Source organism: Mesorhizobium marinum (genome assembly GCF_040813675.1).
GTDB lineage: Bacteria > Pseudomonadota > Alphaproteobacteria > Rhizobiales > Rhizobiaceae > Mesorhizobium_K > Mesorhizobium_K marinum.
The window spans coordinates 339,390-392,803 of record NZ_JBFOCI010000003.1; the positions used below are offsets into that span (position 1 = coordinate 339,390).

Annotated in this window: 64 protein-coding genes and 1 pseudogene (2 of these 65 cut by a window edge); 13 read left to right on the forward strand and 52 right to left on the reverse strand. The window is 66.1% G+C overall.

Features of this window, described 5'->3' with window-relative positions; translation table 11 throughout:
* From ABUE31_RS12435 to ABUE31_RS12590, 32 genes and pseudogenes are all read right to left on the reverse strand, one after another.
* On the reverse strand, positions 1–440 hold the beginning of the coding sequence (locus ABUE31_RS12435; protein ID WP_367723917.1) for a heme lyase CcmF/NrfE family subunit. Its footprint begins 1,549 nt before the window's first position; only the first 440 of its 1,989 coding nucleotides appear in the window; the start codon lies at positions 438–440; its stop codon lies beyond the left edge, outside the window.
* A gap of 12 nt (positions 441–452) precedes the next feature.
* A complete protein-coding gene (ccmE, locus tag ABUE31_RS12440) occupies positions 453–893 on the reverse strand; it encodes a cytochrome c maturation protein CcmE (RefSeq protein WP_367723919.1) in 441 nt (146 codons plus the stop codon).
* A 4-nt stretch (positions 894–897) separates the two neighbouring features.
* Complete coding sequence (gene ccmI, locus ABUE31_RS12445; RefSeq protein WP_367724172.1) at positions 898–2,034, reverse strand: c-type cytochrome biogenesis protein CcmI; 1,137 nt, start codon at positions 2,032–2,034, stop codon at positions 898–900.
* Positions 2,035–2,125: 91 nt separating this feature from the next.
* Positions 2,126–2,551 (reverse strand): RT0821/Lpp0805 family surface protein, encoded by a 426-nt coding sequence (locus ABUE31_RS12450; RefSeq protein WP_367723920.1) that lies wholly within the window; start codon positions 2,549–2,551, stop codon positions 2,126–2,128.
* A 103-nt stretch (positions 2,552–2,654) separates the two neighbouring features.
* The gene (locus ABUE31_RS12455) at positions 2,655–4,043 is read right to left on the reverse strand and encodes an ATP-binding protein (protein ID WP_367723921.1); all 1,389 of its coding nucleotides are present in this window, start codon (positions 4,041–4,043) and stop codon (positions 2,655–2,657) included.
* Between the two features lie 9 nt (positions 4,044–4,052).
* Positions 4,053–4,718 (reverse strand): response regulator transcription factor, encoded by a 666-nt coding sequence (locus ABUE31_RS12460; protein WP_367723922.1) that lies wholly within the window; start codon positions 4,716–4,718, stop codon positions 4,053–4,055.
* Positions 4,719–4,775: 57 nt separating this feature from the next.
* Complete coding sequence (locus ABUE31_RS12465; protein WP_367723923.1) at positions 4,776–5,030, reverse strand: hypothetical protein; 255 nt, start codon at positions 5,028–5,030, stop codon at positions 4,776–4,778.
* A gap of 77 nt (positions 5,031–5,107) precedes the next feature.
* A complete protein-coding gene (locus ABUE31_RS12470; protein WP_367723924.1) occupies positions 5,108–5,314 on the reverse strand; it encodes a hypothetical protein in 207 nt (68 codons plus the stop codon).
* Positions 5,315–5,338: 24 nt separating this feature from the next.
* Positions 5,339–9,232 (reverse strand): baseplate multidomain protein megatron, encoded by a 3,894-nt coding sequence (locus ABUE31_RS12475; protein WP_367723925.1) that lies wholly within the window; start codon positions 9,230–9,232, stop codon positions 5,339–5,341.
* A 16-nt stretch (positions 9,233–9,248) separates the two neighbouring features.
* Positions 9,249–9,689: an NlpC/P60 family protein gene (locus tag ABUE31_RS12480; protein WP_367723926.1), complete on the reverse strand. Its 441-nt coding sequence runs from the start codon at positions 9,687–9,689 to the stop codon at positions 9,249–9,251.
* The gene (locus ABUE31_RS12485) at positions 9,686–10,576 is read right to left on the reverse strand and encodes a phage/gene transfer agent baseplate hub protein (protein ID WP_367723927.1); all 891 of its coding nucleotides are present in this window, start codon (positions 10,574–10,576) and stop codon (positions 9,686–9,688) included. Before ABUE31_RS12485 ends, ABUE31_RS12480 begins: the two co-directional genes overlap by 4 nt.
* A complete protein-coding gene (locus ABUE31_RS12490; protein ID WP_367723928.1) occupies positions 10,573–11,223 on the reverse strand; it encodes a phage distal tail protein, Rcc01695 family in 651 nt (216 codons plus the stop codon). Before ABUE31_RS12490 ends, ABUE31_RS12485 begins: the two co-directional genes overlap by 4 nt.
* A gap of 69 nt (positions 11,224–11,292) precedes the next feature.
* On the reverse strand, positions 11,293–11,868 hold the full coding sequence (locus ABUE31_RS12495) for a phage tail tape measure protein (protein ID WP_367723929.1): 576 nt from the start codon (positions 11,866–11,868) through the stop codon (positions 11,293–11,295).
* Positions 11,858–12,088: a rcc01693 family protein gene (locus ABUE31_RS12500; protein ID WP_367724173.1), complete on the reverse strand. Its 231-nt coding sequence runs from the start codon at positions 12,086–12,088 to the stop codon at positions 11,858–11,860. The genes ABUE31_RS12495 and ABUE31_RS12500 overlap by 11 nt, the downstream gene beginning before the upstream one ends.
* The gene (locus ABUE31_RS12505) at positions 12,085–12,426 is read right to left on the reverse strand and encodes a gene transfer agent family protein (protein WP_367723930.1); all 342 of its coding nucleotides are present in this window, start codon (positions 12,424–12,426) and stop codon (positions 12,085–12,087) included. The genes ABUE31_RS12500 and ABUE31_RS12505 overlap by 4 nt, the downstream gene beginning before the upstream one ends.
* Positions 12,423–12,833 (reverse strand): phage major tail protein, TP901-1 family, encoded by a 411-nt coding sequence (locus tag ABUE31_RS12510; protein WP_367723931.1) that lies wholly within the window; start codon positions 12,831–12,833, stop codon positions 12,423–12,425. The genes ABUE31_RS12505 and ABUE31_RS12510 overlap by 4 nt, the downstream gene beginning before the upstream one ends.
* Before the next feature lie 55 nt (positions 12,834–12,888).
* Positions 12,889–13,296 (reverse strand): DUF3168 domain-containing protein, encoded by a 408-nt coding sequence (locus ABUE31_RS12515; protein WP_367723932.1) that lies wholly within the window; start codon positions 13,294–13,296, stop codon positions 12,889–12,891.
* On the reverse strand, positions 13,280–13,468 hold the full coding sequence (locus tag ABUE31_RS12520) for a hypothetical protein (protein ID WP_367723933.1): 189 nt from the start codon (positions 13,466–13,468) through the stop codon (positions 13,280–13,282). The genes ABUE31_RS12515 and ABUE31_RS12520 overlap by 17 nt, the downstream gene beginning before the upstream one ends.
* Positions 13,465–13,800 carry a phage head closure protein gene (locus tag ABUE31_RS12525; protein WP_367723934.1) on the reverse strand — a complete coding sequence of 112 codons (336 nt, stop codon included), beginning with the start codon at positions 13,798–13,800 and terminating at the stop codon, positions 13,465–13,467. Before ABUE31_RS12525 ends, ABUE31_RS12520 begins: the two co-directional genes overlap by 4 nt.
* Positions 13,800–14,369, reverse strand: coding sequence for a head-tail connector protein (locus tag ABUE31_RS12530; protein ID WP_367723935.1), 570 nt, complete (start codon positions 14,367–14,369; stop codon positions 13,800–13,802). Before ABUE31_RS12530 ends, ABUE31_RS12525 begins: the two co-directional genes overlap by 1 nt.
* 170 nt (positions 14,370–14,539) lie before the next feature.
* On the reverse strand, positions 14,540–15,784 hold the full coding sequence (locus tag ABUE31_RS12535) for a phage major capsid protein (RefSeq protein ID WP_367723936.1): 1,245 nt from the start codon (positions 15,782–15,784) through the stop codon (positions 14,540–14,542).
* The gene (locus ABUE31_RS12540; protein WP_367723937.1) at positions 15,781–16,446 is read right to left on the reverse strand and encodes an HK97 family phage prohead protease; all 666 of its coding nucleotides are present in this window, start codon (positions 16,444–16,446) and stop codon (positions 15,781–15,783) included. The genes ABUE31_RS12535 and ABUE31_RS12540 overlap by 4 nt, the downstream gene beginning before the upstream one ends.
* Positions 16,447–16,615: 169 nt before the next feature.
* Positions 16,616–16,918, reverse strand: a complete 303-nt coding sequence (locus ABUE31_RS12545; RefSeq protein ID WP_367723938.1) for a DUF6107 family protein — start codon at positions 16,916–16,918, stop codon at positions 16,616–16,618.
* Between the two features lie 113 nt (positions 16,919–17,031).
* Positions 17,032–17,178, reverse strand: a complete 147-nt coding sequence (locus ABUE31_RS12550; protein ID WP_367723939.1) for a hypothetical protein — start codon at positions 17,176–17,178, stop codon at positions 17,032–17,034.
* Between the two features lie 181 nt (positions 17,179–17,359).
* Positions 17,360–17,728, reverse strand: a complete 369-nt coding sequence (locus ABUE31_RS12555; RefSeq protein ID WP_367723940.1) for a hypothetical protein — start codon at positions 17,726–17,728, stop codon at positions 17,360–17,362.
* 643 nt (positions 17,729–18,371) lie between these two features.
* Positions 18,372–19,532 (reverse strand): annotated as a pseudogene (locus tag ABUE31_RS12560) (phage portal protein); the annotation flags it as partial.
* 41 nt (positions 19,533–19,573) lie between these two features.
* Entirely contained in the window at positions 19,574–20,800 is a 1,227-nt protein-coding gene (locus ABUE31_RS12565) for a DNA-packaging protein (protein ID WP_367723941.1), read from the reverse strand.
* 31 nt (positions 20,801–20,831) lie between these two features.
* Positions 20,832–21,302: a hypothetical protein gene (locus ABUE31_RS12570; RefSeq protein ID WP_367723942.1), complete on the reverse strand. Its 471-nt coding sequence runs from the start codon at positions 21,300–21,302 to the stop codon at positions 20,832–20,834.
* Between the two features lie 170 nt (positions 21,303–21,472).
* Positions 21,473–21,964: a DoxX family protein gene (locus ABUE31_RS12575; protein WP_367723943.1), complete on the reverse strand. Its 492-nt coding sequence runs from the start codon at positions 21,962–21,964 to the stop codon at positions 21,473–21,475.
* The gene (locus ABUE31_RS12580) at positions 21,961–22,761 is read right to left on the reverse strand and encodes an HvfC/BufC N-terminal domain-containing protein (protein ID WP_367723944.1); all 801 of its coding nucleotides are present in this window, start codon (positions 22,759–22,761) and stop codon (positions 21,961–21,963) included. The genes ABUE31_RS12575 and ABUE31_RS12580 overlap by 4 nt, the downstream gene beginning before the upstream one ends.
* A 2-nt stretch (positions 22,762–22,763) precedes the next feature.
* Positions 22,764–23,642 carry an MNIO family bufferin maturase gene (bufB, locus tag ABUE31_RS12585; protein WP_367723945.1) on the reverse strand — a complete coding sequence of 293 codons (879 nt, stop codon included), beginning with the start codon at positions 23,640–23,642 and terminating at the stop codon, positions 22,764–22,766.
* Positions 23,643–23,707: 65 nt separating this feature from the next.
* The gene (locus tag ABUE31_RS12590) at positions 23,708–23,989 is read right to left on the reverse strand and encodes a BufA1 family periplasmic bufferin-type metallophore (protein WP_367723947.1); all 282 of its coding nucleotides are present in this window, start codon (positions 23,987–23,989) and stop codon (positions 23,708–23,710) included.
* Between the two features lie 177 nt (positions 23,990–24,166).
* Between ABUE31_RS12590 and ABUE31_RS12595 the strand changes: the two genes are divergently transcribed.
* From ABUE31_RS12595 to ABUE31_RS12615, 5 genes are all read left to right on the forward strand, one after another.
* Positions 24,167–24,703, forward strand: coding sequence for a sigma-70 family RNA polymerase sigma factor (locus tag ABUE31_RS12595; RefSeq protein ID WP_367723948.1), 537 nt, complete (start codon positions 24,167–24,169; stop codon positions 24,701–24,703).
* Positions 24,703–25,332: an NrsF family protein gene (locus ABUE31_RS12600; protein ID WP_367723949.1), complete on the forward strand. Its 630-nt coding sequence runs from the start codon at positions 24,703–24,705 to the stop codon at positions 25,330–25,332. The genes ABUE31_RS12595 and ABUE31_RS12600 overlap by 1 nt, the downstream gene beginning before the upstream one ends.
* 222 nt (positions 25,333–25,554) lie before the next feature.
* Positions 25,555–27,714, forward strand: a complete 2,160-nt coding sequence (locus ABUE31_RS12605) for a transglycosylase domain-containing protein (RefSeq protein ID WP_367723950.1) — start codon at positions 25,555–25,557, stop codon at positions 27,712–27,714.
* A gap of 51 nt (positions 27,715–27,765) precedes the next feature.
* Positions 27,766–28,350 carry a DUF1214 domain-containing protein gene (locus ABUE31_RS12610; RefSeq protein WP_367723951.1) on the forward strand — a complete coding sequence of 195 codons (585 nt, stop codon included), beginning with the start codon at positions 27,766–27,768 and terminating at the stop codon, positions 28,348–28,350.
* Complete coding sequence (locus ABUE31_RS12615) at positions 28,343–28,885, forward strand: DUF1254 domain-containing protein (protein WP_367723952.1); 543 nt, start codon at positions 28,343–28,345, stop codon at positions 28,883–28,885. Before ABUE31_RS12610 ends, ABUE31_RS12615 begins: the two co-directional genes overlap by 8 nt.
* A 28-nt stretch (positions 28,886–28,913) precedes the next feature.
* Here ABUE31_RS12615 and ABUE31_RS12620 read toward each other — a convergent pair whose 3' ends face one another.
* Positions 28,914–29,090: a hypothetical protein gene (locus ABUE31_RS12620; protein ID WP_367723953.1), complete on the reverse strand. Its 177-nt coding sequence runs from the start codon at positions 29,088–29,090 to the stop codon at positions 28,914–28,916.
* 171 nt (positions 29,091–29,261) lie between these two features.
* Between ABUE31_RS12620 and ABUE31_RS12625 the strand changes: the two genes are divergently transcribed.
* Entirely contained in the window at positions 29,262–30,224 is a 963-nt protein-coding gene (locus ABUE31_RS12625) for a hypothetical protein (RefSeq protein WP_367723954.1), read from the forward strand.
* A 1-nt stretch (position 30,225) separates the two neighbouring features.
* Here the strand turns inward: ABUE31_RS12625 and ABUE31_RS12630 are convergent, their stop codons facing one another.
* The 3 genes from ABUE31_RS12630 to ABUE31_RS12640 form a co-directional block, all read right to left on the reverse strand.
* Positions 30,226–30,570, reverse strand: coding sequence for a DUF1491 family protein (locus ABUE31_RS12630; protein WP_367723955.1), 345 nt, complete (start codon positions 30,568–30,570; stop codon positions 30,226–30,228).
* 83 nt (positions 30,571–30,653) lie between these two features.
* Positions 30,654–31,412, reverse strand: a complete 759-nt coding sequence (locus ABUE31_RS12635) for a peptidoglycan-binding domain-containing protein (protein WP_367723956.1) — start codon at positions 31,410–31,412, stop codon at positions 30,654–30,656.
* The gene (locus ABUE31_RS12640; RefSeq protein WP_367723957.1) at positions 31,387–33,162 is read right to left on the reverse strand and encodes a sensor histidine kinase; all 1,776 of its coding nucleotides are present in this window, start codon (positions 33,160–33,162) and stop codon (positions 31,387–31,389) included. Before ABUE31_RS12640 ends, ABUE31_RS12635 begins: the two co-directional genes overlap by 26 nt.
* Positions 33,163–33,612: 450 nt before the next feature.
* Here ABUE31_RS12640 and ABUE31_RS12645 point away from each other — a divergent pair, with 450 nt between their 5' ends.
* Entirely contained in the window at positions 33,613–33,984 is a 372-nt protein-coding gene (locus ABUE31_RS12645; RefSeq protein ID WP_367723958.1) for a DUF5330 domain-containing protein, read from the forward strand.
* Between the two features lie 82 nt (positions 33,985–34,066).
* The gene (locus ABUE31_RS12650; protein WP_367723959.1) at positions 34,067–34,492 is read left to right on the forward strand and encodes a SufE family protein; all 426 of its coding nucleotides are present in this window, start codon (positions 34,067–34,069) and stop codon (positions 34,490–34,492) included.
* Positions 34,493–34,513: 21 nt separating this feature from the next.
* Here the strand turns inward: ABUE31_RS12650 and ABUE31_RS12655 are convergent, their stop codons facing one another.
* Positions 34,514–35,284, reverse strand: coding sequence for a DUF6456 domain-containing protein (locus ABUE31_RS12655; RefSeq protein ID WP_367723960.1), 771 nt, complete (start codon positions 35,282–35,284; stop codon positions 34,514–34,516).
* Positions 35,284–35,706 carry a helix-turn-helix domain-containing protein gene (locus tag ABUE31_RS12660; protein ID WP_367723961.1) on the reverse strand — a complete coding sequence of 141 codons (423 nt, stop codon included), beginning with the start codon at positions 35,704–35,706 and terminating at the stop codon, positions 35,284–35,286. The genes ABUE31_RS12655 and ABUE31_RS12660 overlap by 1 nt, the downstream gene beginning before the upstream one ends.
* A gap of 211 nt (positions 35,707–35,917) precedes the next feature.
* Here ABUE31_RS12660 and ABUE31_RS12665 point away from each other — a divergent pair, with 211 nt between their 5' ends.
* Positions 35,918–36,241: a cytoplasmic protein gene (locus tag ABUE31_RS12665; protein ID WP_367723962.1), complete on the forward strand. Its 324-nt coding sequence runs from the start codon at positions 35,918–35,920 to the stop codon at positions 36,239–36,241.
* 38 nt (positions 36,242–36,279) lie between these two features.
* On the opposite strand, the gene ABUE31_RS12670 is transcribed toward ABUE31_RS12665, so the two are convergent.
* The 9 genes from ABUE31_RS12670 to ABUE31_RS12710 form a co-directional block, all read right to left on the reverse strand.
* A complete protein-coding gene (locus ABUE31_RS12670) occupies positions 36,280–36,705 on the reverse strand; it encodes a Ros/MucR family transcriptional regulator (protein WP_367723963.1) in 426 nt (141 codons plus the stop codon).
* 278 nt (positions 36,706–36,983) lie between these two features.
* The gene (gene mnhG, locus ABUE31_RS12675) at positions 36,984–37,352 is read right to left on the reverse strand and encodes a monovalent cation/H(+) antiporter subunit G (RefSeq protein WP_367723964.1); all 369 of its coding nucleotides are present in this window, start codon (positions 37,350–37,352) and stop codon (positions 36,984–36,986) included.
* On the reverse strand, positions 37,349–37,663 hold the full coding sequence (locus tag ABUE31_RS12680; protein ID WP_367723965.1) for a cation:proton antiporter: 315 nt from the start codon (positions 37,661–37,663) through the stop codon (positions 37,349–37,351). The genes mnhG and ABUE31_RS12680 overlap by 4 nt, the downstream gene beginning before the upstream one ends.
* Entirely contained in the window at positions 37,660–38,145 is a 486-nt protein-coding gene (locus ABUE31_RS12685) for a Na+/H+ antiporter subunit E (RefSeq protein WP_367723966.1), read from the reverse strand. Before ABUE31_RS12685 ends, ABUE31_RS12680 begins: the two co-directional genes overlap by 4 nt.
* Complete coding sequence (locus ABUE31_RS12690; protein ID WP_367723967.1) at positions 38,145–39,695, reverse strand: Na+/H+ antiporter subunit D; 1,551 nt, start codon at positions 39,693–39,695, stop codon at positions 38,145–38,147. Before ABUE31_RS12690 ends, ABUE31_RS12685 begins: the two co-directional genes overlap by 1 nt.
* A gap of 3 nt (positions 39,696–39,698) precedes the next feature.
* Complete coding sequence (locus ABUE31_RS12695; RefSeq protein WP_367723970.1) at positions 39,699–40,076, reverse strand: Na+/H+ antiporter subunit C; 378 nt, start codon at positions 40,074–40,076, stop codon at positions 39,699–39,701.
* The gene (locus ABUE31_RS12700; protein ID WP_367723971.1) at positions 40,076–40,495 is read right to left on the reverse strand and encodes a Na+/H+ antiporter subunit B; all 420 of its coding nucleotides are present in this window, start codon (positions 40,493–40,495) and stop codon (positions 40,076–40,078) included. Before ABUE31_RS12700 ends, ABUE31_RS12695 begins: the two co-directional genes overlap by 1 nt.
* 1 nt (position 40,496) lies before the next feature.
* Positions 40,497–42,839, reverse strand: coding sequence for a putative monovalent cation/H+ antiporter subunit A (locus ABUE31_RS12705; RefSeq protein WP_367723972.1), 2,343 nt, complete (start codon positions 42,837–42,839; stop codon positions 40,497–40,499).
* Between the two features lie 166 nt (positions 42,840–43,005).
* Complete coding sequence (locus tag ABUE31_RS12710) at positions 43,006–43,320, reverse strand: SH3 domain-containing protein (RefSeq protein WP_367724174.1); 315 nt, start codon at positions 43,318–43,320, stop codon at positions 43,006–43,008.
* Between the two features lie 164 nt (positions 43,321–43,484).
* On the opposite strand from ABUE31_RS12710, the gene ABUE31_RS12715 reads away from it, so the two are divergent.
* Entirely contained in the window at positions 43,485–45,596 is a 2,112-nt protein-coding gene (locus tag ABUE31_RS12715; RefSeq protein ID WP_367723973.1) for a S9 family peptidase, read from the forward strand.
* Positions 45,597–45,613: 17 nt separating this feature from the next.
* On the opposite strand, the gene ABUE31_RS12720 is transcribed toward ABUE31_RS12715, so the two are convergent.
* From ABUE31_RS12720 to ABUE31_RS12735, 4 genes are all read right to left on the reverse strand, one after another.
* The gene (locus ABUE31_RS12720; RefSeq protein ID WP_367724175.1) at positions 45,614–46,564 is read right to left on the reverse strand and encodes a c-type cytochrome; all 951 of its coding nucleotides are present in this window, start codon (positions 46,562–46,564) and stop codon (positions 45,614–45,616) included.
* 3 nt (positions 46,565–46,567) lie between these two features.
* Positions 46,568–47,005 carry a c-type cytochrome gene (locus ABUE31_RS12725; protein WP_367723974.1) on the reverse strand — a complete coding sequence of 146 codons (438 nt, stop codon included), beginning with the start codon at positions 47,003–47,005 and terminating at the stop codon, positions 46,568–46,570.
* A 147-nt stretch (positions 47,006–47,152) separates the two neighbouring features.
* Positions 47,153–47,755: a superoxide dismutase gene (locus ABUE31_RS12730; RefSeq protein ID WP_367723975.1), complete on the reverse strand. Its 603-nt coding sequence runs from the start codon at positions 47,753–47,755 to the stop codon at positions 47,153–47,155.
* A gap of 94 nt (positions 47,756–47,849) precedes the next feature.
* A complete protein-coding gene (locus ABUE31_RS12735; RefSeq protein ID WP_367723976.1) occupies positions 47,850–48,728 on the reverse strand; it encodes a branched-chain amino acid aminotransferase in 879 nt (292 codons plus the stop codon).
* A gap of 145 nt (positions 48,729–48,873) precedes the next feature.
* Here ABUE31_RS12735 and ABUE31_RS12740 point away from each other — a divergent pair, with 145 nt between their 5' ends.
* Together ABUE31_RS12740 and ABUE31_RS12745 are read left to right on the forward strand one after the other, a co-directional pair.
* Complete coding sequence (locus tag ABUE31_RS12740) at positions 48,874–49,536, forward strand: haloacid dehalogenase type II (RefSeq protein ID WP_367723977.1); 663 nt, start codon at positions 48,874–48,876, stop codon at positions 49,534–49,536.
* A 164-nt stretch (positions 49,537–49,700) separates the two neighbouring features.
* Positions 49,701–50,423, forward strand: coding sequence for a L,D-transpeptidase (locus ABUE31_RS12745; RefSeq protein ID WP_367723978.1), 723 nt, complete (start codon positions 49,701–49,703; stop codon positions 50,421–50,423).
* Positions 50,424–50,438: 15 nt separating this feature from the next.
* Here the strand turns inward: ABUE31_RS12745 and ABUE31_RS12750 are convergent, their stop codons facing one another.
* Positions 50,439–52,007 (reverse strand): helicase HerA-like C-terminal domain-containing protein, encoded by a 1,569-nt coding sequence (locus ABUE31_RS12750; RefSeq protein ID WP_367723979.1) that lies wholly within the window; start codon positions 52,005–52,007, stop codon positions 50,439–50,441.
* 177 nt (positions 52,008–52,184) lie between these two features.
* Here ABUE31_RS12750 and ABUE31_RS12755 point away from each other — a divergent pair, with 177 nt between their 5' ends.
* Positions 52,185–53,414, forward strand: the 5' portion of a protein-coding gene (locus tag ABUE31_RS12755; RefSeq protein ID WP_367723980.1) for a methylmalonyl-CoA mutase family protein. 213 nt of this gene lie beyond the right edge of the window; only the first 1,230 of its 1,443 coding nucleotides appear in the window; it begins with the start codon at positions 52,185–52,187; the stop codon falls past the right edge of the window.

Genomic DNA, 53,414 nt, shown 5'->3' on the forward strand with positions numbered 1-53,414 from the left:
ACGAACGGGTTGGAGGTCGCAAGGATAAAGAGCAGGAAGGCCGCGCCGATCCAGCCCTGCACCGCGATCACCGTCGCCCGCAGGCTTGCCGGGAGGTTCCGCCCGAAGACCGCGACCAGGGCGCCGAAGAAGGTGAGGATCAAGACCCACAGCAGCATGGAACCCTCGTGGTTTCCCCAGGTTCCGGTGATCTTGTAGAGGAACGGTTTCAGCGAGTGGGAGTTCTCCCACACGTTCGAGACGGAAAAGTCCGACTGGGCGTAGGCGACCGTCAGGGCCCAGAATGCGAGGGCCACCAGTGCGAAGCCGCCGATAGAAACCGGGCCAGCGACCGACATCAGGCGATCGTTGCCGACCCGGGCTCCGACGAGCGGAACGAGCGACTGGACGAGCGCCAGCGCGAACGCCAGGACCAGCGCGAAATGGCCGACTTCAACCATGCGGGGCCTGCTTCACTGGGTTTCCTCCTGCCAGACGCCCTTGGCCTTGAGGCTGTCGGCCACCTCCTTGGGCATGTAGGTCTCGTCATGCTTTGCGAGCACGCTGTCGGCAATGAAGATACCGTCGGGGCCGAAACTGCCTTCCGTGATGACGCCCTGCTCCTCTCTGAACAGATCCGGCAGAATGCCGGAATAGGCGACCTTCACGGAGTGTTCCGTGTCGGTCACGGAGAACTCGACCTCGGTGCCCTGGTCGCGGACGATCGTCCCCTTCTCGACCAGACCGCCGAGGCGGATGCGCTGGCCGGGCTCCAAGACGGCGGTCGCCAAGTCGCCGGGCATGTAGAAGTAGGATGCCTTCTGCCCGAGCGCGTAGAAGGTCAGCGCCGCCGCCAGGGCAAGAAAGCCCAGCGCGCCCCCGATCACCGAAAGTCTCTTCTGCTTCCTCGTCACCGGATCACTCCGTCTGCGCCAAGCCGAGCGCGATCGAAAATTCGCCGAGCTTCCCGGCTTCGACGCTGCCTTCACCGAAGGCTGCGACGCCGCGCGCGAGAGCGTCGCGCGCCTCGGCGGCCCGGCCGAGCACATGATAGGAACGCACCAGCCGCATCCATCCTTCCAGATCGCGCGGATTCTGCCTGAGGCGTTCATCCAGGCCAGCCACCATGGTCTCGATCATCGCGCTGCGATCTTCCTCGGACATCTGGCTGGCAGCCTCGACCGCGTCAGGGGTCGGCCCCTTCGGCCCCCCGACCGCGGCAAGACGCCGGTCGCCCTCGGCGACCGCCTGCTCCACGGCGCCGCGCCAGGGCGAATCGTCCGGCAGGTTGCGCAGCATCGCGCGCCAGGCGTCCACCGCTTCGGCGACCCGCCCTTCCTGTACCTGCGCGGTGGCCAGGAAGAACGCCGCCTTCGGCTGACCCGGCTCCAGGTCCAGCGCCTTGGTGAAGGCATCGCGCGCCTGCGCCGTTATCAGGCCGTCGGCAGCCCCGGCCAGCGCTTCGCCCAGCCCGGACTGGCGCGCGCCACTCGGTCCGTCAAGGCGGATTGCGTTCTGGTAGGCTGTCACGGCGTCGTTGTTGCGGCCGATCCGGACATATATCGGGGCCAGGACGTCCCAGCCCCTGGCGTCATCGGGATTGGCCGCCAGATGCGCCTCGGCGCGCGCCACAAGTTCGTCGACGGTGCTGTCGGCCGGATTCTTGTCGAGGCGTGCTGCGAGCGGCTGCGATGGCAGGTCGGGCGAACCGGTCGCCGCGTAGATGCCCCAACTGACCAGCGGCACCGCCAGGACAGCCGCGACGCCGAGGCTGCGGACGGCCCTGCCGTCTGCCCGGTCGCCGGCACCTTCAAGGCGAGCCAGCTTGTCGGCCTTGAGAATGCGCCTTGCGATTTCGGCGCGCGCCTGTTCGGCCTCAGCCGGTCCGATCAGCCCGCGATCTGCGTCGCGGTCGAGCTCGGCGAGTTGATCGCGATAGACTTCAACGTCGTGCGAGCCTTCCGCGCCGCCGGCCTGTCCGCGCCGTGCAAGCGGCAGCAGCACCGAAAGGCTGGCGCCCAAAGTCAGCAAGCCGGCTATGACCCAGAACAACATGGCGTTCAAATAGCCCGCGGCGAACGGCATGCCAATATCGGGCATCTGCGGCGGATTGTCGAAAGACCCGGCGGCATCACCCGGATTCGCCTCAGGTCAGCGGGGTCCAGCTGCCGTCTGGGTTCCGGCAGGCCGTCCCGCGCGCGCTGCGCGTCTGTCCGCCGGCATTGACCGACTGCATGTACTGGCGGCAGTCCTGCGAACCGACGCGGTATGGCTGCGCGGCGGTCACCGCGCCGCTTCCGTTCGAGCCCTTCCAGTCGACCGCCTTCCCGGCCGGCGTATGCTCAAGCGCCCGGTATTCGGCCTGCAGCGCCGTCTGGCGGTCGCTTGCGCTGAGGCCGGCGCCGACCGATCCGCCGATAAGGCCGCCATCCATCGCCGAGATGATCGTCTCGGGCGCGGCCGGCCCGGTGACCGACGAAGCGCCCGTGAATCGTCCGCCCGACCCGGATGTCGAGCAGCCGGCCAGCGCCAGGGCCATCGTTGCGGCGACGACCGCCAGATGCATTCTCATATTCACGTCACCCGGGTTGGACAGCGTCGCAGCTCATCGACGACTCGGGAACTATTGGCCATATTTGGCCGAAGTTTGGCCCGAATGCCACGAGGAATGTGCCTCATTGGGCGCCGCGCAGTTCGACGGTCGCCATCAGCCCGCCCATTTGCGAGCGCTCCAGCCGCAGGACCCCGCCATATTCCTTGACCAACTCAGAGACGATCGCCAGCCCGAGGCCCGTGCCGGGCTTCGTCTCGTCGAGCCGGTTCCCGCGCCTCAGCGCCTCGCGTGCCTTGTCCTCGGGGATGCCGGGCCCGTCGTCCTCGATGACGATAGCGAAACGGCCGTCGCTGCCAGCCGTCGCCGGCACGACCGACACGGAGACGCGAGATCGCGCCCATTTCATCGCGTTCTCGAGCAGGTTGCCGGCGATCTCCTCGAGGTCCTCGCGCTCCCCGGCAAACACGACCTCGTCGACCGGCAGGGACAGCGACACCTTCATGCGACCGAGCTTTTCGATGACGCGCACCAGCCTTTCAAGCAGCGGAGCCACCGGGGCGCGGTAGATCACGCTGTCGCGCTGCGCGGCCATCCGCGCGCGCTTCAGGTAGTGATCCACCTGGTCGCGCATCGCCGCCGCCTGCTCGGCGATCAGCGTTCCCTTCTGCCCGCCGATTGCCCTGCCCTCGTTCATCAGGACCGCAAGCGGCGTCTTCAGGGAATGCGCGAGGTTTCCGACCTGCGTGCGCGAGCGCTCGACGATGCGGCGGTTGTTCTCGATCAACGCATTGGTTTCGTTTGCCAGCGGCTCGATCTCGGCCGGAAACCGCCCGTCGAGCCTTTGCGCCTGTCCCTCGCGCACCATGGCCAGCGCGTTCCTGACACGGTTCAGCGGCCGCAGTCCGAGGAGGATCGCCATCGCGTTGATGGCGATCATGCCGAGGCCGAAGATCGCGAGGTAGGTGTAGAGCCGCCGCTCGAAGGTGGCGATCTCCTCTTCTAGCTCGGTGCGGTTGCCCATCACGCGAAACCTGGCGACGCGGTTTTCTGCGTCGAGGACGAACTCGCTTTCGATCACCGCCAGGTCCTCGCCCGCCAGGCCGTCGATCAGGTAGCTTCGCTGGAACTGCGGATTGAACGGCACGTCTGACACGGGCGGCGGCGGGATCGGCCGGGTCATCGAGGTCGAGCGTATCTCTCCCGTTACCCCGCCGGAGACCGGCTCGACCGAAAAATACCAGCCCGAATCCGGTTCGGAGAACCTGAGGTCGCCGAGGTTCGGGCTGCCCGTCAGCACGCCGGCGTCGGACACGCCGACCGATCCGATCAGGTTGAACAGATGCGCCGAGAGCAGGCTTTCGAAGCCTCGTTCGCTGGCCTGGCGGTAGAGCGCGGAGATCACCGTCGAGATGACGATCAGCGCCAGGATCGCCCAGCCGGTCGAGAAGGCGATGACGCGGAAGGCGAGCGAGCGCGGGCCGAGCGTCAAGCCGAACGAGCGCGCCGCCATCTTGTCCCGCTACGCCTCGGGCTCGCGCATGCGGTAGCCCATGCCGCGCACGGTCTCGATCATGTCGACGCCCATCTTCTTCCTGAGTCGCCCGACGAAAACCTCGATCGTATTGGAATCACGATCGAAATCCTGATCGTAGAGATGTTCGACCAGTTCGGTGCGCGACACCACCTCGCCCATGTGGTGCATCAGGTAGGCGAGCAGCCGGAACTCGTGCGACGTCAGCTTGAGCGACCTGCCGTCGATGTCGGCTTTCGATGCCTTGGTATCCAGCCTCAACGGCCCGCAGGTGAGTTCCGACGATGCGTGGCCCGCCGCACGGCGGATCAGCGCGCGAACCCGGGCCAGCACCTCTTCGATGTGGAAGGGTTTCGTCACATAGTCGTCGGCCCCGGCGTCGATCCCGGCCACCTTGTCGCTCCAGCGGTCGCGCGCCGTCAGGATCAGCACCGGCGTCTTCTTGCCGTCGCGGCGCCAACGCTCGACCACGCTGATGCCGTCCATCTGCGGCAGCCCGATATCGAGCACGACCGCATCGTAGGGCTCTGTGTCGCCGAGGAAATGGCCTTCCTCCCCGTCGAAAGCCTTATCGACGACGTAGCCGGCATCCGTCAGCGCCTCGACGAGCTGCCGGTTGAGGTCCTTGTCATCCTCGACGACGAGTATGCGCATGGGAAGATCCTGTTGCAGGGATGGGGTCAGGCGCTGGCATGGCGACGCCGGCCCGGATCAATTCGCCGGCACCGTGAATTCCTGGCGGCGCGGTCGTCCGCCGTCCTTGCCGGGAACCAGCACGACGATGACGCAGACCGTCTGCCCGCCGCGGTTCGACTCGCGCACATTTGCGAGCTGGCCGCCATTCTGGTCGGCGATCTGCTGGCCGATCGAATAGCAGTCCGCGGCCGCCGCCGGCTGGGCGCCGAGCAGCCCGACCAACAACAGGCCGGGCACTGCAAAGCGGGCTATGGCGCGGGACGTCTTCATGACACGCTATCTAGCGCATCCCCGCTGAACGGGGAATGAACGTGGCCGGCAAAAATGCTTCGCCCCGGCGTCATAAGCTACCCGATCCTCCTCTGCGCCCCCAATCTCCCGAAAATCGCAACCAGCCCGCTGATCGCGGTAATCGCCTGCAGCAGCGTATCCGTTAGCGCGGCGTTGTCGAGCCCGGCAACGGGCACGCCCACAATGCCGGCCGACGCCGTCGCGATGGTGATCAGCGAGGCCCAGATCGTGCGCGAGAGGTACCATGGCTTGGAGTCGGTCATCGTTGTTCCCTCGATGGTTGGCGTTCATGCAAGCGAAAGGCGGCGCGTGGCCGGGATGCCCCAGCCGGCCGCCAGGCTGAGCTGGCGCACCGTGACGTCGATCTCACCCGGCGGCGCGCCAAAATCGACGGCAATGTCGGCGCTGCCGTAGACAAACGCGGCGGTCGGCGTCGCTGCAGTACGCACCACCGCCCCGCCGGCATGCGCGATTTCGATCCGGTATTCCTCGCGTTCCTCGCCGAGGGGGATCTCGCTCGCGGTCCAGCTGTCGGCGTCGATGCGCCCGCGACGCTTCCAGGAGATGGCGACATCGCCTGCGCCGGTCCGTGCGGCGCGCAGATGAACAGGCGAAAGCGGCAGCAGCGCGCGCACGCCGCCGACCAGCGCGTGTTCGGCAAAGCTTCCCCCTGACAGGTCCGAACCGTGCGGTCCGACCCGCCAGTTGAGCAGCAGACCGCTTTCGCTGGCGACGAGGCCTGCCGCCTGAACCGCTTCGTCGAGCACCACCAGATGCGCGCCCGTCGCCGCTCCGGCGGCCATCGCGTCTTCGGTGCCGAGCTGTCCGCGCAGAAGGGAGCCGAGCCGCCAGATCTCGGGCGCCACCTCCTCGGCCGTCTCGAACTGCACAACCTCCCAGAGCCCGTCCGCCGCGCGCACGGCAACCACGTTCGCACCGTTGAGCAACAGTGCGCGGCTGACGCTGGAAAACGCGCCGCCGAAAAGCTCGACTTCGATCTCGGCCGAGCGGTCGATACGGCCGACGACGCCCGGGGCCAGCGGCGCCGTCAGGACGCCGACATCGGCCGGCAGTCCGATCGTCGTGCGCTGCGCGAAGCCGGTGCCCTCGGGCGACGCGAAGACAGCCTGGCTCTTCCAGGGCGTCTGCCAGGCGCAGACGCGAAACTGGTCCTCCATCGGACCCGGCCCCGCACCGGCGGGCAGATCCAGGAACAGGGCAAGCGGCTGGCCCACCACCGGCGGCACGGTCGAAGCCGCCCCCGGATTGGACGACCGCCAGGGCGTTCCGGGTCCCCGCAGGACCTGCTTGGCCGAGATTCTGCGGACGAGGCCGTCCTCGATCTCGGTGACCAGCCAGTCGTTCTGCGAATCCGGCAGGCGTACCAGCGCGCCCGGCACGACGCTCCCGTCCGGCTGGGGGATCGCAAAGGCGACGCGTTCGCGCTCGCTCCAGACCCGTTGCAGCCAGTCGGCGGCGAGCGCCCTGCCCTGACCGGCCTCGAGGACGCCGGGAAAGCCGATCGCATGCTGCCTGCTGCCGGACGCGCCGGCGCGCGTACGACGCACCGAGACGGCCTGGTGCGAAACCATCGGGTCGCGAAAGCCGAGAACCGCCTCGACGGGCAATTGATGGTCGGGCGTGCGAACCGTCTCGACGACCGGCGCGTTTCCATCCGAGACCAGTTCGGAAAGCTCGATCGGCCCCGATGCCGCGGCCTCGCTGCGGAACGCCAGCCCCGACGGCGTTTCCAGAACAGCCAGCCCGAACAGGTCGGCAAGCGCCTCGATCGCCGACCGCGCCGAGCCCGGCGCGTCGATGACATAGCCCTGCACCGTCCCGCCAGCGCCGTCCACCGATGCCGGCGGCAGTCCGTGGTCGGCGAGGATCGCGTTGATCAGTTCACCCGTCGTCGGATTGGCCAATCTCCCGTTCAGCCAGTGGCCGTAGTGCCAGTTGCCATGGTCCGACCAGCGCTCTGAGCGCAGCGGGAAAGCCGGATACGGTCGCGCGTCCCAGGCCCAGACGTAGAGCCGCCGCGGATCGACCATGCGGCCCGCAAAGAGCGACGAGGCCGGATTGGCGGCTGCCTCGAAGCCGGGGGCCGTCGGATCCCAATAGCGATGATGAGCGGCAAGGAAGGACTGCTGCGCGAGGTCGCTGCGCCCGCCGCTGGAGAAATGCGGCAATGTGCTTTCCGCGGACTTCGGATCGGAAAACACGTTGGGCTGGTTGGGTCCCTTGTCGGTGGCCGGGCAGCCCAGCTCGGTCAGGAAGATTGGCTTGCTCTGAGGGACCCAGGCGGTCGGCGTGGCCATCTCCGCGCCCCCGATGCGGTCGTGATGCAGACTGGACCACCAGCCCTTGAGGTCCTTGCAGCGGAACACCCACGGCTTTCCGAATGCGCCATCCGTGATGGCAACGCGGTCGCGCGACTGGCGCGCGGCGAATGTCGGGTAGTACCAGTCGAAGCCCTCGCCGCCGGCGATCTGGGCGCGTAGGCCGGCCGGATCGTAGGGACCTGAAAATCCGTCCGGGTTGCCAGTGGAATGATCGGCGTCGCGCCAGTCGGACAGCGGCATGTAGTTGTCGATGCCGACCGCATCGACATCGGGATGGGCCCACAGCGGGTCGAGGTGAAAGTGGACGTTGCCCGTTCCGTCGAGGGGGTGGTAGCCGAAATACTCGCTCCAGTCGGCGCCGTAGGTGATTTTCGTCGCGGCCCCCAGGAACCCGCGTGCCTCCGCGGCCAGGACGCAAAGCGCCTCCACGAACGGAAATGCGTCGTTCTCGTCGCGCAGCGTGGTCAGGCCGCGCAGTTCGCTTCCGATCAGAAAGGCGTCGATCCCGCCGGCCGCCTGCGCCAGCTTGGCATGATGCAGCACGAAGCGTCGGAAACCCCATTCGTCCGTGGGTCCGGAAAAGTCGACCGTGTTCTGCAGCACAGAAAACTGCCCCGGCGCCGCGTCGCCGCAGAAGCCTGCAACCTGCGTGCGGGCTGCGGCTGTGCGGTCGGCCGTACCGGGCATCTGCGGTGCGGGATCGCAGGCAATGCGCCCACGCCAGGGGTACGCCGGCTGGGTCGGGCCTCCATAGGGATCAGGCAGCGTATTGCCGGCCGCAACGTCCATCATGATGAAGGGATGAAGTGTGACCTTGAGGCCGCGCGCCTTGATGTCGGCGATCGCGTCCATCACGCTCCGGTCGGACGGCGTGCCGCCATAGGCCGCGCCTCCGTCGTGGGTGGAGACCACCATCGCCGATCCGCGCGCGACGCCCGACACCCGCCAGTTGGCGGAAAAGCCGGCTCCGTTGTCGGTCGTCACGCCCGGGCGGATCCGGCACGACCCGGCCCGGAGGTCGTCGCCGAACCATGCGACGACCACGGCCACGTGCTCGAGGTTGGGGCACAGCATCTGCAGTTCGTCGAGCGACGCCGTCAGGTCGGTGCCTTCGAGCAGGGTATGGCGGTTGACGGCCTCGGTCTCGCCTTCGCGCCGGCGGCGCGTCACAAGGGAAGGCGAAAGGCCATACTCGGTCGCGCCAGGAATCAGCGTGACGGCGCGGATTCTCGGCGGTAGTTCGCCGACCACCCGGATCACCTCGAACTGGAACTGGGGGATGCGGTTTCCGAAGTCAACGAGTGCGAAGCGCTCGATCACCACATAGGCTGTTCCCCGATAGGCAGGGGCGTTGTCCGCTCCCTGCTTCGCCGAAATCAGCGGGTCGAGTTGCTGGTTCTCGCCTCCAGGGTGGACGCGCAACTCGATCCTGTCGCGGTCGATTTCCCGCCCGTCGGCCCAGATGCGCCTGATACCGGCAATTTCGCCCTCGCAGAGCGCAAAGGCGACGTTGGCGAAATAGCTGTATTCGGTGATCTTGGGGCCAGTCTTTCCGCCCTCGCGCCTGGTCGTGCGCTTCTCCTGGAAGCGGGTCGCCCAGATCATGATGCCGCCCAGGCGGGCCGTGCCGTAGAGGCGAGGCAGCGCGATCCCCTCCTCTGCGGTGAAGGGGCGGGCGCCGGAAAGCCTCGGCCCCTCGAAGCGGCGCGTTCCGTTTATCAGCGCCTGGTCGATCGTGTAGCCGGCAAGCGCGCCGGCGGCGGCGCCGATCGCGGTTCCGATCGGCCCGAGCAGGCTGCCGATCGCCGCGCCGGCTACCTGCAGCAGTACGGTCGCCATGCCGGGCCCCCTTGGTTCAGACGTGTTCGGGAAAGGCGAAGACGCCGGCGATACGCCGACGCCACTGCGGAGCCAGCACCGACGCCGACACAGCCATGCCCTCGTAGGCGTGCACGAAGCGGCCGGCCCCGATGAGTATCCCGGCATGTTTGGCCTGCAAATGCGGGCGCCAGCGGAAGACCATCACGTCTCCCGGCGCCATCGCGCCGCGCGGCTTCTCGACGAAATGCCGTCTTGCCGCTTCAAGCAGCCTCTCGGATCCTCCGGCTTCCGCCCAGTCGGCAGCATAGGGGCCGGGACGCTCGGGCAGCCCCCCATGAACCGCGCGCCAGACGCCCAGAACCAGGCCGATGCAGTTGCAGCCGACGCCCTTGCGCCTACCCTGGTGTCGGTATGGCGTCTCGAGCCAGGTCATTGTCTCGGTCACCACTGCGTCGGCGATCCGGTTGCCATTCATGGCACGACCGGTCCGCCGTCGAACCGCCCGCCGTCGACCACATACCCGTAGGCTGCATCATTGCCGGGCAGGTGAGGAAATCCACGAAAATTCAGGGCGTTGGCGAACTTCGCCTTGCACGTGGCAAACGTCTTGTCGCATCCGGCCGTCACCGTGAAGGCATCGCCTCCCATGGGTGCGGAGCCACTGCCCGGCTGCACGACGAGCATCGTCCCGCTTGCGTCCCTGCGATGCTCCTCGACGCGTTGGCTTCGTCCGGCGCCCGATCCCGTCGTCCAGGTGAGCACGCCGTCCGTGAACCAGCCGGGCTCGAACCCGTCGAGGCCGGTCACCGTCAGCGCGGAAGGCGCCTGATGGGCGACAACCGTCCCGGTTCCCCTGAAATCAGGGCCATCCAGGTTGAAGCTGCAACGCGGATCGCCCAGTTCCGCATCGCAACTGCGGCTGACGTAGCGCCCGTTCGGCCGATCCAGCGCGTGCACGAGGCTTTCCAGTTCGGCCACGAACCGCCCGTCCGAGCGCGTGATCTTTCCGACGGTCGCCCTGCGCAGCAGCGCAAGATCCTCCGGTCGCCGCCAGTTCACCAGGAACGTCTCGATCGTCGCCCCGTCGTAGAGGCCGGCGGCGATATCCTCGTCGCGGATGTCGTCGGAGGATAACGCACCTTCGATGTCGACCGTATCCGCCGCCAGGCCCAGCGCGTCGCGCGCCTCGCTTGCGGCAAATCCGGTCTGCGGCGCATAGGACGTACCGCCGACCGTCAGCGACCGGTCGTGGTCGGTGTATCCCGTCACCTGCCCGTCGCCCCGTGTCAGCCGCCAGCAGTGGCAGACCGTCGTCGCCTCGCGGGCAAGATGCGTGGTCAGCGTCTCGGGATAGCCGGTCACAGCCGCACCTCGATCAACGGAATGGACGGAATTTGCCCGGCCTTGAAGGCAGTGATGCTGACGGCGATGCGCTCGGCGTCGAACCGGACAGGCACGTCGAACTCGTAGCCGGCCGTCACGACTTCGCCGACCGCTGCGACACTGTCGGGTGCAAGGACTACCTCACCCGTGGCGAGGTCGAAGCTCCATTGGGCGGGCGCGGTCTTCTCCACGCCGGCCACGGCCACGCGCAGCGTCTCGATGACCGGCCTGGATATGAAGCGTCGGTATGCGTCCTCTCCCTCGCCATACGTCTTGGTCAGCGCGAAACGGGCCGTCGCGCCGTCACCCGTCCCAAGGATCTGGTCTGTCGCTAACGGCAGGTCGTCGGGACGGCAGGACTTCATGTCGAACGGGTCGCGAAAGCGAAACGCATGCAGCGAGCCGCGCCGTGCTTCGAAGAACGCCAGGACGTCGTGCAGGTCCGCAAGTGAGCGCACCCCCGTGCCCGCGTCGTAGTGCCGCCGCGACTGAGAGAAGCGCGCATTGCGCTTCTCACGCCCGGACGTCAGCGCCACGATTTCGTTTCGCCGTTCAGGCCCGCCCGTCGCGCCGAACGAGACAGCGCTGGGGAAGCGCACGTCGTGAAAGCTCGAAAGTTCGCTCATGTGCGTTTCCGTCAGGATTGTGGGTCAGTCGGGCAATGCCCCGGCGCAGGCCCGCGTCGCCTCGACCGATCAGAAGGTTCGCGTTCCCCGCGACACGGCGCGCGCCAGCATTCCCGTCACCTGCGCTTCGGATTTTCGGAACGACGGCGCGTCCGGCGTCGTGACGTTGAAGACGATGTTGACGCCGCCGCCCCCGCCGCCAGCAGCCACGCCCAGGCGTCCGTCGTCCGAGCGCTGCAGGGGCAGGATCGCCTCCGGCCCGGCCTCGCCCATGACGCCGATGTTCCTCCCGAGCGGAAAATACGTCGGAGCCGAGACAACGCCGCCAGACGCGAAGGGAACGGCGTTCCCGGGAACGCCGCCCTTCGCAAAGGGAAGCAGCCCGGACAGTCCGCCGAGCAGGCTGGAGACCAGCCCGCCGGCAAGCGACTGCAGAGGTTTCAGCCCCTGCTCCAGCGCCAGGCCAGCCAGGTTCAGGCCGATCCGCCGCAGGATGTCGTCGAGTTCCTTGCCACTGACCGCCGCGCTCTTCAACGCGCCGGAAAGCTGTGCGCCGAAGCCGGACGACAGCTTCTCCAGCGTCTGCAAGGCATCCTGGAACGGTCGCGTGTCGGCGTCGATCCGCACGGTGACGTCATCGGTCATAGCTTTGCTCCGTCATATCCGGAAATTGCGCCATCAGGTGCTCCAGCTCGCCCCTGCGCGGGGCGGGCGTCCGCCCTCCCCCAAGGGCGCTCATCGCACGTTCCATCTCGCGCGGCGTCATCGACCAGAAATCCCTCGGCGAAAGCCGCAGCAGTCCGAAGCTCGCGGTCATGACGCTGTCCCACGGAAATGCGGTCGTCTTGCCTGCCGCGGCCTTCAGGGGTTTGGCGGGTGGGTCTCCGCGCGCGCCGCGCCGAACGTGGCGACCAGGAGATCGCTGACTATTGCGGCGAAGCCCGCTGCCCCTTCGCCGGAACGCATGGCTCCCACTTCGGCGTCGGCGATATCGTTTCCGGCGCCGCGCAGCCCCGCGCCGATGACACGGATCATGTCGGTCGCCGACAGCCGACCGCGCGAAAAGCGCTCGACCAGCGCGCCAAGGTCATCGGCCGCGAAGGCAGCCTCGAGCTCGGCGAGCGCACCGAGTGTAAGGCAGAGCCGGTACTGTCTGCCGTCGAGATCGGCCGCGATTTCGCCCCGCCTCCTGTTCGCGTTCATGCTGCGGCCGCAAAGCTGATTGCGCCGGCGGATTCCAGCGCCAACTCGAATGTCACCTCGCCGTCGTGGCTGCCGGTATATTCGAGCGCGGTGATCTGGAACGGCCCTTCGACCGTGCCGAAATCGGGAACGACGAGCTGCCAGGCGACGATCTCTCCCGCGAAGAAGCGCTGCCGCATCAACGCATCGGACTGTGCATCCTTGAAAATGCCGGATCCGCTGAGAGCGGCCCGCTGGACACCGGCGCCGGCGAGCAACTCGCGCCAGCGACCGGTCGACTCGGCGTCCGTGATGTCGACGGTCTGGCTGTTGAAGGCGATGCGTCGCGAGCGCAGGCCGGCGACGGTCACGAAGCTGCCGGCATTGTCGATCTTCAATAGAAGGTCCTTGCCCTTCTGTGCGACCATCTTGCGGTCTCCCCTGTTCTGCAGGCCGTCGGCAACAGGCAGGCCTGCCTCTGGTCTAATGCCCTGTTTGCTCGGTCACTGCGCGAAACCGCAGCAGTCCATGATGCGCCTCGTTACGGTCGTCATACCTCGCCTCCGAAAACTCGAGGCGCAGGTTCACCAGGTGGTATCCATCCAGGACCAGTGCGGCTTCGTGCAGCACGGCACGCGCCAGGTCCATGATCTCCAGCGCTTCCTTCTTGCCCTTGCCCTTCGACCAGACATGCAGGGTGAAGAGCTGCTCGGTGCCGCTTTCGCTACCAGTGCTCCAGTCGTAGACGCTCGTGCGGCCGAATGTGATGTAGGGAAAGGCGACGTTCGCCGGCGCGTGGTCGAATATGCGGGCGCCGACCAGGGGCGCCAGCGCGGGGCTCGCACCCAGCGCCGCAAAGATCGCTTTCTGCAGTTCAGCGGCCGGGCTCATGGCCTACCTCCCGCCGGGTGCGCCGCGCCTCCTGGGACAGCAGCACCAGCGCTTCCGCATTGCGCCGCACCGCCCGGTTGCGGATTTCTTCGCGATCCTCGCCGAGCGCATGCATCTTCAGGCGCAGGGCGCGGATCATGCCGTCCATCGTGAGCTGCATGGCGAGGTTCATTGGCCCGCCTCCCTTGCGCGGCAAACGAGGTAGCGCGCGCTGTCGTCCGGATCGTGCGCGGTCACTATGTCGAAAATCCTGCTCTGCTTGACGAAACGCATCCCGCTCGCCACGCCGGGCCGCCAGCGGATCGTCACGCGATGCGTCACCGTCTCCATGGATTGGTCCGCACCGAACACGCTCGACGCCGCCACCGGCTCTATCCTCGCGAACAGGGTCGCGACCTCGATCCAGCTCTGCGAATGCCCGCCTAGTCCGTCGGGCGATACCGTCGAGGCCTGGAGCGATAGCTCTGTTCGCAGCGAGCCTGGATCGACGAACAACGTAGCCATCAAAGTCTCCGGGATCGGTAGGAGGCCACGATGCGGTCATAGGCGGCCGGATAGCCGACCGGCTGCTGGTCGGCACCGAAATGCGCGCGGAATTCATACCAATGCCCAACCAGAAGCAGGATCGCCCGCTTCAGCAGGTCGGGCACGTCGGTGCCCGCCTCGCCGAAGCCGGCGGAAAAATCGATCTCGACGCCATTGAAGGCGCGCAGCGGCTCCGGCTTCGCTTCGAAATGCAGGCGCGCCGGTCGCGACAGCGTGTCGAGCTGGTAGGTGGCGGGAGCGATCAGCGACGCCTCGCCCTCGGTGCCGTACGCCGTCACCGATAGCACCGCGCGCACCGGATGCATCATCAGGAATGCGCACCCGTTGCTCGGCCAGGCATCCAGCGCCAGTCGCCAGCTCTGGTTGATCAGCGCGACGCTCGCCGCGCGCTCCAGGTCCTCCCGCGCGGCGCGGATCAACCCCTGCAGCAACACGTCCTCGCTGTCGTGGGCGATCCTCAGGTGCGCCTTCGCATCGGCAAGCGTCACCGGCTCGGCCGCCGGCTCGACGGTTCGAAAAAGCGTCATGCATTCATCCAGGGTTGTGAAAAGGGACGCGGTCCCGATGGAGGGGCCGGGACCGCGGCGGCAGGCGCCGGGCAACATTTGCGGCTGCGTTCCGGTGCTGCCAATCGGGGCTTGGGCCGGCAAGACTGCACCTCCCGGCCCGACCGGAAGACCACGCCGGCGGTTGGGTATCAGGTCGTGCCGTACTTCAGCAGCTTGATCGCGTCGAAATCCTGGACGCCGCCGCCGACGCGCTTGGTCGTGTAGAACAGCACGTAGGGTTTGGCCGAATAGGGATCGCGCAGCACCCGCACTCCGGTGCGGTCGACGATGAGATAGCCCCGCGAAAAATCGCCGAAGGCGATCGGCGTGGTGTTGGCGCCGGCGTCGGGCATGTCCTCCGCCTCCACCAGCGGGAAGCCCATCAGCGCGGCGCGCTGGCCGGCCGCCGCGGGCGGTTGCCAGAGATAGTTGCCGTCGGCGTCCTTCAGTTTGCGCACCGACGCCTGGGTCTTGCGGTTCATCACCCAGTTGGCGTTCTGCCGATAGCCCGACTTCAGCGCATAGATCAGGTCGATCAGGATGTCGGACGGATTGCTGGCCGGCAGCGCGCCGGAAACCCCGGTCGCGACGTAGCCGATCTGGCCCCAGACCCAGCTCGCCTCCGCAACCTCCGCGTAGTCCAGGAAGCCCTTCGGCTTGTTGACGCCGTCGCCGGAGACGAAGGCGGAGCCCTCCTGCTCGGCGAAGGCAGCCTCGACCTCGCTCGATATCCACTGGTCGAGGTCGACCACCGTGTCCTCGAGCAGGGACGCCGTCGCCGCCGGCATGGCGTAGAGCTCCATCGTCGGGAAGGAGAGTTCGGCGAGCGTGGCCGTGTTCGTCTGCGGGCGCGCCGCCGTCTCGGCCACCCAGCCGACCGCCGGCCCGGTCACCGAGAAGGGCTTCTTCAGAACCGCCGCCGACACCTGCCGCACGCTTGCGATCGAACGGATCGGCGACAGCTCCGCCAGCCTCTTGCCGATCTCGGCTTCGGTCTCGTCCGGCACCAGGTAGCCGCCGTCCTGGCCGGAGCCGTAGGACATCGCCTTGGTGTCGAACGCGCGGATCAGGCGGTCGTCGCCCGATCGCATGTAGCTGTCGAAGGCCTGCTTGTGTTCGGACGGGGCTGCCGGTGCGTCCCTGCCGAGCGCCGGCCGCGCCCGTTTCAGCGAAAGATTGTCGATGGCACGCTTCTGCTCGTCGAGCGCGCGCGAAATGCGGTCGACCTTCTCGACCGTCAGCACGTCTGCGCCTTTGCTTTCCAGTTCGGCCAGGCGGCGGTCGTTGCTGTCCTTGAACGCCTCGAAGGTGGTCATGAACTCGTCGAAGGCTTCCGAGAGTTCGCCGCTCGCCGACTTCACTTCCGGCGCGCGGGCAAGGTTCTGTTCCGTCATCGTATGGTTTCCCATCTCGTTTTGGCTGTCATCATGCGTGTGGCCTCGCGGATCCTGCCCGCCAGGCTTGTCTCCGGCGCTGCGTCCCGCGCGCGCAGAACGGCGAAACCCCTCGCGATCACGCAGCGGGCCTCGCCGCGCGTCAGCCCCGCATCCCGCGTGAGCCAGCTTTCGAATTCCCGTGTCGTCGGCAGCCGACGCCCCTTCACCGTGTCGATGCGCGCCTCGGGCAGCATCGGAAACGTCACCACCGAGATTTCCCAGAGGTCCGCCTCGAGGATACGGCGCACGCCGCTCGCGGCGTCCTTTCGCGCCTTCACCGCGCGAAATCCGATCGACAGGCCGTCGAGCGCGCCACCCTTCATCAGGCTCAGCACATCGCGCGCCCGCGCCACAGCCTTGGTCAGCCGTCCCCGCACGAACAGCCCGCGCGCATCCTCGCGGATCTCGGTCCACACGCCTATCGGCTCGGCCGGATCGTGCTGGAACAGCATGCGGATGCCCGCCGCGCCCCGCGCCCTCAGCGACGCCGAAAAGGCGCCCTTCTCGACAACGTCCTTGCCGAGGTCGACGCGTCCGAACAAGCTCGCATAGCCCGAGAACACGCCGTGCTCTTCGACCGCGTCGAGCGTCAGCCCGACGAATTTGCGTTCGCCGATCATGCTTTTTCCTTTTTTCCATGTCGTGCTGCGGGGCGTCGCCCTCGGCGGTTAACTATCCTCATCCCCGGGCAGGGGGAGAGGTGGCTCGCCCGCAGGGCGAGACGGAGTGGGGGTGCTTCCAGCGTGAAGCTCTTTTGACGTGCGAGTTCTTCCGAAGTGGCCGGCAGCCTTACCGGCGCCGGAACACCCGCAGCAGCGCCCCCAGCGCCCACCAGGCGCACAGGCTCGCCGCCGCTGATCCCATCAACATTGTCTCGACCGGCCCGATCAATCTTTGCACATCAAGTTCGACCGCGATCTTCAGGCCGGCGGTGCCGCCGAAGACCAGCCCGCACACGACCCCAACCGCAAACCGCGCCGCCGCCTCGCGCCGTCCATGCGGCAGGATGTAGGCCAGCGACACGGCCGACCCCGCGACCGCGCCGGCGCCCTTCGCCGCCCATAGCCAGGCGGCGCCGGAAATATCCGTCATGTCAAACTCCCTGCGGTACAGGTTGCACGAACCGCCGCAGCCGAAACGTTGCTCGGCTTCAATACGCCGGCATCACCTCGTCGGCCCGGCCCAAAATCAACTCAGCCTCGCCGTCAATTTTCATGCAGGCAGACAACCGATATGCAGGAAGAGGTAAACTGGATTATTTCTTCCGTCACCGGAAAGGGTGGACGACCACCCGCGAGGTCTTCCACGAAAAACAGGCCATTCTGCATAGCGCGCTTGATTCTATCGGCCATGGAAAAGCTTCCTTAGGTTTCCGCCTTGTCTGGCGCTGCCGCCCCGACCTGCGCCCAAGCGCGTCACACTCGGCGGTCAACCCCTTGACCAGGTCGGCGTCGTACCAGAGCTTCAGCGCCTCGCCGAAAGCCGGGGACAGCTCCTTGATCCTCCCCGCCACATTATTTGTGTCGTATCCACTTAGCCGCCCCAGGCTATAACACTGTCATCTGGATCCACCGTTCTGCTGGTCCAGATTCGGATTCTCGTCTCCAAAGATGGCACAGCGGCGGCCAGGATTTCCTCGTGCTCTACCGTCGAGACAAGGAGACCCTTGGTGGGCGTCTTGATCGTTCCATCGAAAACCGGTGGCCCCGCCATGCCAACCTCTGTTGCGGCCCCAAGGGTAACGCGCGTCTCGCCATCCATGTCAGGAAGGCAGTCCACCGAGATGACTGTATCTGTCGACCGGATTGGCCTGTTTTCCACAAACTCGGGCGCGGCACCGCCGGACGAATCCGAAATAAACAGCAAGGCATTGGGGGGGGCGATCGCAACAGTCTCAGCCATCATATCCCTCCGGCTTATTTCTCTGAAGCCAATTTCCTTGACGACGACTGCAAGTAGCACAATGGGGGAACAAGCGCTGCGCCAGCCCTGTAGAATTCCAGGCATTTGGCAACTGATGATCTAAATAGAAGTTCCCACTCCAAGTCCCGGGATCTTTGGTTCCACAGCCGTGGCATCCGTAGGTTCTGCCAATTCGATTGTTTTCACGGATTTCCTCGGCGGTCCATCTTCTGCTCGGGCTCCGGGCCGGCTGCGACTCTACCGCGTAAGGACCGGGACCAACGCCACCGCGCTGCAATTCGAAAAGCCTGTCCAAAGCCTGGCGCGCTGCGGCCTTGTTCGCGGCGATCTCGCCTTCGACTGTTTCATAGGCGCTTGGTCTGGGTTTCCATCGCGGCTCCAGTTCACGGACTCGCCGTATCGCCGCCTGCATCTGTGCATGGCTGATCTCCAGCCGCGTCGCCTGAGCTGGCGTCACGTCGACCTGGCGCCCGGCGATCTGACGCCTGCCACCTCCTGAACCGCGCGGACGGTTCGCCACCAAGACAACCGAGCCATCCCCATCGTCAGTCCACCGTCCGCCACCCGTCCGCCCTCTCGGCACCCTTGGCTGATCGGCCCGAAACCCCGCCTTGCCGCTCAGCCCGTCTCGCGGCGAGTACCCCACCATCTCCCGCTTCTCGTCGTCGCTGAGGAAGCCCGCCGCGCCGACCCGAGCCCACAGCGCATCGCGCTCGGCCGTCAGCCCCTCGACCAGGTCGGCGTCGTACCAGAGCTTCAGCCTCTCGCCGAAGGCGGGCGCCAGCCAGGTCGAAAACTCCTTGGCCGTGCGCGCCACCAGCGGCAGCACGGTCATGCGGTAGAAGGCGCGGTTGGCCTCCTGGTAGTTGGCATAGGTGTTGTCGCCGGGGATGCCCAGGAGCATCGGCGGCACGCCGAAGGCGAGCGCGATGTCGCGCGCCGCCCCGTGCTTGGCCTCGACGAAATCCATGTCCTTCGGCGTCAGCCCCATCGCCTTCCAGTCGAGCCCGCCTTCGAGCAGCAGCGGCCGCCCTGCCCGCGCCGCGCCCGAATAGCCGTCCTCCAGCTCCGCTTTCAGCCGGTCGAACTGTTCGTCGGATAGGTTGCCGCCCTCCTTCGGCGCATAGACCAGTGCGCCCGACGGCCTTGCCGAATTGTCGAGCAGCGCCTTGTTCCAGCGCCCGGCCGCATTGTGGATGTCGAGCGCCATCAGCGCCGCCTCCAGCGGCGCGAAGCCGTAGTGATCGTCGAGCGGATGGAAGAGCGAAAGCTGCAGCGCGCCCTCGCCCGTCAGTCCCAGGCCGATCCTGCGTTTCGCACTCCCCTCGCGATAGTCCAGCGCGGTCGGCCAGCCGGACGCATCGGTCAGCACCGAGACGCGATCCGGCCGCAGCAGATGCAGTTCGCGCGCATCCCCGCCCGCCTCGACCATTTCGACATAGGCGCTGCCCGAGATCATCAGGTGCCCGTAAAGGGCCTCCAGGAATGATCCGCCCGCCTGGCGCTGGTTCGGCCGCTCGAGCAGGTCGAGCAGCGGATGCGTGTCGAGCTCATCGCCGTCCTCGTAGAGCAGCCAGGGCACCGCCGAGGCCGTCTCCGATATCAGCCGCACCGAGCGGTGCACGACCGGGTTCTTCATGAACCCCTCGCGCGCAAGCGCCGCATAGTCGCGCCGGGTCCAGCGCGCCTCGCCCGCCGCATGCAGCGCGACGAAGCCGAGCCCGCTCTTGTTGTCGGGCGCGACGTTTCCGCCGGCCGCCATCCAGGGCCAGTTCCAAGCCATCGTGTTCTTTCTCTGAAAACCGCCGTGAGCCGGCTGCAAACTCAGAAGTCGCGTATCCTCGGCACCGCGCCGGCCCGCGGCATCAGGTCCGTGATCGCCCAGACCAGCGCGTCCACCCGGTCGGGCGAACGCCCTCCCGAAAGCCCGTCCGGACCGAAGTCGCACATCTCGTCCTCGAGTTCGGCAAACCGCCCGGCATGACGGACCCTGCCCCGGCTGTAGAGCGCCGCGACAGGTTCGGCCCGCAGCCACTTTCCCCGGTTGGCGCGCACCGCCTTGACGGGCACCGTCGCATCCACCGTGCGGATCACCGCCGTCACCATGTCGCCGCCCTGGTTCACCTCGGCGACGATGCAATCCGCTTCGAGGCGGCGGTAGACCGCCACCGCGGCGCTCGCCCAGGCCTGCGGCTGCGCCGCTTTCAGCGTCGCGTCGTCCAGCACCACCGCCCTGCCCTCGTCATCGAGCCCCGCCGCGACGATGCCGCAGGCGTCGGAAGTCTTTCTGGAGCCGGCCGGCGGGTCGACGGCGACCACGATCCGCCGCAGCGCGCCCGCCTCTGCGACCCTGGCGTCGACCAGCATCTCGCGCGACCAAAGCGCGTCCTCGCGATCCTCGATCAACTCGCCTTCCAGTTCCTGCCGCCCGAGCCGTGTGCCGCCGTAGCGTTCTGACAGCGCCGCGAAGAACCCCGCCGACAGGTTCGCCGCGTTTCGCTCGGTCGACAGCTTGGCATGCGTCACCGCCGGATCGGCGATCAGCCGCCTCATCAGCCTGGTCGGCCTCGGGGTCGTCGTGATGATCTGCATCGGGCGCGGGCCGAGCCTCAGTCCGAACTGCAGCATGTCGAACGTCGCCTCGGCGTTCTTCCATTTGGCCGCCTCGTCGCACCACGCGGCCTCGAATTGCGGCCCGCGCAGGCTCTCCGGGTCTTCCGAGGAAAACGCATGCGCGACCGCCCCGCTCGGCCAGACGAGGCGCCGGCGCGATGTCTCGTAGCGCGGCCGTTCGTCGGTGGCGATCGCGCAGATGCCCGACGGCCCTTCGATCATCACCTCGCGCACGTCGCCAAGCGTCTCGCCCACCAGCGCGAAATGTTCGTATCGGTGCCCGCTGGAAAAGGGCGGCATCCCATGCGCCAGCCCGTTCACCCATTCGGCGCCCAGTCTGGTCTTGCCCGACCCGCGACCGCCCGTCACGAGCCAGCAGGCCGGGGCGCCGGCACCGGTATCCTGCTTTATCGGGTATTGCTCCAACCGGGCGGACATGAACCATGCCGCCTCGACCAGATCTTGTCCGTCATTGCCGAAGGTTTCCCTCAGCCATTTTTCCTGCAAGTTCCTGCGCGAGTTCGACGATGCGCTCGTTGACGCGCATGAGGATTGCGGCCCGGTCTTCATCCCGCCTGATCTGCTTTTCCCTGGCGATTTGCTGCGACCGCGCGTCCCCGCCGAGACCGATCAGCCCGTTCAGGCTCCTGATCAGCTGGGACAGCGCGTCGATTTCGCTCTTGTTGATGTTGCCGCCGTTCTCAAGGACGGAGCGCCCGGCCGCCTCGACGCGCTCAAGCAGCATCCCGGCGACCGCACGCACCTTTGCCCCGATCTCGTCCTCGGGCGCGCGGTCGAGACGCCAGCCCTCCCGCTCGGCGATCGCCGCCAGATTCCGCCCGGAGCAACCACTCGCCTGCGCCACCAGTTCGATGGTGGGGCGCGCTCCCTCGATCAGCGCGCGCCTCGCCCGCCACACGGCCAGCGGCCTGCGCTTCATGGTCACGCTCCTTGACGAAATGGGTTCGGCCGATCACCCGGAAGACACCGGCTTTTTCTGCGCCAGCACCCTCGCTGGCCGCCAATCCCACACTTTTGGGACGATAGTTGAACCCTACCAGTTCACCGTCACGCAGTCAAGGATAATTTTCCTAGGAATTTTTACCATGCCTATATGGCGGCGGCGCGTCTGAATCCGTCCAGCGCAAGCCGCCCGCCGCCGAACACCACCAGCGTCAGCGCCATCGCCGCCCATGGCAAGTGGAAATTGGCCCAGCCCTCTGGAACGGTGATCTGGATCACGGCGGTCATGACCAGCAGGCCGAGCGCGGCGAACCGTGTGAACAGGCCGAGCACAAGCAGGACCGGCAGGACAATTTCCGCGATGCCCGCGCCGTAGGCGGCCGCGGTGGGGAACGGATAAGGATACTGCTGGCCGAGGATATGCAGCTTGAACTCGGAGCCGAACAGGAACTCGGCGCCGCCCGAAAGCTGAAGGAACCCGTCCCACTTGGTCATTCCCGACTTGTAGAAGGGAACCGCCAGGGCAAAGCGCAGCGCCAGGAGCGGCAGCGCATGAGGGATCGCGGCCATCCACAGTTCCGCCCTCGCAATCATGCCCGCGACGCCCGTGTGCTCGGGTAGGCTCGTCCGGTCGGTCATGGTGTCTTTCCCTGCTGCGTTGGGGCGCGGAATGCGCCGAGTGAAACGAGGCCGACCAGCGCCGGCCCGAAATCGAAGGTCGCATCCCGCGCCAGCGCGACGCCGGCGGCGTCGCCCAGCGTTTCGCCGGCAAGCAGCTCAGCCGCGAAAGCTGCATCGCGCTCCGGCAGGATGCACACCGTCACTTGCATGTCCGGCCGCGTGACGAGCACGGTCTCTCGCCGCCAGTCGCGCGGCGGCTCGACCGTCTCCTTCTGGTGCGCTGCCCAGATAGACCCGACCGGAAAGGGTGAACGCACCAACTGGGTAGCTGGGTGGCGCGCAAGCCGCGCGCCGGCAAGTTCTTGCGGCTCGATCGCCCCGAGCCCGGCTGCCGTCATCGCCGGCGCATCCTCGGCATGGTAGGCGCGCGTCCAGACCGCCTCGACCCGCGCAACGTCGGCCAGGTACGGCAAGCCGGCGGCGTCGTCATAAGCCTCGATGAAGTCCGCAAAACCGTCGCCATAGTCGAACAGGATCGGCGACGACGGCAGTTCCCGGCGCATGTAGTCGCGCGCCATCGCGGCAAAGAACTCGACGCCGACCAGCCGCGCGGTCACGGGAAAGCGCTTCTCGAGCGCCTTCACCAACCCGACCGTTACATTATTGCGGTAGACCGCGAAGCGCGTCGCGTCGGCGACACCGCGTCGTGTGGTGACGCCGGCCGGAAGGTCGGCCGCGGGATCCGTCAGCGATCGGGCAAACTGTTCCTGGCGCGCGCGAAAGCCAGCCGTCTCATCTGTGGCTGTCGGCTCCATCGTCAGGCAGCCCTGCAGTTGCGCCGCGCCGTTTCCGCCGCAAGCGCCGCATCCACGCGTCTAGCCTCGGCATAGAGGACATCGAAGGCCGGCACGTCGTTGTCCCACTCGACCAGTGTCGGCAGCGGTCCCGCAAGCCTCAGCACGTGCTCGTAGAGGGCGAACACATCGTTCCTCACCGCCGTCGCATGCGCGTCGATGAGCAGCCTTTCGCCGGCGCCATCCACCGTCTCGTCGTAGCCCGCGAGATGAATCTCGCCGACGCGCTCCACCGGGAATCGGTCGAGATAGGCGAGCGGATCGAGCCCGTGGTTCACCGCCGACACCATCACGTTGTTGACGTCGAGCAGCAGGCCGCAGCCGGTCCGTTCGGACACTGCCGCCAGGAAATCGATCTCGTCGATCGTGCTTTCCTCGAAGAGCACGTAGGTGGAGGGGTTCTCGATCAGCATGCGCCGACCCAGCGCCTGCTGCGTCTCGTCGACATGCGCGCTGACGCGGTCGAGGGTTTCCTCGGTATAGGGCAACGGCAGCAGGTCGTTGAAAAATCCCAGATCATGCGTGGACCAGGCCAGATGTTCGGAAAAGCTCCGCGGCGCGTAGCGCTCGACCAGCGCCTTCAGCCGTGCGAGATGCGCCTTGTCGAGCGGCCGCGCCGCGCCGATCGACAAGGCCACCCCGTGCAGCGACAGCGGATAGCGCTCGGCGATAGCCTCCAGCCAGCGATGCGGTGGACCGCCGGCGCCCATGTAGTTCTCCGCATGAACTTCGAAGAAGCCGACGTCGGGCTCGCCGTCGAAGATCGCCTGGTAGTGTTCGGGCTTGAGCCCGAGCCCGGACCGTGCCGGAAGGTGCGCCGCGGCGCCGTCGAACCTGTGCATCTCTCACTCCAGCGGACACGTTGAATCGGAGGCCGCCACGTCGGCGGCCCCCGCGAAACCCGGCCTCACATCGGCTCGAGCATGCCCTTGTGGCCGTTCACGTCCATCGTGGTGCAGGTGCCCGCCGGCACAGCCTTCCAGGCATTGGCTTGGTAGTCTTTGGTTGAGGTGCCCGCACAGGTCGTGCCGGCGCCGGCCGCGCAATCGTTCTGGCCGGCCAGCGCGATGCCGTAGCACTTCTCCTTGCCCTGCATCTGTTCGGCCGTCATCGGCGCAGCGAAAGCGGCGCCGGTCAGAGCCGCGGTCAACGAGCCGGCAAGCGCGAGGGCGATGGTGTTGTGGTTCATGGTCGATACCTCCGTTAAGGACACGCCGGCGATTGCTCGGCGGCACCGGGTGTTTCGCCCTTGGGACGTAGGGCGTTACGCGTTCACCGCTTCGTGATCGACATTTTCCGGCCGCTGGGGGATAGTCCGCGCCGATGTAACGGGCGCGCCGTGCCGCGCGAATAACGAGGTGTTCGGTTGGTCGGCGAAGGAGACGAGGAGCTTGCGCGGCTCCTGAATGCCGCCCTATCGGGCGACGATCAGGCCTATGCCGACTTCCTGCGTCGCGCGGCCGGCCTGGTGCGCCGTTTCGCCCAGCGGCGCATTACCTTTGGCGGGCTGGACCCGGAGGACATCGTGCAGGAAACGCTGCTTGCAGTTCACCTGAAGCGCCATACTTGGCGCAACGACTCGCCGGTCGGACCTTGGCTTTACGCGATCGCGCGTTTCAAGCTGATCGACGCGTTTCGCCGGGCCAACCGCAGGCTGGAGGTACCGGTCGACGGCGACTTCGACGCGCCCGCGCCCGAACCCGAGGACCGTGCAAGCGAGCGCGAGATCGACCGTGCGCTTGCCACCCTGCCGCCGCGCGAGCAGTCTGTCGTCTCGGCGATTTCGGTGGACGGTAGGTCGATCGCCGAGACGGCGCAAGCGCTCGACATGACCGAGGGGGCCGTGCGCGTCGCCCTGCATCGCGGCCTCGCCCGGATCGCCAGAACCTTTGGACGGATGTGATGGACCAGGAGCACTTCATCAGGACCCTCTCGCTCGACGACCGGCGGCCCGCCCCCATGGGGCAGGCCTGGGCGCTCGCGCTCGCGGCTGCGGTTCTTGTCGCCGCCGGGCTGTTCGCGACCATTCTCGGTCCACGTCCTGACATCGCGACTGCCGCCGAAACCTGGCGGTTCCTCTACAAGTTCCTGGTGACGGCCGTGCTTTTCCTGACCGGCCTGTGGGCGCTTCTCGCTTTGGCGCGGCCGGGTGCTCGGGCGCGGCTTCCGCTCCTGCTGCTGGCGCCGGCGCTCCTGCTCGCCTCGGTGCTGGTCGAGTTGGTCGTCGCGCCGGCAGGCGAGCTTGGATCGAGGCTGGTTGGCAACAACGCCCTGCTCTGCCTGACGTTCATTCCCCTGATCGGCGCCGGACCGCTTGCCGCCTTCCTGCTCGCGCTGCGTCATGGCGCCCCTGACGCGCCGGCGCGCGCCGGCGCCGTGGCCGGCCTGGTCGCCGGCGGGCTGGCGGCGACCCTCTACGCGTCGCATTGCACCGACGACTCACCACTCTTCGTCGCCACCTGGTATCCTCTCGCGGTGCTGCTGCTGGCGGCGGTCGGCGCTCTCGCCGGCAGACGTTTGGCCCGCTGGTGAGCGCCACCGTGCCCGATTTGCAATAGGCGGGCCGATTCCGGGCGCAAGGTCCGCCCTAAAGCCGACACGAGGCCGTGACAGGGCCTCATTCCCCTTGTCCCTGCGTCAAAAATGGGTCAAGACGACGGAAAGCGCTTGCGCTCGACGCACTGAGTTCGCCCTTGCCGCGATCCAGATTTCGATGGCAAGCCCATGCCGGATGCTTGGGGCAAAGACCCAGTAATGAACCGCCCAGTACCACCGCGCAAATCGAGGGGGCCGAAAGCCACACGGCTGATGGCCATCGACTCGTGGATCGATTCCACCCTCTACGAGGCGGGCTTCAAGGCGCGCGAGATCTGGGAGTCGCTGACGATCTTCTTCCGGCGCTTCCGCTACACCGGCTGGAAGCGCGGCGTCTTCGAACTGCTCGGCGAGGGATTCACGATGGGCGCGGCCGGATCGGTCGTGATGCTGGCGCTCGCCATGCCGGCCTTCGAGGAAACAGAGGGCAACTGGCGCGCGCAGGATGATTTCGCGGTCACCTTCCTCGACCGCCATGGCAACGAGATCGGCCAGCGCGGCATCATCCAGCGCGAGTCGATCCCGGTCGACGAAATGCCCGACCACGTCATCAAGGCCGTGCTCGCGACGGAAGACCGCCGCTTCTTCGAACATTACGGCATCGACGTGCTCGGCCTGCTGCGCGCGATGTCGGAGAACGTACGGGCGAATTCGGTCGTCCAGGGCGGATCGAGCCTGACCCAGCAGCTCGCCAAGAACCTCTTTCTTTCCAACGAGCGCACCATCGAACGCAAGGTCAAGGAGGCGTTCCTCGCCATCTGGCTCGAGGTGAACCTGACCAAGAAGGACATTCTCCAGCTCTATCTCGACCGTGCCTACATGGGCGGCGGCACATTCGGCATCACCGCCGCGGCCGACTTCTATTTCGGCAAGTCGGTGAAGGACCTGAACCTAGCCGAGGCCGCGATGCTGGCCGGCCTCTTCAAGGCCCCCGCCAAGTATGCCCCGCACGTCAACCTGCCGGCCGCCCGCGCGCGCGCAAACGTCGTCCTGACGAACCTCGTGCAGGGCGGTTTCATGACCGACGGCCAGGTGCTGCAGGCGCGCCTTCACCCGGCGAGCGTCATCGACAGGGGCAAGCGCCAGACGCCAGACTATTTTCTCGATTGGGCGTTCGACGAGGTCAAGCGGCTGACTGCCCGGACCGGCGTGCGGTCGATGGTGGCGCGCACGACGATCGACATGAACCTCCAGCGCGCCGCCGACGAAGCCGTCGAATACAATCTGCGGCAGCACGGCAAGGAATACGGCGTCACCGAAGGCGCCATGGTCGTCATGGAAGCCGGCGGCGCGGTGCGCGCGATCGTTGGCGGCCGCGACTACGGCGCGTCGCAGTTTAACCGCGCCACCAAGGCGCTGCGCCAGACCGGTTCCTCGTTCAAACCCTATGTCTACGCCACCGCGATGGAGAACGGCTTCACTCCCGATTCCATCGTCTCCGATGGCCCGATCAGCTGGGGCAACTGGTCGCCGAAAAACTATGCGCGCAGCTACGGCGGCGGCATGGACCTCACTACGGCGCTGGTCAAATCCATCAACACCGTGCCCGTGCGCCTTGCCAAGGACCATCTGACCATTCCGCCGATCAAGGCAATGGCGGAGGCGATGGGCGTGGAGTCCGCGGTATCTCCGCACAAGACGATGGTGCTTGGCACCTCGGGCATGACCGTGATGGACCAGGCGACCGGCTACAGCGTCTTCCAGAACGACGGCTATGCCGGGCTGCGCCATGGCATTACGCAGATCATCTCGCGCTCCGGCAAGGTCCTGTACGATTGGGAGAAGGACGCGCCAAAGCCCAAGCGCGTGCTGACGCCGCTCGCCGTTCAGTACATGAATTCCATGCTCGTTCAGGTACCGGAGCGCGGCACGGCGCGACGGGCCGCGCTCCCGACGATCCGTTCGGCCGGCAAGACCGGCACGACGCAGTCCTACCGCGACGCCTGGTACATCGGCTTCACCGGAAATTACCTGGCCGCCGTCTGGCTCGGCAATGACGACTTCACGGTCACGCGCCGGATGACCGGCGGTTCGTTGCCGGCGATGGTCTGGAACCGGCTGATGACCTATGCCCACGAAAACGTCGATCTCAAGCCCATTCCGGGGATCGAAAACCCGTTCGTCGATGAACAGGTCATTGCCAAGGCGCAGGCCAAGCAAAAGAAGAGCAAGGATGGAGAGACCGACTACAGCGACATCGAACGCCGCCCGGTCCTGTCCGGCGCGACCACGCGGACGCTGCGCGCCATCGCCGAGATCTTCCACAATCAGCCCGTCATCGACGCACCACCCGAACCCGAGACGCTGTCGGCGCTCTAGCGCGCCTCGCCCGTCGCTTCATCGGAAGCGGATCACCGCACCTGGCGCCTCATGCTGAAAACCGTCTTCCTCACCATCGTCGTGCTGTTCATCTCGATCGTCGGGGGCGGCGCGAGCGTGTGGTATGCGCTGAAGGCGAATGAAGGCTTCGGTGCTGTCACCATCGGAAGCTGGACGGCCTACCCCTATGTCGGCACCGCCGATGCCGACCCCTATTCGCGGGCGCGCGCGTCGCGCGAAGGCCTGCTGGCCCTCGGTCGGGCCGAAGGGCTGGCCTTCACGGCGACTGCCGATGCCGACGGCGCGCCGCTCAGGCGCGAATGCACCTACAGCATCGAGGGCGCGGTTCCCCCTGCCCGCTTCTGGACGCTTTACGCCTCCGACCCATCGGGCGCGGTAATCCACGGCGGATCGCGTCGCGCCGGCGCGCTGCACTCGTTCCAGTTGCTTCGCCTCGCCGACAACGCGATCGCCATCTCGGCCGGCCGCCACCCCGCCCCCGGGAACTGGCTGGCGCTCTCCGGTTCCGGCCCGATGACGTTCGTGCTGACCTTCTTCGATACGCCGATCGCCTCATCAAGCGGGGCCGCGGACGTGGTGCTGCCCTCGATCATCATGGTCGGCTGCGATGCTTAGGCTGCTCTATGCCGTTCTGCTGGGGATCGTCGGCGCGGGCGTCGTGCACATCTGCGTGCTGTTGATGCTGCCCGCCTTTTCGGAACGCGACGCGTGGTCCAGCCTTGCCGAAGCGGCCGACTACTACAAGGCCGTGCGGATCGACGCGGACGACAGCAGTTCGCCGATCGTCAAGGCGGTCGACCCGCTCTTCCACGCCGCCGCCTGCCGCTTCGACCTCGACGACGGTCCTGTTCATGTGCGCGCGCCGGGAAACGTGCCCTTCTGGTCGGTTTCGATCTACAATCGGGAAGGTCAGAACGTGTATTCGTTCAACGATCGGGCTACCGACAGGGGAACGCTCGATTTCGTCATCCTCACCTCGTCGCAGTTGATCGAGGTGCGCAAGGCGGTGCCCGAGGACTTCCGGCGCTCCATCTTCGTCCAGGTACCGATCGGCGAAGGCATTGTGGTGGTGCGCGACTTCGTGCCCGACCCGACCTGGGACGCCACCGCCTCGCAGTTCCTGGCCAGGACCGCCTGCAGCAACGAATGAACCCGAATTGGGTGCCCTTGCCGAAGGACTAGTGCCGGGGCTTTTCCCGCCTCGCGTCCCGCGCGGTCCGCACGTCCTGCGACCGGTCGTCGGGCCGCTCGTAGCGCACGCCCGGGAAGATCACGATCGACGCAGTGGCGCCCGCTGCGGGTGGTTTCTTGGTTGGTGCCGCATCGCGCGGCGCGAATGCCAGTACGCTGCCCATGACTGCGATTTCCTCTCGGCTGACCCGGAGCAACCACGCAACGCCTCCGTCTTCATAAGGCCAGCAGACGGTTAACAGGACTTTAACGGATCGGTTCTATTTTGAACGGCGTCGGGCGGTACAAGCGGGATCGCCCAAGCGGTTCAGCGTGTGCGTTCGGGCGTTCAAAGAGTGTCTTCTTCCGATTTCCGTCACATCACCATCAAGAGCGACGCGAAGAAGGCCGAGCGGCTCTTCCGCGCTGCCGTGACGGCGTTCTGTTCGCTCACGCGCCCTTCCCGCCGCGAAATCGTCCAGCTTGAGGATCTTGCTCTCCCGCTCTTCGACGAAGTTTCTGTCGAGGCGAAGCGGTACGTCGCGGCTGCGCTGTCCGAATGCGCCTGGCCGCCGCCGGCGCTCGTTCTGAGGCTCGCCGACGAAAGCATCGACATCGCTGCGCCATTGCTCATGCGATCGAGAGCGCTGACGGACATCGACCTCATCGCCCTGATCGCCCGCCACGGCTACGGTCACGCGCGCGCGATCGGACGCCGGCCCGGACTCAACCCTGCGATCGCACGGCTGGTCGCCGTGCTTGAACGCAAGGTCGCGCCTCTCAGGCAGAGCGATACCGGGGCCGCCGATCGGTCGCACGCTGCGGCGAATGTTCATCTCGAAACTGCAGCGGGCAGCGCAGCCGACGACGCCAGGACAAGGCTGCGCGCGATGATGCGCCCGGCGGCCGCGACGCCTTCGGCAACGCGCGAACGGACCCGCACCTCCTACGACCGGCTGCGCGAAACGGTGCTGAGCGGACATGCAGCCTTCTTCCAGACGGCACTGGCCGACGCTCTGGCGAAGGACTTCGCAGCCATCCGTGAAATCAGCGCCGATCCTTCCTACGCCTGGCTGCTTGATGCTCTCAGGGTTCTGGACGTGAGCGACGAAAAGGCCTTCCTGGTCACCGCGGCCTACTATCCGGCGCACTTCGGCGACCTGCAGTCGATCCGCCTGTTCCTGTTGCGCTACGCATCGCTCGGACGCGAGGATGCACTCCAGCGCATCGGTCGCTGGCAGCCGTCGGCCCAGTCGGCACGGCTCGCGCCGGCGGACGACGGCGGCAACGCAGCCTCAGGACGGCGGGCGGCAGGCTGATTCACTGGTCGGCGATCGACAGGAACTCGTCGATGCCGCCCTGCCCGGGCTCGATCTCGACGATCCAGATGTCCGGGTCGAACCGCTTCTCCTTCTCCAGGCGCGCGTCCAGGGCGGCCTCGTCAGCGAGATCGTAGCGGTTGAACATACGCTCTTCCGGCTTTGCGGTGTCGTAGCTTGTCTGCGGCGCCGGCCCGAAAAGTGCTGCGCCGCCCATGCGATCGCGCAGGATGACGAACACCGCGCCGGCCTCGGTCGATCCGCGTTTCAGGACCGCCGCGAAACCGCCGCCGGAAAAGAGGCGCTTGACCAGCGCCGAGACCCAGAAGTCCGTCGTTACCCGCATCGGCCTGCTCTATCCGTCAACGCCGCCGAAAGCCAGCACGCCTGGCCCGGGCGCCGCAAAGCACGCGAAAGCAGAGTGTCGGCTCACTCGATGAGGCCGATTTCCTTCATCTTGGCGTAGACGGCGTTGTCAACCTCGCCCGTTTCGGGCAGGCCAAACAGAGACTGGAACTCGCGGATACCCGCAGCGGTCCTTGTTCCCATCAAACCGTCGACGTCGATCGCTTCGTTGCCGAACTCGCGCAGGCCCGCCTGAACCTTGGCGATCCGTTCGTCTCGCGCCGGCGCCGCGGGTCTGGCATCAGCCTCAGCCGTCCCGGAAGCGACACGGGTCGCCTGAGCCCTCGGTGCCGGCGACGGGAGGACTGCCGGAACGACCGAACCGGTGCCCAGATTGTCGAGCAGGCTGTCGTCCACCGTACCCGTCACCGCCATGCCCATCTTCGCCTGATAGGCCTCGATGGCGGTGCGCGTGTTCGGACCGTACAGGCCGTCAACCTCCCCGCTGTAGAAATTCAGGTCCCGCAGCGTCGCCTGCACGCGCTTCACGGTCGGGTCGCCGACCGGCGGTGGCGGCTGGGGACGTTCGATCAGGATGGTCGTCTCGTCGGGCATGGCCGGCTCGGCGCCCGGGCGCAGCAGGTCGCGCGTCGCGAAGAACGCGCCCGAATGGGCGTGCGGCTGATACCAGAGCGCGTTGGCCGAAACGAAACTCAGCGCCACCAGGAAAGCCGTCGCGCCGCCGACCAGGGTCGGATTGCGGGCGATCAGTCCGAGCACGGCCGCAGCCGCGTCGCCTGCCGACCACGGCTCGGGCTCAAGCTGTCTTGCGGTACGTTCCATCATAGGCCTCTTGCGATATGTTCGCCGCGATAGCGCGCGTTTCGGGCGATTCCACGACCACCGGCTGGGGGCGGTCGACGGGCAGGCTGATCGTCACGGTCGTGCCGCGTCCCGACTCGCTGTCGATCGTCATGCTGCCCCCGTGAAGGGCAACCAGTCCCTTGACCAGCGAAAGACCGAGGCCGGTGCCGTCGAACTGCCGAGTGTAGTCGTTGCGGACCTGGACATAGGGCTCGCCGATCCGCGCCAGGTCCTCCTCGGGAATGCCGATGCCTGTATCGGATACCCAGAAGTGGAGCCGGGTGCCGATCCGCTTGGCGCCGACCGAGACCGCGCCGCCCTCCGGGGTGAACTTGATCGCGTTCGACACGAGGTTGATCAGCATCTGCTTCACCGCCCGCTTGTCGGCATGCACCTCGCCGATTTCGGCGGCAATGTCGGTGGTCAGCGTGAGCTTCCGATCCGACGCCTGCCGGGCGAGCATCGCCCTGCAGGTCTCGACCGCCTCGCTGAAGCGGAACGGTTCCGCATGGGTCGCGTGGGCGCCCGCTTCGAGACGCGACACGTCGAGGATCGAGTTGACGACCGAGAGCAGGTGGTTCCCCGACTCGCGGACCAGCCCTACATATTCCTTCTGCCGGGGGTCGGCGAAGCCGCCCGCCATTTCGTGCAGCAGCATGTCGGAGAAGCCGATGATCGAGTTCAGCGGCGTGCGCAGTTCGTGGCTGACGGCCGCCAGCATTCTCGTCTTGGCGAGTTCCCCGCGCATTGCCTTCTCGGCTTCCGCGGCGGTCGAGCCCTGCCCCGGCCGGTCTGAGGCGCGCAGCAACAGCGTGATCGTGCTGTCGTTTTCGGGGCGCGTCATTTCCACGTCGAAGGCGCGGAAGTCTTGCGCGGCGCTGCCAACCGCGCCCGGCACCCTGATCCGCGCGTCCACGCGGCGGTAGCCGCAGGCCTGCTTGAGGTCGGCCAGGGCGCAGAGATAGGCGACGCGGTCGGCGACGTGGAGACGGTCGAACAGGCCGCTCGACAGCAGAAGCTCAGGCGCGAGGCCGAGGATACGGCGCGACTGGGCGGATGCGTCCGTGATCTCGCCTGAAAGATCCATGTGCACGACGACGCCTTCAATGATCTCGTCGAGCGGACGTGGTCCCGTGCCGATTCCCTCGCCTGTCTCGTCGAGCCATGCGACGATACGCGGGACGGTCAGCGCCAGGTATGCGATCGGGATCAGCCAGTGGGCGGCGTTCGGGGCAGCCTCTCCCGCCAGCGACGCGGCAGATGGGAGCGCCGGCAGCGCCAGCGCCGCCAGGGCTGCCGCTGTCCCGGCCAGAGCGGCGGCCGACGAACGGCGGACCCACCAGGCCTCGAAGACGAACGCTCCGACAACCAGGGCTGCCGGCGACGCAATGCCTCCGGCCGCTCCGACAAGCGTGCCGAGCGCCGGCACACCGCAGAAGAGCAGCGCCAGCCCGGCAAGACAGGCCCGGCCGGTCGTTGCCACGCCGACCGCCGCCAGGAACGAAATCGCAAAGATTGAACCACCGACGATGAGCGTCGCCGAAACACCAACGCGCGGGGTGAGGAGGATAGCCGTCGCGGCGGCGATCAGGAACGGTGCGCCAAGCGCGACGCCGATCAGCCGGCGCTGGCGACGACGCTCCGCCGGGTCGCGCACGGCGCCGCTGACCAACCGGTCGCAACGCGCGGCGATGGCGTCAAGCAGTTCACCTGTTCTGGTCCCGGACAAACGCACTCGTGGCACCCGTACTCAGCCCGCTTTTGCAGGTCGGTTTGTTGGGTTCGAAATTCGCACCCAGCCTTTAAGGAATGAATAAAAGGCGGCATTGACGGCGCGTCCGCACCGGCGACAGGGCCCCCTGGAGGCCGCCGGAATGGAAGCGATTCCACCTATGGTAAACGGAGGCTTATCGGAAACGACGGGTGCGGGATGCGGGCACGCGCCGGCGGCAACGGCAAATCGCCTTTGAAATCAGCCCGTTGTTCGGTGAAGGAAGTCTTTCGGCGTCAAGTTGCATTCGCCTCGACTTTCTAGCGAACCCGATTCGCTAAAATTTGAATCGAATTTGCCTCGAATGGTATTCTCAGGCGCAAGCCGTCCTTTGGCTGTGTATGCCAGGGTGGCGCCATATCGAGACCCGCAGCGGCGAATGCGCGCCGGCGGGCAAGAGGACGGACTATGGGCTTCCTGATCCGAATGGCGTTCTGGTTTTCGCTGGTGCTGCTGGCGCTTCCGCTGGATCCGGCCGGGGAAAACGGCGCGACCGGGGTCAACCCGATCCAGGCTTTCTTCGCCGCCAAGGAGGCAGTCGACGACGTCGCCGGCATCTGCGAGCGCAAGCCGGGCGTCTGCGAGGTCGGCAAGGCTGCGATGCACACGATTGGCGTGCGCGCCCGCGAGGGAGCCCGCATCGCCTATGAAATGCTCGAGGACAACGGCGCCGGCAAGCCGGCGCCCGACGAGATCGGCGCGCTGATCGCGACCGGGGAAGCCGCACCGCTCGCTGCGACCGACGCCGGCGCGACCGGCAGCGTCACGCCGGTAAACTGAGCGCCCGCCTCCGCACGCCCGGCCCGCAGGCGCGCGCCACATTTTCCGTGACCTCGGCTGCTTGCGCGCCTATATCCGGCGCATGGCGACCATTGAGACGATCCGCGACGACTTTTCCTTCCTCGACGAGTGGGAAGATCGGTATCGCTATGTCATCGACCTGGGCGCCGCCCTGCCCGCCTTCCCCGACGCCGGGCGCATCGACGCCAACAAGGTGCCCGGCTGCGTCAGCCAGGTCTGGCTGACGACCAAGGTCGGCACAGGCGTCGACCCGGTCATCGACTTCCAGGGCGACTCCGACGCGCATATCGTGCGCGGCCTTGTCGCAATCATGCTGGCGCTGTTTTCCGGACGCCAGGCCAGCAGGATCGTCGCCACCGACGCCGAGGCGCTGCTCAGGGAACTCGGCCTCGACGAGCATTTGTCGCCACAGCGCGCCAACGGCTTGCGTTCGATGATCAAGCGCATCAAGCGCGACGCAGAAGCCGCCCTGAAGCAAACAGCCTGATCGTCTCAGCGGATCGGCGCGTCAGCCGATCGACGGTCGGTAGTCAGTCGCGCCCCAATGCAGCATGCGCGGTCGGCCCGGGACGGTCGCCGGGTCGTAGTGGCGGGCGAGCGCGCCAAGCGCGGTCTTCAGAACGACCTTTGCCGACCGGACCGGCCAGCCACGTTCCATCTCCACAGTCTCCATTCCCTTCAGGAAGCAGCAAATGTCGATCAGAACGCCCGCCAGTTCCGGACCGACCGCGCCGATCGCCTTGTCGACGCGGATGCGCGCGGCAAGCGCTGCTTCGGTCAGTTCGGCGACGCCGCCGTCTCTGCGGCCCGACGAAACGGTGGCGACCCAGTTCGCGCCCAGCCTTGGCATGATCTGGCCGCGCGTATAGTCGGCGCGCAGCCTCTCGCCGGCCTGGAATTCGGCGGCCGTCAGAAACGGGGCGCCTGACCGATCCTTGCGCCGCACCAGTTGGCTAAGCGGCGATTCCGACCAGTTCACGACAACCGTGCGGGGGCCGTCGTCCGTCTGGATCGTCACCGCGCCGACATCGCGACTTGCCGCGGCGGCGCCCGCCTGCGCCGCTGCAAGTGCGATTCTACCGCCTGCGGTTCGCAAAATGCCTTCGCGCACCATCGCCGCCAGCTGCCGCCTGTCGGCCGACACCGTCCCGCGGTCGCCAGCGTCGAGCAGCACCCTGTCCCGCGCCGCGGAATCGGCAAGCCTCGCCTCGCCCTGCGACAGGAAACGCAGGAGCCGGCGTCTCGCACTGTCGCCCTGCGCCTTTGCAGATGCCGCCATCATGCCCTCGCCCGGCAGCCGAATGCGGCCAGCGCGACGCGCTCGGTCATCGTGATGATGCGGTCGAACTCTTCGTCGTCGCGGAGGTCTTCGATCAACTGGCAGGCATGCAGGACCGTGGTGCGGTCGCGGCCGAATGCCTTTCCGATGTCGGCCATGTTGAGCCTGAGGATGACATGCGCGACATACATCGCCACCTGCCTGACCCTGGATACGCCGAGGCAGGACCGTCCCGGCTTGCGCAGATCCCGGCCTGACACGTTGAACAAGGCGGCGGCGATGTCGATCATCGCCTCGCACAGTTCGAGCGTCCGCTCCTCGCGGCGTCCCGATCCGCCGGTCACGGCCTCCTCGACAACTTCCCGCCAAGGCGATGCATCTGCACCGGAAACCTCGCGCTTCTTGATGGATGTAGGCTGCACGGAACTTTTCCCCCTCGTCATGATAGGAATAAGTTCTTATACCGGGAAGACATCTCCTGTGAACAAATAATGAACGATTGAAAAGTGCTCTTCTAGTATTCCTTTGATTCCATACGGCTTTTTTCTACCTCGCGCCAAAATCGCCCGTGACTTTGTCCACGCTTGGTCCGCCCCCCGCATAGTCGATGCCCTACTCGAAAGGGATCGAACGATGTCGCAGGCGCTTCGCGAGGAAATATCGACCTTCATGTCCGTCCGGGAGGCGCGGCACGCCGACGCCCGCCAGTTGGCGGCGCTGCAGATCGCCTGTCATGTCGATCTGGCGGAGGCCCTGCGCGCGGACCCGTCGACGCGGGCGCGGATCGCCCTTCGCCTGCAGCGGTTGATCGAACGCGAGCGCCAGCGCGGAATGCGCCGGCACTGGAGCTACGATCTCAATCGCCACATCGCGCTGAAGCAGGCGCTGGACCGGCTGCACTCCATGGCGCCCGAGGCTGCATCCGGAAAGCAAACGGCGCCATACGGCGCCGCTTGAAGCTCAACAGTGAACAGAACCGGACGAAGAACGCCGGTCTATCTCGACTTCTTCTTGCGGCCGAGGCCCATCTTCTTCGCGAGCAACGAACGTGCCGCGGCATAATTCGGCGCAACCATGGGATAGCTGGGATCGAGCGCCCACTTCTCGCGATACTGGTCCGGCGTCATGCCATAGTGGGTCATCAGGTGACGCTTCAGCGACTTGAACTTCTTGCCGTCTTCCAGGCACACGATGTAGTCGTCGTGAACCGACCGCTTCGGGTTCACGGCCGGCTTCTGCTTGTCCGCGGGCGGCTGCTCAGTGCTTCCGCCGATCCGCCCGAGCGCTGCATGCACATCGGCGATCAGATTGGGAAGGTCGCCCGCCGGTACCGGGTTGTTGCTGACATAGGCCGCCACCACATCCGCGGTCAGCTCGATCAGCATTTCGCTGTTTCTAACGGGTTGCTCGGAGATATCCATGTTTTTCAGGCCCCAACTTGAACTGTCTGCTTGATAGCCCCTTTGATACATGCTCGGGGCCGCGCGCGATTTTTGTTGCGCAGGCTCAACCCTACGATTCGCGTCATAGACCGTTATGAAACGACCTACAATCCACGTCAATTGGATAGTTGGTTAATATTGTCCGATCGGTCTTGGTTTTCCTGTATAGCGACGCTAGTTTTGGGCGCTTACTGGAATTCTTGGGCACTTTCTTGAGTTCTGCGCAATTGACGTGGCGTAAATAGGAATAAATTTCTCTATTTGGCCTTTTCGGGACCTGAATCCGCGGCATCAGGCGACGCAGAGAGATCATCGCGCACGGACTGGGCCCACAGCGGATAACCGGCGCCATGCGCAGCCTTGGCCAGCAGGTGCGAAGAAATGGGCACCGTGAGCACGAAGAACGCGATGCCCGCCAGGGCCCTCAGGGAAATGGCAGGATCGTTGGCATGGACCGCGAGAGCCAGCAGAACCACGCAAGACCCGAGCGTTCCCGCCTTGGAGGCCGCATGCATGCGGGTGTAGAGGTCGGGCAGGCGCAGCAGTCCGATCGACGCCGTCAGGCTGAAGGCGGAGCCGATCAGGATGAGCACTGCTGCGAGATAGTCTTGAACGAGTGTGATCACGTCCGGTTCTCCGGTCGCTCATGGTCGTCCGTCGCCTTTCGACTCGCAACGAAACGCGCAAAGGCGATCGTCGCCAGGAACCCGACGAGGCCGAGCGCGATGGCTATGTCCACGTTGAAGGTGACGCCGGTGGCAATACCGGTCACGGCGATGAAGCCGATGCCGACCGCGACCAGCATGTCCAGCGCCAGCACCCTGTCGGGCAGGGTCGGTCCGAGCAGCACCCTGAGCACGGTCAGCAGGAACGAAAGGCTGAGCAGGCCGAAGGCGACATAGACGCTGAACTCGAGGAAACTCTCTCCCATGCTCATCGAAACGCCTCCACGGTTTTCCGTTCGAACCCGTTGCGGATATCGGCTTGCGCCTTCTCGACGTCCGAGCAGTCGATGGCATGGACGTAGAGCGTGCGCCGGTCGGGAGAAACGTCGACCGAAAGCGTGCCAGGCGTCAGCGTAATCATGTTGGCCAGCAGGGTGATCTCGAAGTCACTGTCGACCTTCAGCTGATAGGCGAAGATGCCGGGCTTCAGATTCATGCGCGGCGACAGAACCAGCACCGCAACCCGCCAGCCGGAGAGCACCAGCTCCTTTACGAACATCACGGCCAGCGAGACGATCCGCACGCCGCGGTACCTGCTTCTGCGATAGGTGTCGCGCCCCTCAAGCTGCTCGCGTACGACATAGAGTGCGAGCCAGCCGAGCAGGAGGCCGAAGGCGAAGCTGGGCAGCGTGAATGAGCCGGTCAGCGCCGCCCAGACGAGCGCCAGAAGGATGATGTTGGTGTACCGAGACATCAGCGCGCCGCCTCCGGGAAGACCGACCTGACATAGGCGGTGCTGTCGATTAGTCCGGATGCCGCGATATCCGAGATCCGGACAAACCGCTCCGGCAGGACGCCCAGAAGCAGGATCGGCACAATCAGCACGACAATCGGCGCGAGATAGGCGACCGGCGGCGGCCTTGTCGCGACGGCGGCGTCTGGCGCATCGCGCCAGAAGGCAAGGAGAAAGACCCGCCCCAGCGCGATCGTGGTCAGGAAGCCGCTGGCGAGCACGGCGCCCGCGAGCAGACCGGCGCCGGAATCGATAGACGCCTTGGCCAACATCACCTTCGGCCACAGCCCCGAAGCGGGCGGCAGCCCGGCAACCGCAAGGACGAGCAGAAAAGTCATCGCGGCAAGCAGCGGGCTCGCGCGGTAGAGCCCGCCAAGGTCGGTCAGCATGTAGCTGCCCCCGGCCTCGCCGATCGCGCCGGCAAGCAGGTAGAGCGCAGCCATCGCCAGCATCGAGTGGACCGCGTACAGAATTGTTCCCGACATCGCATCCGCGCTGCCGATTGCCGGTCCGGCCAGCATGACCCCGACGCCCGAGATCACCAGGAACCCGGCCATGCGGCGGATGTCCGTCTGGGCAAGCGCGCCGAGCGCGCCGAGCATCATCGTCGCGATCGCCATCCACTCGATCACGCCCGACAGCGTGACGCGCTCGAGGGGGAACATCATGCCGAGCGACCTCAGCAGCGCGTAGACGCCGATCTTGGTCAGCAGGCCGCCGAACAGCGCCGCCGTCACCAGGCGGGGCGTGTGGTAGGAGGCCGGCAGCCAGAAGTTCAGCGGAAAGGCCGCCGCCTTCATGGCGAACGCCAGCAGGTAGAGCGAGGCGATCGTCGTCAGCGGGGCCACGCCGCGCAGGTCAGGCGCCTTGGTCGCGATGTCGGCCATGTTGAGGGTGCCGAAACTGCCGTAGAGATAGGCGGTGCCGATCAGGAAGAAGGCGGTTCCCAGGAGGTTCAGGATCGCATATTTCGCCGCACCGTCGATCTGCGCGCGCTCCGACCCCAGGATCAGCAGGCCGAACGACGCGATCAGGAAGACCTCGAACCAGACGTAGAGGTTGAAGACGTCACCGGTGAGAAACGCGCCGTTGACGCCGGCCAGCATCAGCATGAGGAACGGGTAGAAGCCGTAGCGGCGGCCGGTGGCGTCGATATCGGCCACCGAAAACAGCACGCAGACGAGAGCAACGAACGTCGCGATCAGCGCAAAGGTCGCGCCGAGCGTATCGGCGACGAAGGATATTCCGAACGGCGGTAGCCAGCGCCCCATGGTCATGGTGACAGGCCCTTCCCCGAGGGTTCGGTGGAGGAGCAACGCGTCGGCGACGAGCATCAGCAGCAAGCCGGCGAACGCGAACGCCGCCTGCCAGCGCAGGTGATGCCTGAGCATGAGCAGAAACGCGCCGAGCCCGAGCGCGATGGCGACGGGCGCGATTACCAGCCAGTCGGCTGCCGCGACGGGCTCCAGGAGCATCGCTCCCGCCATTGCGCTATCGGCCGGCAAAGCCATTCGTCAGTACCCCGTTGGCGGGAGCCGGTCGTCGGTCGGCTCGGAAATGCGCATGTCCATCGTGTCGTCCACGCCGATCTCCTGGTAGGCGCGATAGGCGAGCACGAGTACGAAGGCGAAGAAGGAGAAGGAAATAACGATGGCCGTCAGGATCAGGGCCTGGGGCAACGGATTTGCGGCCGGCCCCGGCAGCGCGTCGAGATGCGCCGGAATGATCGGCACGGCGGCGCGGGTGATGCGCCCGCTGGTGAAGATCAGCAGGTTCACCGCATTGCCGAAGATGGCAATGCCGAGAACGATGCGGATCACGTGCCGCGACAGGATCAGATAGATCCCGACGCCGAAGAACAGCGCCACAAGGACAGCGAACACCGGTTCCATCAGACGTCCTCCCTGTGCTCGAGCGTGAGCGCGATCGAGGTGATCGAGCCTACGACAACCAGATAGACGCCGATGTCGAAGAACATGACGGTCGAGATATCGACCGTCAGCCCAAATATCTCCGGAGAAGTCCAGAGTCCGGTCAGGAACGGCACGCCGAAGGCGAACGAAAGCAGCCCCGACAAGACGGCTATCAGCAGGCCGAACCCGGAAATCGCCATCGGATGGAAGTGGATTGCACGGCGCACCGCCGGAACGCCGAAGGCGATGCCGTTGATCGCGAGGGCCGAGGCGGCGATCAGGCCGCCGATGAAGCCGCCGCCCGGTTCGTTGTGCCCGCGCAGCAGGACGAAGACGGAGAACAGGAGCATCAGCGCGGTCAGGTAGGGCGCGGCGGTCCGGAAGATCAGCGTGCGCACGTCATGCCTCCCTCTTCGCCGCCGGCGCCTGCGGCGTCCCGACGCGGATCAGAGCCAGGATCGCCAGGCCCGCGACCATGACCACGGCGATTTCGCCGAGCGTGTCCAGTCCGCGGAAGTCGACGATGATGACGTTGACGATGTTGCGGCCGTGCGCGAGGGCGCGCGAATGCGCCTCGTAGAACTGCGACAGCGTGGCGTCGAACGGCACCTGCGTCACCTTGAGCAGCAGCAGTCCGAATCCGGCGCCGCAGACGGTTGCCACGGACAGGTCGAGCGCCTTTTCGTGCGTCGGGCGGTGGTCGGAGGGCGTCAGCTTCAGCCGCGTCATGACCAGCGCAAGGATGACGACCGACAGCGTCTCGACCATGAACTGGGTGAACGAGAGATCCGGCGCGCCGAACAGCATGAACAGCAGCGCCACCGCAAAACCCTGGATGCCGAGCGAGACGATCGCCGTCAGTCGGTCCTTGGCGTAGACCACCGCGCCGAGGCCGATCACGGCGATCAGCACGATCGTCCATTCATGCAGCCAAAGGTCCGGGAACTGCGGCATCGCCGGCAGTTCGTCGAAGACGATCATCGGGACCAGCAGGGTGACTGCGACGGCCAGGAAAACGACCGTCAGATAGATGTGCAGTCGCCCGTTCTGCACGATCCGCGTGGCGCCGAAGGAGAGCCTCAGCAGCCCACGCATCGCCTGGTCGAAGCCGCGGTCCGGGCCCCAGCCGATGGCGGCGAGCGCGACGGCGATGCCGAAGCGGATTCGCGCATGCGCGAAATAGGCCGCAACGCCGAGCGCGATTGTGGCGAGCGACAGGTAGAACGGGAGGCCCAGGTGCGGCACCGAGGACGCGGCAATCTCGACCGGATTGCCGGCGACCGCGCTGGCCATGGGGCTCGATATCGCGGCGTGGAACATCTGCGAGAAAAGCCCCGCCAACAGGCCTAGCGCCGCCAGGCAAAGCGGCCCGATCCACAAAAGCGCCGGCCCTTCGTGCGGTTTGGCGGGCGTTTTGCCGGCCGCTCCCACGAACGGCTTGAGGCCCACCAGGAAGGCGATCGCGAACATCAGCATGTTGCCGACGATGGCAACGCCGAGAAGCAATACTGGCACTCCCATGCCGATCTCGACCGCGGCGTATATTTCCTCCTTGGCGATGAAGCCGAAGGTCAGGGGCAGGCCGCCCATCGATAGCGCCGCCATCAGCCCCGCGGCGAATGTGATCGGCATCGCGCGCGCAAGGCCGCCGAGGCGACGGATGTCGCGCGTCCCGGTCTCGTGGTCGATCAGCCCCGCGACCATGAAGAGCGCGCCCTTGAACAGCGAATGCGCGATCAGGTAGAGCACCGCCGCTTCGATCGCCCTTTCCGAACCGTAGCCCGTGAGCATGACCAGAAGCCCGAGCGAGGCGACGGTCGTGTAGGCGAGCATCAGCTTGAGGTCCGTCTGCCGCATCGCAAGCAGCGTGCCGACAAGCAGGGTCGCCGCGCCGAACAGCGGCAGCACGGTCTCCCATGCCGCCGTGTCGCCGAGGACGGGGTTGAGGCGCATCAGCAGGTACACGCCGGCCTTCACCATGGTGGCCGAGTGAAGGTAGGCCGAAACCGGTGTCGGCGCCTCCATTGCGTTCGGAAGCCAGAAATGGAACGGGAATTGCGCCGACTTGGTGAAGGCGCCGCCGAGGACGAGCACGAAGGCCGCGAGGTAGAGCGGACTTTCGCGCAGCAGGCCACCCGTCGAAAGCAGCGCCGACAACTCCGTGGCTCCGGTGACCGAACTGATCACGAGAAGGCCGGCGAGCAGCGAAAGACCGCCCATGCCGGTCACGACCAGCGCCTGCAGAGCGGCGCGACGCGCTGCTTCACGGCCATGATCGAAGCCGATTAGCAGGAAGGACGTGATCGACGTCAGTTCCCAGAAAACGAACAGCATCAGGAATGAATCGGACGCGACGAGACCCAGCATCGCGCCCATGAACAGCAGGATGAAGGACAGGAACCGCCCCTGCTGCGGATGGCCTTTCAGGTAGCCGCCGGAGTAGAGGACGATCAGCGTGCCGATGCCGGAGATCAGCAATCCGAAGGTCAGCGACAGCCCGTCGAGATACCAGGAGAAGCGGACGCCGAGGCTCGGAATCCAGTCATAGCCCCCGGCGACGACCTCGCCGCTTGAGACGATACCGACGAACCCTGCCAGATGGACGAATATCAGGGCGGGCAGGATCGCGAGCAGCCAGGCCGCGCCGTGCCCCAATGCCCGGCAGAGCGGCGGCGCCAGGACCGCTCCGAGGAACGGCAGAAAAAGTGCCAGCAATGTCAGCGACTGCGCGCCTGACCCCATTTTAGCTCCCGATCGGACCAACCGGGCCGATCGCGGCCCGCCTTCACGCTAGGCGGATAACCCGCCGGGGCCCAAGGAACAAGCAATAGTGGCCATTTTATCGCGCTAGCGGCACAGATTGTGCGTTCCAGGCCGTATGCCCGACGCTTTTGACGCAAAAGACTCGTCACTGGGGCGCAATGTATCGCCCATAGACCCATCCGGTCACGAAGCCGCCGTTCTGCGCGGGATCGTGCCAGATTTGGCACCAGCGGTAGCGCACCGTCTGCTTCTGCTTCCACTCGGGCATTCCGGCGATGTCGAGCAGGTTTACCCCGCCGGTACACTTTCCTGTCATCTGCAGCACGGTGCCGTTTGGATAGGCCGACTGCTTCTGCGAGACGCTGGAAGGGTATTTGCGGACGTTCAGCGTATCGCCGAAGGGAACGTCCTCGACCTGCCATGCCGCGAAGGTCGCGGCCTGCGCTTCCACAGCGGCCATGCCGGCCACGATCGCGACGGTGAGTGCTGCCTTTCCGGTGCGAGAAATCACTTTCTGTCTCCAGGGTTGTTTCGATGCCTGTCCCGCAACTTGCCGGCAGGCCCTTGAACCCGCACTGATCGGCGTGTTCATTCGCCGTTCAAGAATCGCCGCAGCGAGACGACATGACCCAGAGCCCACGATTTCCGGCAATCGCACACCCTGCCACCGATGAGCGGCCCGTCGATGATACGCGGCACGGCATCACCCGCGTCGATGAGTTCGCCTGGCTGCGCGCCGACAACTGGCAGGAAGTCTTCAAGGACCCTTCGGCGCTCGATCCGGCAATCCGCAGTCACCTCGAGGCCGAGAACGCCTACCAGTCGGCGATGATGGCAGACACGGCCGCCCTGAGGAAAAAGCTGTTCGAGGAGATGAAGGGGCGCATCAAGGAAGACGATTCGTCGGTCCCAATGAAGGACGGGCCGTTTGCCTACGGCTCCTCGTTTCGGGTCGGCGGCGAACAGCCGCGCTTCTTCCGCACGCCGCGCGAAGGCGGGACCGAGGAGATCGTTCTCGACGGCGACGCCGAGGCCGAAGGCAAGGCCTATTTCCGCATCGGCAGCTGCGACCATTCCTCGGACCACAAGCGCCTGCTCTGGTCGTTCGACGACAAGGGCTCGGAATTCTTCAGCCTGCGCGTGCGCGACATCGAGACGGGCCGCGACCTCGCCGACGATGTCAGCGACACCAGCGGCGGCGGCGTCTGGAACGCCGGCAACGACGGTTTCCTCTACACCCGCGTCGACGAGAACCACCGTCCGTCGAAACTCTTCTTTCACGCGCTCGGGGCCGACCCGGCCGATGACCGCCTTGTCTATGAAGAAGGCGACCCCGGCTTCTTCATGGACGTCGCGGGGTCGCGCAGGAATGACTGGATCTTCATCTCGATCAACGACCACGAGACGTCCGAGATCCGGCTGCTGCGCACGGATGACCCGACCGCGACGCCGAGCCTCGTCGCGGCGCGCGAGACCGGACTGCAATACGAGCTCGAGGAAGGCGGCGACATCTTCTTCGTCCTCACCAATGCCGACGGCGCCAAGGACTTCAAGATCGCGACCGCGCCCGTTGGCGACCCCGTGCGCGCGAACTGGATCGACCTCGTGCCACACGAGCCCGGCCGCCTCATCCTGTCGCTCCTCGCCTTCCGCGATTTCCTGGTCCGGCTCGAACGCAAGGACGGGCTGCCGCGGATCGTCGTGCGCGAGCGTGCGAGCGGCGAGGAGCACGCCATCGCATTCGACGAGGAAGCCTATTCGCTGAGCCTGCTCGGCGCCTACGAATACGACACCGACGTCATGCGCTTCTCCTATTCGTCCATGACCACGCCGGCGGAAGTCTTCGACTATGACATGCGGACACGCCAGCGCGTGCTTCTGAAGACCCAGGAGGTTCCGTCGGGGCACGATCCCGACCGCTACGTCACGCGGCGGCTGATGGCAACGTCGCATGACGGCGAACTGGTGCCGGTTTCGCTCATCCATCACCGCGACACCCCGCTCGACGGCTCGGCTCCTGCGCTGCTCTACGGCTATGGCTCCTATGGCATCAGCATTCCCGCGGCCTTCAACACCAATCTTCTTTCGCTGGTCGATCGCGGCTTCGTCTACGCCATCGCCCATGTGCGTGGCGGCAAGGACAAGGGCTTCGCCTGGTATGAGGACGGCAAGCGCGAGAAGAAGGCCAACACCTTCCGCGATTTCATCGCCGTCGCCAGCCACCTCGTGTCGGCCGGATATACGTCGCATCACCTGATCGTCGCGCAGGGCGGGTCGGCCGGCGGCATGCTCATGGGCGCTGTCGCCAACATGGCGCCGGAGCATTTCGGCGGGATCATCGCCGAGGTGCCCTTTGTCGACGTGCTGACCACCATGCTCGACGACACGCTGCCGCTCACGCCTCCGGAATGGCCGGAATGGGGCAACCCGATCGCCTCGGAGAAGGACTACCTGACGATCGCTGCCTACTCGCCTTACGACAACGTGGCGGCCCTCGACTATCCGCCGATCCTTGCGGTCGCCGGCCTCACCGACCCGCGCGTCACCTACTGGGAACCGGCGAAATGGATCGCCCGCTTGCGGGCAAGGAGCGCGAGCGCGAACCCCGCGCTGTTCAAGATCCACATGGATTCGGGGCACGGCGGGGCGTCGGGCCGTTTCTCGCGGCTGGAAGAGATCGCCTACGTCTACGCGTTCGCGATCAAGGTCGCCGGCGCCGTCGACGGCAACCCCTGACGGAACGGGCGAGAAGCCTAGCCTTTCGGTTTGGTCCGCGCCGGGTATCCGTTGGGATGCGGCGGCACCGTCTTCAGATAGGCGGCGATGGCGTCCCGATCCTCGGGGCGCAAGCGCGCCATGTTGCGCTGGACCTCGGCCATCGAACCGCCGACCGAATCGAAATCCGGCGTGAAGCCGGTTTCCAGGTAGGCGGCGATGTCGCCCGCCGACCAGTCGCCGATGCCGCCCTCGCCTGACGTGATGTTGGGCACGATGCCGTCACCCTCGGCGGCCACTGCGCCCGAAAGCCAGCGCGCCTTTTCGGTCCCGCCGATCACGCCACGCGGCGTGTGGCATTCGCCGCAATGGCCGGGTCCCTCGACCAGATAGCGGCCGAGCGCCACGGTTTCGGGTGCGTCGGCGGGCAGCGCGATCACAGGCTCATCGTTCAGGTAGAGGCGTTTCCAGAGGCCGAGACCGCGCCGGATCGTGAACGGAAAGGAAAGCTCGTGGTCCGGCGGCCTGTCGGACACCGCCGGCAAGCCCTTCATGAAGGCATGCAGGTCGGCAATGTCTGAGGGCTGCATGCGCGCGTAGGAGGTGTAGGGAAAGGCCGGGTAGTAATGGCTGCCGTCCGGCGCGACGCCGCGCATCATCGCATTGGCGAAATCCTCCACCGACCAGCCGCCGATGCCGGCCTCGGTATCGGGGGAAATGTTGGGTGGTACGAAGGTGCCGAACGGCGTCACGAGCTTCATGCCGCCCGCAAGCTCCAGGCGCGCATCGCCCTTGGCATCCGGTCGGGCATGGCACGATGTGCAGCCGCCGGCCCAGAAGATGCGTTCGCCGCGCACCGGATCGCCGGAGCCGAGCGACGCCAGCACCTCGCCCCCGAGTCGCACCGGCGCCGACGCCAGCGACATGACGGCGGCCCCGACGCCACCCAGAACCAGCGCGACGCCGATCAGCTTCTTCATGGAGGCCAGGTATCAGCCCTTCTTGATGCGGAATGCCTCGTGGCAGGTGCCGCAATTGGAACCGACAGCGCCCATCGACGCCTTAAGTGCGTCGACGTCAGCAGGTGGTGCAGCCGCCGCTGCCGCGGCGTCGGTCTTGAACTTGTCGATCGCGGCCTGGAACCCTGCCGGGTCTTCCCAGATCTTCGGCGAGGACTCGGAATTGCCGGTCGCGCTGCCGGCCGGCCAGAGCATCGCAGCGTCCATCTTCTGCGCATCCTCGGAAATCTTGTTCAACTGCGCGAGCACGTCGGCGGCGTCGAATGGCTTTTCGCCCTTCACATAGGCGCTCAGCGCTCCCATGGCGCGGCCGTTCGCCTTCATCAGCGCCTCGCGCTCTTCCTGAGGATCGGCGAATGACGCCGACGTGGCGAGCGCCAAGGCGGAGATGGCGAAGATCAGCTTTCTCATAAGTCCCTCCGGGGGTTTGCGGATCGTGGAGTCACGAGACGCTAACGAAAAAGCCGGGCCGAAAAACCCAAACTCTGCTTCACGCTTTCGTGATGGTCAGTGGTGGCGCAAAAAAAAGAAGCCCCGGCGAACCGGGGCTTCTGAAAATCAGCCGCGTGCGGCTTCGTACATTTCCAGCACGTGATCCCAGTTGATCATGCTGTCCACGAACGCCTCGAGATACTTCGGCCGGGCGTTGCGGTAGTCGATGTAGTAGGAGTGCTCCCATACGTCGACGCCGAGGATCGGGCGCGCGCCGTGAACCAGCGGGTTCTCGCCGTTGGGCGTCTTCGAGATCGACAGCTTGCCGTCCTTGAAGGAGACCCAGGCCCAGCCCGAGCCGAACTGGGTTGTGCCGGCCGCGATGAAGTCGGCCTTGAACTTGTCGTAGCCGCCCAGGTCGCTGTCGAACGCCGTCTGGAGCGCGCCGGGCAGCTTGTTGCCGCCGCCGCCCTTCTTCATCCACTTCCAGAAATGGATGTGGTTGTAGTGCTGGGCGGCGTTGTTGAAGAGGCCGGCGTTCTTGCCGTAGGACTGTTTGACGATCTTCGTCAGCGACAGGCCCTCCATGCCGGCCTCGGCGGCCAGCTTGTTGCCGTTGTCGACGTAGGCCTTGTGGTGCTTGTCGTGGTGGTACTCAAGCGTCTCCTTCGACATATAGGGCTGCAGCGCCTCGTAGTCGTAGGGCAATGGGGGCAGTTCAAAGGCCATGGTCGTACTCCTCTTAAATTCTGGCCCGGCTTCGTTGGCCGGGCGGTTTCAATAACTATCGCCCGCTACCGCGACACCACTGATATCTAGGGCGTCAAGCGGCGGGCGTCGAATGCGCCCACTCCCAATACAGTTCGCGCGCCTTCTTGGCGACCGGTCCGGGCTGCAGGTCGCGATCCTCGATGCGGATAACGGGAACGACCTTGGAATGGTTGCCCGTCGAGAAAATCTCGTCGGCGTCCAGGAAATCGCGAACCGAGAGCGTCCGTTCCGACGTCTGGAAGCCATAACCAGCGAGCAGGGCGATGGTGCGGGCACGCGTGATGCCGGAAAGAAACGTCCCGTTCGGAGCGGGCGTCATGACATGCCCGTCCTTGACGAGGAAGACGTTGGAAAGTCCGGTCTCGGCGACGTTGCCCAGCATGTCCAGAACCAGGGCGTTGTCGAAGCCGCGCGACTTGGCCTCGAGAATGGCGCGGCCGTTGTTGGGGTAGAGGCAGCCCGCCTTGGCGTTGGTCGGCATCGTTTCGATGGTCGGCCTGCGGAACGGAGAAACGGTGACGGAGAAGCCGGACGGCGGGATCATCGGCGCTTCGTAGAGGCACAGGCAGAACCGCGTCGACGACGGATCGGCCGGAACGGCCATGTAGCCGCCATGCTCGGCCCAGTACATCGGGCGAATGTAGACTGCCGTCTGCCCGTCGAACTTCTTCAGGCCTTCCCAGGTGAGCCCGACGATTTCCTCGACCGTCATGGTCGGCTTGAGGCCGAGGGCGATCGCGGATGCATTGACGCGGGCCGCATGGAGATCGAGGTCGGGCGCGACGCCCTCGAACCACCGCGCGCCGTCGAAGACCGACGAAGCCAGCCACATGGCATGGCTGCGCGGCCCGAGGAGCGGTACATTGCCCTCGTACCAATCGCCATCGACATAGGTCCAGGTCGTCGTCTGCGCGGGTGCCGCCAGTGTCATCGAAGCAATCCGTCTGTTGCCGTAGGCGGTAATGACATTATTTCATTGCCTCGCGTCAACGGGGCAATTTTCTGTTTCGGCGAGGCCAGGCCTGTGGCTTGATGGCGGTTCACGTATGAGCGGCACTTCGCTAGCGGCAGGGACGATGACCCATTCAGCCTATGTGTTCGACGCCTACGGCACACTGTTCGACGTGCACTCTGCGGTCGGTCGCCACGCCGGAGCGGTCGGCCCGCAAGCCGCCACACTGTCCGAAATATGGCGCACCAAGCAGCTCGAATACAGCTGGGTTCGAACCTTGATGGGAGCCTATGCGGACTTCCGCCAGTTGACCGAGCAGGCGCTCGACTTCGCGTTGGAGAAAGTTCCCTCGGTCGACCGGCGGCTCCGCAACGACCTTCTGGCCGCGTATTCCTCGCTCGACTGCTACGCGGAAGTGCCGGGCGTACTCAGAGAGCTCAAGGCGAGCGGCGCGAAAGTCGCGATCCTCTCCAACGGGTCGCCGGCCATGCTCCAGGCAGCGATCGTTTCCGCATCGCTGGACCATGTCTTCGACGCGGTATTCTCCGTGGATGCGATCGGCCGGTTCAAGACCGATCCCGCGACATACCGCCTCGTCACTTCCGCCTGGCGTCTTGAGCCGTCAGCTGTTTCGTTCCAGTCGTCCAACCGCTGGGATATTGCCGGCGCAACCAGTTTCGGCTTCCGCACCGTCTGGATCAATCGCACCGGCCAGCCGGACGAATATCCCGACCTGCCGCCATCCTTGACCCTGCCGAACCTCGACGGCCTCCTCGCCGGCGCCTGACGGATCGTCACGGTTGCCGAATGGCAACAGCGCGCCACCGTCACAGCTTCGCCTTTCTTTGCGCATGCTGAGACCAGATTTGGAACCGTCTATCCGCTCATCGCTTAACAGGGCAGCGCCGTCACGGGCGCCGTCCCATCGTCGAACGAAGAGCAAGAATTCCGATGTCAATTCTCCCCTCGTCCCGCGACCGCCTTTCGCGACGCGGATTTCTCAGCCTCGCGGCGGTCGGCGCCGCGAGTTTCAGTCTGTCCGCCTGCGTGACGGTCGAGCCGGAACCGGAACTTCAGCCGCAGCCTCAGCGACTTGACGCATCCTTTGGCAGCTATGTCTCCATGTACGGGCCGATGACCGACGAGGGCTACGACATTCCGGCCGTTCCCATCGAGCGCATGGATCGCCGCTACCTGCGCCAGGTCGTGCCGGATCCAACCGGCGAACCGGCCGGCAGCATCATCGTCGATACCTCGCAGCACTTCCTCTACCTCGTCCTCGGCAACGGCGAGGCGATACGCTACGGCGTCGGCCTCGGTCGCGAGGGTTTCGAATGGTCGGGGCGGGCCAATGTCCAGTGGAAGCGCAAATGGCCGAAATGGACGCCGCCGGCGGAAATGATCGCGCGTCAGCCGGACCTGGAGAAATACAGCGCCGACAACGGCGGCATGCCGCCCGGCCTGACCAATCCGCTCGGCGCGCGTGCGCTTTACATCTTCCAGAACGGCGAGGACACGCTCTATCGCCTGCACGGGTCGCCGGAGTGGAACTCGATCGGCAAATCGGTGTCGTCTGGATGTGTTCGCCTCATGAACCAGGACATCATCGATCTCTACGATCGCGTTCCCGGCAAGGCGCCGATCCTGGTGACGCACGGCATCGGACTGTCCTGACCGTCGCCGAACGCCTCAATACCCCTTCTTGAGGCTGCCCAGGATGCCCCGCACCAGGGCGCGGCCAAGCGAGCTTCCGACCGATCGCACGACCGACTTGATCGCCGCCTCGGTGACCGTCTGGCGGTTCGACGGACGCGGCGCGCGCGGCCTTGGCGCCGGTCGTCCAGGGCTGCGCCTGCTTGCGCCGCCCGTCGTAGTCGGGCTGTCCTCGAAATCCGGCAGCGTCCAGCGGGAGCCGCCCTCGCCTTGTTGCTCCGGGGCTTGGGCCTTCTGCGCCTCGGCAGCCTTTTTCTGAAGTATCTCGAACGCGGATTCGCGATCGACGGCTTGGTCGTATTGGCCGGCGACGGGACTTTCGGCGATAAGCCGTGACCGCTCCTGCGGCGTGATCGGTCCCATGCGCGAGGCCGGCGGCCGGACCAGCGTGCGCTGTACCATCGAAGGAATGCCCTTGGCTTCCAGCGTCGACACCAGCGCCTCGCCGACCGCAAGCTGGGTGATTGCCTTCGCGCAATCGAAATCAGGATTCGGGCGGAAAGTGTCGGCGGCGGTCTTCACCGCCTTCTGCTCGCGCGGCGTGTAGGCCCTGAGCGCATGCTGCACGCGGTTGCCGAGCTGCGCCAGGACCGTCTCGGGCACGTCGAGCGGGTTCTGGGTGACGAAGTAGACGCCGACGCCCTTGGAGCGGATCAGTCGAACCACCTGCTCGACCCGGTCGACAAGCACGCGCGGGGCCTCGTCGAACAGCAGATGGGCCTCGTCGAAGAAGAACACCAGCCGCGGCTTGTCGGGGTCGCCGACTTCCGGCAGTTCCTCGAACAGTTCGGACAACAGCCACAGCAGGAAGGTCGAATAGAGGCGGGGATTCATCATCAGCTTGTCGGCCGCAAGCACGTTGATGGCGCCACGTCCGTCGCGCGTCGTGCGCATTATGTCGGAAATGCGCAGCGCCGGTTCGCCGAAGAAGTTCTGGCCGCCCTGCTGCTCGAGGACGAGCAGGTTGCGCTGGATCGCGCCGACCGACGGCTTGGTCACGTTGCCGTAGCGCGCGCTGATCTCGTCGGCCCGCGCGGCGATGTTGGCGAGCAGCGCCTGCAGGTCCTTCATGTCGAGGAGCAGCAGCCCTTCCTCGTCGGCGATCTTGAAGGCGATGTTGAGGATGCCTTCCTGCGCATCCGACAGATTCATCAACCGCGACAGCAGCAACGGCCCCATCTCCGTGACGGTGGCGCGGATCGGATGGCCCTGTTCGCCGAACAGGTCCCAGAAGATCACGGGGAATTCCTGGAATTCGTAGGGATCAAGCTTGATCGTCTCGGCCCGGGCAAGCAGGAAGTCCTTGGCCTCACCCATCATGGCGATGCCGGAGAGGTCGCCTTTAACATCGGCGCAGAACACCGGAACGCCCTGGTTGGAAAAGCCCTCCGCCAGTATCTGCAGCGTCACCGTCTTGCCGGTGCCGGTGGCGCCGGTGACGAGACCATGCCGGTTGCCGTACCGCAGAAGCAGGTTTTCCGGCTTCTGGTAGCTGTCGTCCGGCTTCCGGCTTGCCCCGATGAAAATGCTGGTGTCGTCGGCCATGCCCGCTTCTCCGCTTCCGGTCGCCGCGGATAGTCCGCGCATCTCCCAGAACGTATAGTTGCGGTGCCCCATAGCGACAATGGCAAAGCTTGACCCTCAGGGCGGAACCCGCCACAAGCCCCTAGGCAGTCGTGACGTCGACACTCGGGCGATGTCGAAGCCGCAACGAGGATTGGCATGAATCTGGCCAGGGTGCTCGGCGAAATCGAGTTTCCGGCAGCAAGCCGCGACAGATGGCGTTCGCTTGCCGAAAAAACCATCGGCAGCGCGGCTTTCGAAGATGCGCTGGTGTCGCACAGCGATGACGGTATTGCCATACAACCTATCCACGAGCGCGTCGCCGACCCGGCCCTGATCGCGCGCCGACGTCCGGAACTTCCTTGGCTGGCCGCGCAGCGCATCGACGATCCCGACCCGGCCCGCGCCAACAGGCAGGCCCTCGAGGATGTCGCGCAGGGCGCAACCGGCCTTGCGCTGGTGTTCGAAGGCGCGCCGAACGCCTTCGGCTACGGCCTTCCGGCCGCCCCCGAAACCCTCGCAACGGTTCTTGAGGGCGTGCCCCTCAGCCGGGTGCATCTGCGACTCGACGTCCACCCCGCCAGCCGTGCGATGGCCGACTGGTTCGTTGCCTATCTGACCGCGCAGCGCGCGGATCCCTCGAAGCTGAGCCTGTCGTTCGGGATCGACCCGGCGGCGATCTTCGCCGGCACGGGCCGCCTGTCGATGACCATCGAGGCGCTCAAGGCGTCGATGCCGCAATCGCTGGCTCACTTCTTCGCGGTCGGGGTGCCGGGGGTCCTGCTGGAGGCGGACGGACGCGTCTACCACAATGCCGGCGCCACCGAGGCCCAGGAACTCGGCGCGGCGCTGGCTTCGGCCGCAGCCCATCTCAGGCTGTTCGAGGACGCCAGGCAGGCGCTGGTCTATGCCGCCCCGCATATCGGCTTCGCCGTCAGCATCGACCAGGACCAGTTCATGTCCATCGCCAAGATCAGGGCGCTGCGCCGGCTGTGGGCGAGGATGCTTGAGCTGTGCTCCATCCCCGCCTCGCCGGCGACGATCCATGCCGAGACCTCGTGGCGCATGATGACCACGGCCGATCCGGAGACCAACATCCTGCGGAGCGCCATCGCCTGCTTCGCCGCGGCGGTGGGCGGCGCGGATTCGATTTCGGTGCTTCCGCATACGATCGCGCACGGATTGCCTGAGGGTTTCGCCCGGCGCGTCGCGCGCAACACGCAACTCGTCATGGCCTCCGAGAGCCATCTCGACTTCGTCGCCGATCCGGCGGCGGGCGCCGGCAGCATCGAAGCGTTGACGGACGCGCTTTGCGAACGGGCGTGGGCGGAGTTCCAGTTCATCGAGCGTGAAGGCGGCATCCTGGAGTGCCTCGCCGCGGGACATCTG

What these genes read in the sequence shown, in the direction of transcription:
- ABUE31_RS12725 (WP_367723974.1), bottom strand. Translation starts at nt 47,005, where the DNA reads ATGAGAAAGCTGATCTTCGCCATCTCCGCCTTGGCGCTCGCCACGTCG.
- ABUE31_RS12710 (WP_367724174.1), bottom strand. Translation starts at nt 43,320, where the DNA reads ATGGCCGCTGTGGAAGCGCAGGCCGCGACCTTCGCGGCATGGCAGGTC.
- ABUE31_RS12565 (WP_367723941.1), bottom strand. Translation starts at nt 20,800, where the DNA reads ATGTCCGCCCGGTTGGAGCAATACCCGATAAAGCAGGATACCGGTGCC.
- ABUE31_RS12740 (WP_367723977.1), top strand. Translation starts at nt 48,874, where the DNA reads ATGACCCATTCAGCCTATGTGTTCGACGCCTACGGCACACTGTTCGAC.
- ABUE31_RS12590 (WP_367723947.1), bottom strand. Translation starts at nt 23,989, where the DNA reads ATGAACCACAACACCATCGCCCTCGCGCTTGCCGGCTCGTTGACCGCG.
- ABUE31_RS12480 (WP_367723926.1), bottom strand. Translation starts at nt 9,689, where the DNA reads ATGAATGGCAACCGGATCGCCGACGCAGTGGTGACCGAGACAATGACC.
- ABUE31_RS12730 (WP_367723975.1), bottom strand. Translation starts at nt 47,755, where the DNA reads ATGGCCTTTGAACTGCCCCCATTGCCCTACGACTACGAGGCGCTGCAG.
- ABUE31_RS12455 (WP_367723921.1), bottom strand. Translation starts at nt 4,043, where the DNA reads ATGGCGGCGCGCTCGTTCGGCTTGACGCTCGGCCCGCGCTCGCTCGCC.
- ABUE31_RS12695 (WP_367723970.1), bottom strand. Translation starts at nt 40,076, where the DNA reads ATGGAACCGGTGTTCGCTGTCCTTGTGGCGCTGTTCTTCGGCGTCGGG.
- ABUE31_RS12555 (WP_367723940.1), bottom strand. Translation starts at nt 17,728, where the DNA reads ATGGCTGAGACTGTTGCGATCGCCCCCCCCAATGCCTTGCTGTTTATT.
- ABUE31_RS12470 (WP_367723924.1), bottom strand. Translation starts at nt 5,314, where the DNA reads ATGACCGACTCCAAGCCATGGTACCTCTCGCGCACGATCTGGGCCTCG.
- ABUE31_RS12550 (WP_367723939.1), bottom strand. Translation starts at nt 17,178, where the DNA reads ATGGCCGATAGAATCAAGCGCGCTATGCAGAATGGCCTGTTTTTCGTG.
- ABUE31_RS12680 (WP_367723965.1), bottom strand. Translation starts at nt 37,663, where the DNA reads ATGAGCATGGGAGAGAGTTTCCTCGAGTTCAGCGTCTATGTCGCCTTC.
- ABUE31_RS12580 (WP_367723944.1), bottom strand. Translation starts at nt 22,761, where the DNA reads ATGGAGCCGACAGCCACAGATGAGACGGCTGGCTTTCGCGCGCGCCAG.
- ABUE31_RS12495 (WP_367723929.1), bottom strand. Translation starts at nt 11,868, where the DNA reads ATGACCGATGACGTCACCGTGCGGATCGACGCCGACACGCGACCGTTC.
- bufB (WP_367723945.1), bottom strand. Translation starts at nt 23,642, where the DNA reads ATGCACAGGTTCGACGGCGCCGCGGCGCACCTTCCGGCACGGTCCGGG.
- ABUE31_RS12645 (WP_367723958.1), top strand. Translation starts at nt 33,613, where the DNA reads ATGGGCTTCCTGATCCGAATGGCGTTCTGGTTTTCGCTGGTGCTGCTG.
- ABUE31_RS12615 (WP_367723952.1), top strand. Translation starts at nt 28,343, where the DNA reads ATGCTTAGGCTGCTCTATGCCGTTCTGCTGGGGATCGTCGGCGCGGGC.
- ABUE31_RS12750 (WP_367723979.1), bottom strand. Translation starts at nt 52,007, where the DNA reads ATGGCCGACGACACCAGCATTTTCATCGGGGCAAGCCGGAAGCCGGAC.
- ABUE31_RS12575 (WP_367723943.1), bottom strand. Translation starts at nt 21,964, where the DNA reads ATGACCGACCGGACGAGCCTACCCGAGCACACGGGCGTCGCGGGCATG.
- ABUE31_RS12630 (WP_367723955.1), bottom strand. Translation starts at nt 30,570, where the DNA reads ATGCGGGTAACGACGGACTTCTGGGTCTCGGCGCTGGTCAAGCGCCTC.
- ABUE31_RS12540 (WP_367723937.1), bottom strand. Translation starts at nt 16,446, where the DNA reads ATGATCGGCGAACGCAAATTCGTCGGGCTGACGCTCGACGCGGTCGAA.
- ABUE31_RS12670 (WP_367723963.1), bottom strand. Translation starts at nt 36,705, where the DNA reads ATGGATATCTCCGAGCAACCCGTTAGAAACAGCGAAATGCTGATCGAG.
- ABUE31_RS12620 (WP_367723953.1), bottom strand. Translation starts at nt 29,090, where the DNA reads ATGGGCAGCGTACTGGCATTCGCGCCGCGCGATGCGGCACCAACCAAG.
- ABUE31_RS12465 (WP_367723923.1), bottom strand. Translation starts at nt 5,030, where the DNA reads ATGAAGACGTCCCGCGCCATAGCCCGCTTTGCAGTGCCCGGCCTGTTG.
- ABUE31_RS12475 (WP_367723925.1), bottom strand. Translation starts at nt 9,232, where the DNA reads ATGGCGACCGTACTGCTGCAGGTAGCCGGCGCGGCGATCGGCAGCCTG.
- ABUE31_RS12545 (WP_367723938.1), bottom strand. Translation starts at nt 16,918, where the DNA reads ATGACGGATATTTCCGGCGCCGCCTGGCTATGGGCGGCGAAGGGCGCC.
- ABUE31_RS12690 (WP_367723967.1), bottom strand. Translation starts at nt 39,695, where the DNA reads ATGGCTTTGCCGGCCGATAGCGCAATGGCGGGAGCGATGCTCCTGGAG.
- ABUE31_RS12600 (WP_367723949.1), top strand. Translation starts at nt 24,703, where the DNA reads ATGGACCAGGAGCACTTCATCAGGACCCTCTCGCTCGACGACCGGCGG.
- ABUE31_RS12635 (WP_367723956.1), bottom strand. Translation starts at nt 31,412, where the DNA reads ATGGAACGTACCGCAAGACAGCTTGAGCCCGAGCCGTGGTCGGCAGGC.
- ABUE31_RS12520 (WP_367723933.1), bottom strand. Translation starts at nt 13,468, where the DNA reads ATGAACCTCGCCATGCAGCTCACGATGGACGGCATGATCCGCGCCCTG.
- ABUE31_RS12745 (WP_367723978.1), top strand. Translation starts at nt 49,701, where the DNA reads ATGTCAATTCTCCCCTCGTCCCGCGACCGCCTTTCGCGACGCGGATTT.
- ABUE31_RS12715 (WP_367723973.1), top strand. Translation starts at nt 43,485, where the DNA reads ATGACCCAGAGCCCACGATTTCCGGCAATCGCACACCCTGCCACCGAT.
- ABUE31_RS12605 (WP_367723950.1), top strand. Translation starts at nt 25,555, where the DNA reads ATGAACCGCCCAGTACCACCGCGCAAATCGAGGGGGCCGAAAGCCACA.
- ABUE31_RS12705 (WP_367723972.1), bottom strand. Translation starts at nt 42,839, where the DNA reads ATGGGGTCAGGCGCGCAGTCGCTGACATTGCTGGCACTTTTTCTGCCG.
- ABUE31_RS12610 (WP_367723951.1), top strand. Translation starts at nt 27,766, where the DNA reads ATGCTGAAAACCGTCTTCCTCACCATCGTCGTGCTGTTCATCTCGATC.
- ABUE31_RS12535 (WP_367723936.1), bottom strand. Translation starts at nt 15,784, where the DNA reads ATGACGGAACAGAACCTTGCCCGCGCGCCGGAAGTGAAGTCGGCGAGC.
- ABUE31_RS12530 (WP_367723935.1), bottom strand. Translation starts at nt 14,369, where the DNA reads ATGACGCTTTTTCGAACCGTCGAGCCGGCGGCCGAGCCGGTGACGCTT.
- ABUE31_RS12570 (WP_367723942.1), bottom strand. Translation starts at nt 21,302, where the DNA reads ATGAAGCGCAGGCCGCTGGCCGTGTGGCGGGCGAGGCGCGCGCTGATC.
- ABUE31_RS12685 (WP_367723966.1), bottom strand. Translation starts at nt 38,145, where the DNA reads ATGTCTCGGTACACCAACATCATCCTTCTGGCGCTCGTCTGGGCGGCG.
- ccmI (WP_367724172.1), bottom strand. Translation starts at nt 2,034, where the DNA reads ATGTTGTTCTGGGTCATAGCCGGCTTGCTGACTTTGGGCGCCAGCCTT.
- ABUE31_RS12650 (WP_367723959.1), top strand. Translation starts at nt 34,067, where the DNA reads ATGGCGACCATTGAGACGATCCGCGACGACTTTTCCTTCCTCGACGAG.
- ABUE31_RS12735 (WP_367723976.1), bottom strand. Translation starts at nt 48,728, where the DNA reads ATGACACTGGCGGCACCCGCGCAGACGACGACCTGGACCTATGTCGAT.
- ABUE31_RS12655 (WP_367723960.1), bottom strand. Translation starts at nt 35,284, where the DNA reads ATGGCGGCATCTGCAAAGGCGCAGGGCGACAGTGCGAGACGCCGGCTC.
- ABUE31_RS12510 (WP_367723931.1), bottom strand. Translation starts at nt 12,833, where the DNA reads ATGGTCGCACAGAAGGGCAAGGACCTTCTATTGAAGATCGACAATGCC.
- ABUE31_RS12450 (WP_367723920.1), bottom strand. Translation starts at nt 2,551, where the DNA reads ATGAGAATGCATCTGGCGGTCGTCGCCGCAACGATGGCCCTGGCGCTG.
- ABUE31_RS12515 (WP_367723932.1), bottom strand. Translation starts at nt 13,296, where the DNA reads ATGAGCCCGGCCGCTGAACTGCAGAAAGCGATCTTTGCGGCGCTGGGT.
- ABUE31_RS12525 (WP_367723934.1), bottom strand. Translation starts at nt 13,800, where the DNA reads ATGGCTACGTTGTTCGTCGATCCAGGCTCGCTGCGAACAGAGCTATCG.
- ABUE31_RS12665 (WP_367723962.1), top strand. Translation starts at nt 35,918, where the DNA reads ATGTCGCAGGCGCTTCGCGAGGAAATATCGACCTTCATGTCCGTCCGG.
- ABUE31_RS12460 (WP_367723922.1), bottom strand. Translation starts at nt 4,718, where the DNA reads ATGCGCATACTCGTCGTCGAGGATGACAAGGACCTCAACCGGCAGCTC.
- ABUE31_RS12490 (WP_367723928.1), bottom strand. Translation starts at nt 11,223, where the DNA reads ATGAGCGAACTTTCGAGCTTTCACGACGTGCGCTTCCCCAGCGCTGTC.
- ABUE31_RS12505 (WP_367723930.1), bottom strand. Translation starts at nt 12,426, where the DNA reads ATGAACGCGAACAGGAGGCGGGGCGAAATCGCGGCCGATCTCGACGGC.